The sequence below is a fragment of the Emticicia sp. C21 genome (genome assembly GCF_003418935.1).
In the GTDB taxonomy this organism is placed as follows: domain Bacteria; phylum Bacteroidota; class Bacteroidia; order Cytophagales; family Spirosomataceae; genus Emticicia.
On sequence record NZ_QVMT01000008.1, the window covers coordinates 1 to 57,671 of the forward strand.

The 57,671-nt window shown below is 36.3% G+C and carries 50 protein-coding genes (1 of these 50 running past the window's edge); 20 read left to right on the plus strand and 30 right to left on the minus strand.

The genetic code is table 11. From position 1 onward, the window contains the following. Window positions 1–120 precede the first annotated feature (120 nt). From D0T08_RS17765 to D0T08_RS17830, 15 genes are all read right to left on the minus strand, one after another. The gene (locus tag D0T08_RS17765; protein WP_116984028.1) at window positions 121–459 is read right to left on the minus strand and encodes a hypothetical protein; all 339 of its coding nucleotides are present in this window, start codon (window positions 457–459) and stop codon (window positions 121–123) included. A gap of 567 nt (window positions 460–1,026) precedes the next feature. Then, window positions 1,027–1,629, minus strand: coding sequence for an SMI1/KNR4 family protein (locus tag D0T08_RS17770; protein ID WP_116984029.1), 603 nt, complete (start codon window positions 1,627–1,629; stop codon window positions 1,027–1,029). Window positions 1,630–1,651: 22 nt separating this feature from the next. After that, window positions 1,652–2,230, minus strand: coding sequence for an HNH endonuclease (locus tag D0T08_RS17775; protein WP_116984030.1), 579 nt, complete (start codon window positions 2,228–2,230; stop codon window positions 1,652–1,654). Between the two features lie 78 nt (window positions 2,231–2,308). Beyond that, the gene (locus tag D0T08_RS17780) at window positions 2,309–3,427 is read right to left on the minus strand and encodes an RHS repeat domain-containing protein (RefSeq protein WP_147322797.1); all 1,119 of its coding nucleotides are present in this window, start codon (window positions 3,425–3,427) and stop codon (window positions 2,309–2,311) included. A gap of 114 nt (window positions 3,428–3,541) precedes the next feature. Continuing rightward, window positions 3,542–3,718, minus strand: a complete 177-nt coding sequence (locus D0T08_RS27620; protein ID WP_158561289.1) for a hypothetical protein — start codon at window positions 3,716–3,718, stop codon at window positions 3,542–3,544. 165 nt (window positions 3,719–3,883) lie between these two features. Continuing rightward, the gene (locus tag D0T08_RS17785) at window positions 3,884–4,417 is read right to left on the minus strand and encodes a TIGR02281 family clan AA aspartic protease (protein WP_229238988.1); all 534 of its coding nucleotides are present in this window, start codon (window positions 4,415–4,417) and stop codon (window positions 3,884–3,886) included. An 8-nt stretch (window positions 4,418–4,425) separates the two neighbouring features. Further along, complete coding sequence (locus tag D0T08_RS17790; protein ID WP_116984032.1) at window positions 4,426–5,055, minus strand: hypothetical protein; 630 nt, start codon at window positions 5,053–5,055, stop codon at window positions 4,426–4,428. 104 nt (window positions 5,056–5,159) lie between these two features. Next, a complete protein-coding gene (locus D0T08_RS17795; protein WP_147322798.1) occupies window positions 5,160–6,995 on the minus strand; it encodes a hypothetical protein in 1,836 nt (611 codons plus the stop codon). A gap of 17 nt (window positions 6,996–7,012) precedes the next feature. Next, window positions 7,013–8,629 (minus strand): hypothetical protein, encoded by a 1,617-nt coding sequence (locus tag D0T08_RS17800; RefSeq protein WP_116984034.1) that lies wholly within the window; start codon window positions 8,627–8,629, stop codon window positions 7,013–7,015. Between the two features lie 30 nt (window positions 8,630–8,659). Beyond that, on the minus strand, window positions 8,660–9,313 hold the full coding sequence (locus D0T08_RS17805) for a hypothetical protein (protein WP_116984035.1): 654 nt from the start codon (window positions 9,311–9,313) through the stop codon (window positions 8,660–8,662). Between the two features lie 21 nt (window positions 9,314–9,334). Next, window positions 9,335–10,510, minus strand: a complete 1,176-nt coding sequence (locus D0T08_RS17810) for a hypothetical protein (protein WP_147322799.1) — start codon at window positions 10,508–10,510, stop codon at window positions 9,335–9,337. A 55-nt stretch (window positions 10,511–10,565) separates the two neighbouring features. Further along, the gene (locus tag D0T08_RS17815) at window positions 10,566–13,997 is read right to left on the minus strand and encodes a hypothetical protein (protein ID WP_116984037.1); all 3,432 of its coding nucleotides are present in this window, start codon (window positions 13,995–13,997) and stop codon (window positions 10,566–10,568) included. Between the two features lie 32 nt (window positions 13,998–14,029). Beyond that, window positions 14,030–15,529, minus strand: a complete 1,500-nt coding sequence (locus D0T08_RS17820) for a hypothetical protein (protein ID WP_116984038.1) — start codon at window positions 15,527–15,529, stop codon at window positions 14,030–14,032. Between the two features lie 48 nt (window positions 15,530–15,577). Further along, window positions 15,578–16,012 (minus strand): hypothetical protein, encoded by a 435-nt coding sequence (locus tag D0T08_RS17825; protein ID WP_116984039.1) that lies wholly within the window; start codon window positions 16,010–16,012, stop codon window positions 15,578–15,580. Between the two features lie 13 nt (window positions 16,013–16,025). Next, window positions 16,026–17,534 (minus strand): hypothetical protein, encoded by a 1,509-nt coding sequence (locus D0T08_RS17830; protein WP_116984040.1) that lies wholly within the window; start codon window positions 17,532–17,534, stop codon window positions 16,026–16,028. A 496-nt stretch (window positions 17,535–18,030) separates the two neighbouring features. On the opposite strand from D0T08_RS17830, the gene D0T08_RS17835 reads away from it, so the two are divergent. The 3 genes from D0T08_RS17835 to D0T08_RS17845 are packed head-to-tail and all read left to right on the plus strand — an operon-like array spanning window position 18,031 to window position 21,928. Continuing rightward, window positions 18,031–18,801 carry a LytTR family DNA-binding domain-containing protein gene (locus D0T08_RS17835; protein ID WP_116984041.1) on the plus strand — a complete coding sequence of 257 codons (771 nt, stop codon included), beginning with the start codon at window positions 18,031–18,033 and terminating at the stop codon, window positions 18,799–18,801. A gap of 17 nt (window positions 18,802–18,818) precedes the next feature. After that, window positions 18,819–19,727 carry a two-component regulator propeller domain-containing protein gene (locus D0T08_RS17840; protein WP_158561290.1) on the plus strand — a complete coding sequence of 303 codons (909 nt, stop codon included), beginning with the start codon at window positions 18,819–18,821 and terminating at the stop codon, window positions 19,725–19,727. Next, window positions 19,667–21,928 carry a histidine kinase gene (locus D0T08_RS17845; protein ID WP_116984043.1) on the plus strand — a complete coding sequence of 754 codons (2,262 nt, stop codon included), beginning with the start codon at window positions 19,667–19,669 and terminating at the stop codon, window positions 21,926–21,928. The genes D0T08_RS17840 and D0T08_RS17845 overlap by 61 nt, the downstream gene beginning before the upstream one ends. 4 nt (window positions 21,929–21,932) lie before the next feature. On the opposite strand, the gene D0T08_RS17850 is transcribed toward D0T08_RS17845, so the two are convergent. Next, window positions 21,933–22,886 (minus strand): hypothetical protein, encoded by a 954-nt coding sequence (locus D0T08_RS17850; protein ID WP_147322800.1) that lies wholly within the window; start codon window positions 22,884–22,886, stop codon window positions 21,933–21,935. Window positions 22,887–23,002: 116 nt separating this feature from the next. Between D0T08_RS17850 and D0T08_RS17855 the strand changes: the two genes are divergently transcribed. Then, on the plus strand, window positions 23,003–23,830 hold the full coding sequence (locus D0T08_RS17855; RefSeq protein WP_116984045.1) for an IS5 family transposase: 828 nt from the start codon (window positions 23,003–23,005) through the stop codon (window positions 23,828–23,830). Here the strand turns inward: D0T08_RS17855 and D0T08_RS17860 are convergent. The 5 genes from D0T08_RS17860 to D0T08_RS17880 form a co-directional block, all read right to left on the minus strand. Next, window positions 23,768–24,739, minus strand: a complete 972-nt coding sequence (locus D0T08_RS17860; RefSeq protein ID WP_116984046.1) for a hypothetical protein — start codon at window positions 24,737–24,739, stop codon at window positions 23,768–23,770. The two genes, D0T08_RS17855 and D0T08_RS17860, sit on opposite strands and share 63 nt — an antisense overlap. Before the next feature lie 389 nt (window positions 24,740–25,128). Beyond that, window positions 25,129–26,274 carry a histidinol-phosphate transaminase gene (locus D0T08_RS17865; protein ID WP_116984047.1) on the minus strand — a complete coding sequence of 382 codons (1,146 nt, stop codon included), beginning with the start codon at window positions 26,272–26,274 and terminating at the stop codon, window positions 25,129–25,131. Window positions 26,275–26,329: 55 nt separating this feature from the next. Then, window positions 26,330–27,415, minus strand: coding sequence for a GRAS family protein (locus tag D0T08_RS17870; RefSeq protein WP_229238989.1), 1,086 nt, complete (start codon window positions 27,413–27,415; stop codon window positions 26,330–26,332). A gap of 530 nt (window positions 27,416–27,945) precedes the next feature. Then, window positions 27,946–28,497 (minus strand): 3'-5' exonuclease, encoded by a 552-nt coding sequence (locus D0T08_RS17875; protein ID WP_116984048.1) that lies wholly within the window; start codon window positions 28,495–28,497, stop codon window positions 27,946–27,948. A gap of 28 nt (window positions 28,498–28,525) precedes the next feature. Continuing rightward, window positions 28,526–29,248, minus strand: a complete 723-nt coding sequence (locus D0T08_RS17880) for a CPCC family cysteine-rich protein (protein ID WP_158561291.1) — start codon at window positions 29,246–29,248, stop codon at window positions 28,526–28,528. A 279-nt stretch (window positions 29,249–29,527) separates the two neighbouring features. Here D0T08_RS17880 and D0T08_RS17885 point away from each other — a divergent pair, with 279 nt between their 5' ends. Then, window positions 29,528–31,243 carry a serine hydrolase gene (locus tag D0T08_RS17885; RefSeq protein ID WP_116984049.1) on the plus strand — a complete coding sequence of 572 codons (1,716 nt, stop codon included), beginning with the start codon at window positions 29,528–29,530 and terminating at the stop codon, window positions 31,241–31,243. A 106-nt stretch (window positions 31,244–31,349) separates the two neighbouring features. Here D0T08_RS17885 and D0T08_RS17890 read toward each other — a convergent pair whose 3' ends face one another. Both D0T08_RS17890 and D0T08_RS17895 read right to left on the minus strand, forming a co-directional pair. Beyond that, entirely contained in the window at window positions 31,350–31,556 is a 207-nt protein-coding gene (locus tag D0T08_RS17890; protein ID WP_116984050.1) for a helix-turn-helix transcriptional regulator, read from the minus strand. 3 nt (window positions 31,557–31,559) lie between these two features. After that, the gene (locus D0T08_RS17895; protein WP_116984051.1) at window positions 31,560–32,075 is read right to left on the minus strand and encodes a DUF2975 domain-containing protein; all 516 of its coding nucleotides are present in this window, start codon (window positions 32,073–32,075) and stop codon (window positions 31,560–31,562) included. A gap of 196 nt (window positions 32,076–32,271) precedes the next feature. Between D0T08_RS17895 and D0T08_RS17900 the strand changes: the two genes are divergently transcribed. The 5 genes from D0T08_RS17900 to D0T08_RS17920 all read left to right on the plus strand — a co-directional run bounded on the left by D0T08_RS17900 (window position 32,272) and on the right by D0T08_RS17920 (window position 36,747). Further along, on the plus strand, window positions 32,272–32,790 hold the full coding sequence (locus D0T08_RS17900; protein WP_116984052.1) for an RNA polymerase sigma factor: 519 nt from the start codon (window positions 32,272–32,274) through the stop codon (window positions 32,788–32,790). Continuing rightward, a complete protein-coding gene (locus D0T08_RS17905) occupies window positions 32,774–33,523 on the plus strand; it encodes a HEAT repeat domain-containing protein (RefSeq protein ID WP_116984053.1) in 750 nt (249 codons plus the stop codon). Before D0T08_RS17900 ends, D0T08_RS17905 begins: the two co-directional genes overlap by 17 nt. Before the next feature lie 103 nt (window positions 33,524–33,626). Continuing rightward, window positions 33,627–34,400, plus strand: coding sequence for a DUF4097 family beta strand repeat-containing protein (locus tag D0T08_RS17910; RefSeq protein WP_116984054.1), 774 nt, complete (start codon window positions 33,627–33,629; stop codon window positions 34,398–34,400). 23 nt (window positions 34,401–34,423) lie between these two features. Then, window positions 34,424–35,128: a hypothetical protein gene (locus D0T08_RS17915; protein ID WP_116984055.1), complete on the plus strand. Its 705-nt coding sequence runs from the start codon at window positions 34,424–34,426 to the stop codon at window positions 35,126–35,128. 182 nt (window positions 35,129–35,310) lie between these two features. Continuing rightward, window positions 35,311–36,747 carry a serine hydrolase gene (locus D0T08_RS17920; protein WP_158561292.1) on the plus strand — a complete coding sequence of 479 codons (1,437 nt, stop codon included), beginning with the start codon at window positions 35,311–35,313 and terminating at the stop codon, window positions 36,745–36,747. A 68-nt stretch (window positions 36,748–36,815) separates the two neighbouring features. Here the strand turns inward: D0T08_RS17920 and D0T08_RS17925 are convergent, their stop codons facing one another. Beyond that, window positions 36,816–37,583: a hypothetical protein gene (locus tag D0T08_RS17925; RefSeq protein WP_116984057.1), complete on the minus strand. Its 768-nt coding sequence runs from the start codon at window positions 37,581–37,583 to the stop codon at window positions 36,816–36,818. 288 nt (window positions 37,584–37,871) lie between these two features. On the opposite strand from D0T08_RS17925, the gene D0T08_RS17930 reads away from it, so the two are divergent. The 7 genes from D0T08_RS17930 to D0T08_RS17960 all read left to right on the plus strand — a co-directional run bounded on the left by D0T08_RS17930 (window position 37,872) and on the right by D0T08_RS17960 (window position 47,230). Beyond that, window positions 37,872–38,525, plus strand: coding sequence for a hypothetical protein (locus D0T08_RS17930; RefSeq protein WP_199538186.1), 654 nt, complete (start codon window positions 37,872–37,874; stop codon window positions 38,523–38,525). A 29-nt stretch (window positions 38,526–38,554) separates the two neighbouring features. Continuing rightward, entirely contained in the window at window positions 38,555–38,845 is a 291-nt protein-coding gene (locus tag D0T08_RS17935; protein WP_116984059.1) for a YciI family protein, read from the plus strand. 236 nt (window positions 38,846–39,081) lie between these two features. After that, complete coding sequence (locus D0T08_RS17940) at window positions 39,082–42,237, plus strand: TonB-dependent receptor (protein ID WP_116984060.1); 3,156 nt, start codon at window positions 39,082–39,084, stop codon at window positions 42,235–42,237. Window positions 42,238–42,258: 21 nt separating this feature from the next. Continuing rightward, entirely contained in the window at window positions 42,259–43,701 is a 1,443-nt protein-coding gene (locus D0T08_RS17945) for a RagB/SusD family nutrient uptake outer membrane protein (protein ID WP_116984061.1), read from the plus strand. Between the two features lie 99 nt (window positions 43,702–43,800). Continuing rightward, complete coding sequence (locus D0T08_RS17950; protein WP_147322801.1) at window positions 43,801–44,442, plus strand: hypothetical protein; 642 nt, start codon at window positions 43,801–43,803, stop codon at window positions 44,440–44,442. A 444-nt stretch (window positions 44,443–44,886) separates the two neighbouring features. After that, a complete protein-coding gene (locus tag D0T08_RS17955) occupies window positions 44,887–45,585 on the plus strand; it encodes a murein L,D-transpeptidase catalytic domain family protein (protein ID WP_116984063.1) in 699 nt (232 codons plus the stop codon). After that, entirely contained in the window at window positions 45,572–47,230 is a 1,659-nt protein-coding gene (locus tag D0T08_RS17960) for a murein L,D-transpeptidase (protein ID WP_116984064.1), read from the plus strand. The genes D0T08_RS17955 and D0T08_RS17960 overlap by 14 nt, the downstream gene beginning before the upstream one ends. A gap of 3 nt (window positions 47,231–47,233) precedes the next feature. On the opposite strand, the gene D0T08_RS17965 is transcribed toward D0T08_RS17960, so the two are convergent. Further along, window positions 47,234–47,938: a hypothetical protein gene (locus tag D0T08_RS17965; RefSeq protein WP_116984065.1), complete on the minus strand. Its 705-nt coding sequence runs from the start codon at window positions 47,936–47,938 to the stop codon at window positions 47,234–47,236. Window positions 47,939–48,124: 186 nt separating this feature from the next. On the opposite strand from D0T08_RS17965, the gene D0T08_RS17970 reads away from it, so the two are divergent. Further along, complete coding sequence (locus tag D0T08_RS17970) at window positions 48,125–49,153, plus strand: hypothetical protein (protein WP_116984066.1); 1,029 nt, start codon at window positions 48,125–48,127, stop codon at window positions 49,151–49,153. Window positions 49,154–49,221: 68 nt separating this feature from the next. Here D0T08_RS17970 and D0T08_RS17975 read toward each other — a convergent pair whose 3' ends face one another. After that, complete coding sequence (locus tag D0T08_RS17975) at window positions 49,222–49,821, minus strand: hypothetical protein (RefSeq protein WP_116984067.1); 600 nt, start codon at window positions 49,819–49,821, stop codon at window positions 49,222–49,224. Window positions 49,822–50,141: 320 nt separating this feature from the next. On the opposite strand from D0T08_RS17975, the gene D0T08_RS17980 reads away from it, so the two are divergent. Both D0T08_RS17980 and D0T08_RS17985 read left to right on the plus strand, forming a co-directional pair. Continuing rightward, entirely contained in the window at window positions 50,142–50,996 is an 855-nt protein-coding gene (locus D0T08_RS17980) for an SMP-30/gluconolactonase/LRE family protein (protein WP_116984068.1), read from the plus strand. Between the two features lie 43 nt (window positions 50,997–51,039). After that, window positions 51,040–53,502: an outer membrane beta-barrel family protein gene (locus tag D0T08_RS17985; protein WP_116984069.1), complete on the plus strand. Its 2,463-nt coding sequence runs from the start codon at window positions 51,040–51,042 to the stop codon at window positions 53,500–53,502. A gap of 73 nt (window positions 53,503–53,575) precedes the next feature. Here D0T08_RS17985 and D0T08_RS17990 read toward each other — a convergent pair whose 3' ends face one another. The 4 genes from D0T08_RS17990 to D0T08_RS18005 all read right to left on the minus strand — a co-directional run. Beyond that, the gene (locus D0T08_RS17990; protein WP_116984070.1) at window positions 53,576–55,834 is read right to left on the minus strand and encodes an ATP-binding protein; all 2,259 of its coding nucleotides are present in this window, start codon (window positions 55,832–55,834) and stop codon (window positions 53,576–53,578) included. Between the two features lie 3 nt (window positions 55,835–55,837). Further along, window positions 55,838–56,419: a biliverdin-producing heme oxygenase gene (locus D0T08_RS17995; RefSeq protein ID WP_116984071.1), complete on the minus strand. Its 582-nt coding sequence runs from the start codon at window positions 56,417–56,419 to the stop codon at window positions 55,838–55,840. Between the two features lie 36 nt (window positions 56,420–56,455). Next, the gene (locus tag D0T08_RS18000; protein WP_116984072.1) at window positions 56,456–56,896 is read right to left on the minus strand and encodes a response regulator; all 441 of its coding nucleotides are present in this window, start codon (window positions 56,894–56,896) and stop codon (window positions 56,456–56,458) included. A 308-nt stretch (window positions 56,897–57,204) separates the two neighbouring features. Continuing rightward, a protein-coding gene (locus D0T08_RS18005; protein ID WP_116984073.1) for an alpha/beta hydrolase crosses the window boundary here: on the minus strand, window positions 57,205–57,671 show its 3' portion. It continues 328 nt past the right edge of the window; 467 of the gene's 795 nt are visible here — the last part of the coding sequence; its start codon lies beyond the right edge, outside the window — the gene reads right to left on this strand; its stop codon occupies window positions 57,205–57,207.

Below are 57,671 nucleotides of genomic sequence, written 5' to 3' on the forward strand. Positions count from 1 at the left end.
TGCAGAATGAAGTAAAAATGAAAACTTATAAAACAAAAAGTAGTAGCAATCTCTTGATTACTACTACTTAAAAAATGTACCTTTAATATCTATAACCCTGTATCGTTTTTTTAGGACTAGTCATCTATTAAAAATCTCAAAGTTGCATTGTACTCCATCATAATATATTTCAATATAAATTTGTAAATCATTTACCCCATTTTCGGTAAATAAAGAATAATTTTTCTCTATAAAATCGATAAAAGATTCTTCATATTTAATGATTTCGCCTTCTGTTGAGAATTTTTTAGGATTCCAAAAAGACATTCCCCCAAAATCATATTCATCAGGCCTATTAATAAATTTTTTATCTGTTGGCTTGAAGTAAGAATTTATCAAGAAATCACCTTGAATCTTGTCAATAATTGTGTCGGGATAAAAATTATCTCCAAAGATTGAGAAAGTATATTTAAATATCATGGTTAATAAAATCCTACAGGTATTTATTCAATCTCTTCTCTTAGCGCTTTAAAAATTTATTCTTAACTAAAATATTTTGCGAAAACATTCTGACCATTATGCAAAACCTTATAATCACTTTTTTCATCTAAAATAGAAATCGTAATTTTGTCGTCTTCCGAGGTTATATTCAATTGAATGCTATCCAAACAAGCATCAGTCTAAATAATAATTTCTTCAATGATAGCAAGATTAAACGTAAAACATTTCGGTTCATGTATTATTGCTATTTCGGAATTTGAGGCATTAAGAATTTTAAAACTTGTCTCTTTTCTCATAATTAGACCTATGAATTTTAGTCAAGCTATTAAAATTGAAATACCTAAAAATTATTGTTAGATATATAAAATCTCCATGTGGAAGAATCAAATCAGGAAACTCTTATTATATCCTACTCATGCTAAACTATCAACTTTTGTATATAAAACCTTCGAATATGAAAATCATATTCCTATTGAAAAGTATTTAATGTTCATTTTACAGACATAATACCTTCAGTATGTCATACGACTTAAACAAAAACTAATACTACTTTATTATTCCTGACTTTCTTAGTAATTCAATATATTGAGGAGATAAACCTTTCAAGGAATTTTCATCTATCTCCTTATTTTTCTCCTCTTCTTCTTCACCAACTTCTTCTTCAATAAATAAATTTTGTAAAAGTTCATAAAAATTATTTGCTATTAAAATATACTCCTTTCCCTCTTCGCTTTCATGAAACCAATAGTAAATTTTTCCAAAATCTTTCTTTTTTAAACTAACACCAATTAAATCACCGCTTGTACCTTCACAAAAAGGAAGAAATTTCCTTGATAATTGATCTTTATAATCCATATATAGGTGCATCATTGTATTTATATTACCTGATATGGCAACAAAATAATTAACAGGAACACACCCGTTTTTGTCTGCTATTCTATTATCTTTAATTCCTTTAGCTGAAATACCATTTTTAAAGCTGAAAGCTCCAAATGTTTCTGAAAATATTCTGAGTTCAATAGGTATATTGGCTTTAAAATATTTTGACAATATTTCTTCATTGCAAATAATAATATTATGATATCTACGTGAAGGGTATTCCTCTCGTTCCCCAAGAGAATTAACAAGTAGCATGATTTTTTCTTCCATCTTTTTTATATTAAAATTTAAATTAGTTTCTCATATCTGATGCCGAACCTGTATGCGGAATCTTACTATGCAATTTATATGGAATAAGTTGAATAGTTGTTTTCCCTTTATGATGAGGTGTCAATTCTTGATCTTGTAACCATTTTTTAGCCGCAGCCTTATTTTTAAAGTGTCCTAAATCTACCATTTTTTGGTGTAAAATATTAAAATCATTAATATTCTCTCCATTTAAACCTTCTAATTCGAAATCCCCTCTTGACCACTTATCAAAAATAGGTCTATTATTCTTAAAAGGAATAGGATCTCCGCCTGTAACTTCGTTTACTTCAGGTATATTAGACTTCCAATCACTATTTCCAGGCTCTCCTTCCCATTCACCATTCTTTTTAGGAAGTCTGTCCTTCATGTCCAACATCTGATCATGAATAATGTTGGCTTTTGGCTGTGCAATAGAAGGAGCAACTTTAGGCATGGGGGTAGATAAAGCAGGAGCAAGTGCAGCTCCACCACTAGGCTTTAAACCACTCCCCGGTCCTTGGCTAAGACCTATTTCGGCGCCATTACCTATAGCTTCTCCTACTCTAAAATTTAATGAATTCATTTCCTCAGCAGTTAAGCTCACTACCTGAGAATATTTGTGATCTAATCCAATTTTACTGTATACGAAATGATTAAACCCTTAAAGAATAATATTTTGTCTTAGAGCTGAATTGATATTCACTACCGTTGTATTCGAAATCTCTTTTAGAGGCTGCATCATTATTTGAACCTGTACTGCCCCCCTTATTACTCCTACTTTTGCTGCTGTAGACACTTGCGATGCTCCGCTCCTATTTAAAAACTGAAGTAATGGGCTTCCCATTCCAACCTGCATCCCATCAGGGTCGGTTAAATTTACAGGATTATTCAATACAAACCCATACGGAGAGAAGTCTGTGAACTGGTCAATTGGGTCAGGTACACCCCAACGGCCAATCGTTGGATCGTACATCCGTGCACCAAAGTTATATAAATCCAGTTGGTTTTCGTACTCTTTCCCATTGTATAAGAAACGGTCTGATGGCTTCCCTAAATAAGGGTCAGGGTTACCATAGATGGGCAAATGCACACCCCAAGGGTCATAGTGTGCCTGTTGTACTATTCGAGGAGGATAAGCATCTTCCGGCCTGGTGGCATCTTTCTTTTCCTGACAACGACAGGCAACCCGCATATTACCCAAATGGTCAGTTAACTGATATTCATATCGCCAGAAGTTTTCGTTGGTCAACATTGGGCCATTCTCTACTGTTGGGTCTTCGGGAGAGAAAGCAGTGCCCGGAGGTAATGCTCTACCATTAGCTGTTGGTACACTTTCCACCTTACTATTTTTGAATACTACCCCACCCATATAATCAAATATACCATTGGCTGTTTCCATGTGTACCGTTTCGCCTGTGGCAGTATACACATACTTGTTGTTTTTGATTTTGCTCGGCAGATTCAGGTAATTATAAACTATTTCGCCATTGGCTATGCCCTTGTTTGCATCCTGCAACATATTACCTGCATCATCGTAGGTATAATCTATAGTAGAACCACCAGGGGTTTTGCTCTCATCAAAAAACTCGTAGTGTGGCAGGTTTTGCGTTTGTCCATTCGGCGATTCATTGACACTCACTAAGCGGTTAGAAGCACTGGCATAGGTATAAGTTAGGCCATCTACTGTTTCACCATTCCACTTGCGGCGCAGGGTTTTTATATTTCCGTGTTTATCATAAGTAAGATTTTCTAAAACCAATGCAGGAGCATTCCCATTCAATAAAGTTGATTTGCTTAATTGATATTCTGTATTGTACTCATAAGAATCGGCATATAAATTTCCTTTCTTTAATGCAAAAGGGTCTGTGTGTTTCCCTTTTCGTTGCGCTACCTGCTAGTTCTGCCCTGTAATAGTTTCATTACCAGGGAAGCCGCCATAGCTTAAACTCATAGCAAAGAAATCCTTCTGTGTTTCTAAAGCATTAGGGTTATTGATTTTCTTTAACCATCCTTTTATGTCATAGGCATAATCTACTTCCTGTATTTTGCAGCCCATCGTATTCTTGGTCATGTCGCCAAAACTATTATAGACATAACGGGCTACAGACTCCCAGTAAGCCTTGGCGTCTTCTGCCCCATCTTTACTAAGGCCTGTTTTCTGACAAACACTTGTAATGGCATTACTTTGATTATAGGCATACTTCTTCCATACTGTACTATTTAATAAAACAATGCTCTATTCAAAAGATATCTTTTTTCTTTCATAATCTATTGATATTTTGCCAAACTGTGCTAGTGCAGACTGGCCTAATAACAACGGAGCTACAGTATTATTTACAATAGATGCTTCTACGTTTTGTAATACTCGATCTCCTATCTGCACACTTTTTAATCTGACAACCGTACCGGGAGAAATATTTCCGGTAGCATCCTGAAAATTTACAGACCCTATAAAATCATCCTCCCGGAGTGTCCCTTGCTTGTAAAGAAACATGGCTTCAGTGGTAGAGATTGAAATAATACTTGCGCCTGTATCAAAAATAAAATCCATTTTACTACCATTGATCAATACAGGTACTTTATAAACCCCATTATCTTCTTCCATATAAACAGAAGTAGTACCCGACCAGTCTCCTGCCCTTTTAACTGTCAGGTTAGTTTTATCTCTTTCTATCTGAGCTTTTCTTCTGTTTTTCGATTTAGAACAGCCCGAACAACCAGATAAGTTGATAATTATAAAAGCATAGAGGATATATCTAGTCATTTTCATGAAAAATACTAATTAGGTTCTGTTTTAATTTCACCAATTTTAGGGATAATCTGGATTAAAAATCTTTGATTTTTAAATTCGTCTTTGCCTTCAAACCTGCCTACACCTCCTGTCCCACTTCCTGAAATAATTACCTCACACACATCCGGATCCGGAAGTTGATTGCCGGCCTTCCAGAAATTATATAGTGCCAGTGATCTCAGATAGCTCAGCTGGTAGTTTTCTATATAATCGTCTTTAGAGGCCATCCCTTCAATAACCAGTAGGTATTTAATGTCGTTATCTTTATACTTTGCTTTTTTTTCTTTCAATGTATTTACCAGGTTTTTTATATTGGCGCCTAATTTATAGAGGTAATCGTTATAATTTACATTGATTTTATCGCTTTTTGCAGCAAACTGTATTTGTTCTTTTAAAGTATACCTCTTGAATGATTTATCATATTTGAAATACTCAGGAGGTAACTTTTGCGTGGCTTCCTGCACTTCTCTAATCTTCTGTAGTTCCTTTTCGGTGGCAATTTGCTTTTTACGGAGGATAGCTACCGTGAGCACATAAAGCGCCAGCATAACAAAGAAAAGGCTCGTCATGAGGTCAGTATAGCTTGTCCAGAAAAATGATGATTCTTTTGATTTCATGGGGTTATAACAAGTCTTAGAATAATTTTCTGATAAAAAACTATTATCTCTTTTTAATGTCCTTATGAACTACCTGAGACTTTACGCCGATCGTTTTTAGCCTTTTACGATGGGGCAGTTTTAGTTATCTCTACAAATTTACAGTCACTAGTAGATGGATATTTTTGCCAGATTTTTATCCTTTTAACCATAGCAAAGTACCCTAAAGCTCCTTGTAAAACAACTAATAGTAAAAGTTGCCTATAGTGTGATTCGAACAAATATCCAATCTGTAAGAAAAGCACGTAGTAACCAAAAAGTGTACATGATAATACCCTTATGCACATAACTACAAATGCGTCAAAGCCTTTAACTTCACTTTTAATTCGTTTAGCAGTTCCAAAAGCAATGAAGAATATAGAGGAATAAAGAAGTGTCATACATAAGCTTAAAAACCAGACTGAACTATTAGGTAATTTATTTGAGAGATTAATAGGGATTTTATACCTATACAAAGGATTTTCAGGAATTAACTCTAAATAAAAATCATTTACATTAGAAAAATCTGAATTTAAAGTTATTTCTAAGGGTTCTGATATATTAACTCTTTGGGGTACATTTAAAAATAACTGCTGTTTATTATTTAGTAGAATACATAACTTTGAGTTTTCTGATTTTCCAGTAAAGTGTAATGTGGCATAACCTTTCATATCTTTGAAAATAAGCTTTCCTTTATACATATCAAAGGCGTTATTTCCTCTATAAGACTTATAAAGAAAAATTTCTTGATTTTTACCTTCTTCCATTAATGAAGTATCGGGTATTGCCATAACTGATTTTACTACATCAATTGGTGAAGTACTCAACCACGTATTTTTAGCATCAATAGAGTATAAATATGAATATTGAAAATATTTACTTTTAAATAAATCAAGCGTTTGACCAACACGTTCATTAATTTTCTCATTACTTAAATTGTGGGTCGGAACAACAATAAGGTTGGTATGGTGTATTTCTGAAGGCAATTCTGAAATTGCTTTATTTAGTTCTAAAAAACTATAGGCACTATCAATATCGTGGTCAAAATCACCAATTAAAGTTAAAACGCATGAATTATATTCAGATTTTCCATGTGTTTTAATTCTATCATGAGATTCTTTACATAATTCCATAATTTTTGAATAATTAGAATTATGATTTTTATTAGTTGCTTTTGATAATTTATTCTTGAGATTATCTTGAAAGTTTATAAAAGCATCTGGCGAGGGCAAGGGCATTTTTCTAGGAGCAGAGAGATATTCAATATTTTCTTTTATAGGTTCTTTTTCTCTGCCATAATAAATAATACAGTCTATATAAGCATCAATATTCTGTTGATGCAAATATGAAATATAAGACATTAAAATTAAATCTTGTAGTTTTAGAGAAGCAGTGAACTCATCAAAATCTGGTCTCATCGATTTCGAATCTGTTTTTAACTGTTCTTTTAGTTGTTTAATATACTTATCATATAATTTATTCTCAGAAGTAGAAAGGCTTTTATCAACTATAAAAATGTAACTTCTTTTTTTAGAAACTATAGATTTAGAGGCTGTATCATTAATAGCATATATTTTGTTAGTATAAAACTCATTATTCTCCTGTATAACTGCTTGTTTAAATGGATATGAGTAGATTGTAGCAAAATTGAACCAATTATTTTTTTGAATCTTATATCTATCATATTGTGAAATAATATCGGCATGGATTCCAAAAAATAAGGTCACCAGAAAGGTAAGAAACCCTGATAGGTTAATTAAAAATTTCACCTTATGATTATTTTCAATATGAGCTCTTATATCTGAAAAGTACTTTATACCAATATAAAGTATTAAAAGCATTAATACACACTGGAGAACAAATGTCTTTCCATTTAATATATTAATATCAAAATCGGCAAGTCGATAGAATATATTGTTCATGCTTATTTTCTAAAATATTAATTATTATTAACTACCTCTTCTTCCTTTCTACTTCTAAACCAGTTAATTGTGCTTTTTATGAAATTTGACTCCATGCGTTTCAGCATTTTTTCCAAGGTTGCATTCATTGTCATCATATCTTTGCTTACTGTTGTAAGTGCTCTGCTTATTTCTTTTTGCCTATTTCCGTCTTCCTGCGAATAAGTACTCATCACCTTTTGAAGGGTTTCTAAATGTTTAAGGTTACTAAGATTTGTACGGCCGTCTTCAAACGATTTTATCATCAGGTCTTCTTCTTTTACTTTTATTTCTTTTACGGCTTCAATACGTTGGGTAATATGTTGTTGTAGCCCATTTAAACTTACCTCAATGATATTATCAAGTTTGGCAACTGTATCATTGATTAACATCCCTCTGTTTTCGATTTCACTAAAGTGCTTCATCAGGAATCGCTGCAATTCTTTCGATTCCACGAGTACATCTTCTATTCTCTCTGATACATGTATAATATCTTGCGTGCGGTCAATCAGTTGTTTAGAATTATATACAAATTCATTCATCTGATTAAAATACTTCGATAGCTTATCAAAGGCTTCAACATTCTTCTTAAGCTCGGTTAAGACCGTAATATTAAAGGTCGCCATTTTATTCAGGTCAACCTGCTGAACGTATCGTATCACCTCAGACTGGTATTTTAGTGATTCAAAACTTTTATCTGTTAATAAGCTGATTTTTTCAACTTGCTTCTCAAAATTTATCCCAAAACGCTCAATATTTCGGTTAAGGGCAAAAATGCCGGTATTAACATCTTGAGAAAGAATAGGTAGAAGCTCGGTTTGTAAAAAGGTATAAAGCAGATTTTTTTTGCTTTCTATATATCTTTTAGCTCCTTTAAAGGCAAAGCCAGAATTAGATACTGTGCCTAATAGCCCTGCTAAACTGGCAATCATAGCTATTCTTACACCCCCAATCAGGTTATTAATCCCGCCACCATTGATAAATTCATTACTATTAATATCAGGTAAGCTAAATAAACCAATAATAATCCCTCCCATTGTGCCCATTAAACCCATATAAAGAGGAATGGGCAATGTTGTATTAATTTCATCTTCCAGCGCATCTATATTACGCTGAATGATGTCTTTAATAAGGTTAAAGTCGGCTATAGTACCTTTGTTCCGAATCAGATAGGTATTAATGGCTGTAAGGATATTTGTGATGGTATCGCTTTTTTCATCATGCTTATTTTCAACGAGAGAGACTTCTACCAGTTCAGCATTCATGGGTATATTGTCTTTCATCCAAGCCTCCACCTTAATTACAGCATCTTCATAAGCTGTGCCATCAAGTATATACTTTTCTATGTTTTCATCTCTGAGTTTTTTGTATTTCTCAGGGCTAAGATTTCCATAGATAGCACGACGACTCAAGCTATCTAATCCGGCAAGTATTTCATTGGGAGAAAGCCTTTTAAGGTCTTCTGCCAAAAAGGTTACTTTCTTTATACTAAAAGCATCTACTGTAGGAATCGAGTCTTTGTATACTCGTATAGTACGATTGGTGCTGTACCAGGAGCGAACCTGAAAGAAGAAAACAATGGCAATAATTATCCATTCAATGATTGTGAAATTCATTGTCAAAATGGTTTTAGTTAAGGTAATTTTTTAATCAAAATGAATCATGGCCTTCTGGGTCACAGTCCAGATATTATCTTCTTTATCAGCCCAGCCTTCTTCAACAGTAATAATCTGCTTCGATCGCGCCGTGATTGCATTTTCATAGGTACATACAGGTCTTAAATATCGTTGTGGGTCAGTCAGAGCATCTTTAGTTGTTAACTCATGGTTAATAAACTTAAAACGAGCCTTTGTGCCTTGTTCATTCAATATCGTAAACTGATACATATGTCTGGCAGCATTAAAAGCAGTATTATTGCTGTCGCTAAAAGTACCATTCTTATTAGGAACCAGAAAATAGAACGTCTGATAGATTTTAGGTTTACTTTTCTCGGGTATAACTATCTTTTGTTCTTCGTAAGATCCCTCTTCTTCTTCAGACTCGAATAAAAGTGCTTTTAGTTTTTCAATAGATTCTGATTCATCAATTAAATCGATTAAAGTATTTTGTTGCTCTTTCAGTTCGTCATAGTCTGCGCGCAATTGCTTATTTTCTTTCCATAATCGGGTATTATAGGCAAGTACCTCATCTAGTTTTTTTTGCTTTTCGGCAAGGCTGGTTTGAAATTCTATTTTCCGACCACGAATATTGAACCAGAAAAACACCCAGGTTATCACAAAAACTATTACTGCTGCTTCCATAACAAAGGCCCTGTTTTAGTTTTACAGGAGTTTAATTTTTGCTTTGGTTTTAAGTTCCCATTTATCGCCAACTAATTTGGCAATGCCTTCATTCCCTCTTTCTAATTTAATTGATTTAGCGCTTGAGTTAAAGCCTCCAATATATTCACAAACAGGTTTTAAATAAGATTCTGGATAAGATGTAGCTTCTGTTACAACACTAGGATTATCAATTGGCTTAAATTTAGCAGTATTTTCATCTATTAATTCAAACTCATACATATGATTAGCCGGATTCATTGTATTCGAACGAGTATCTCTGAAACTACCATCAGCATTAGGAGTAGATAGGTAGAAAGTGGTTATTTTACGCTCTACTGAAAGTTCTACGACTCTTGACTGCTCGTCAATTAATGAAGAGTTACTCTCATTTTTTAATCTATTGTTTTCACCTTTCAATTGGTTATTCTCATCTTTTAATTTACTATTTTCATTTTTTAAATCATTGTTTTCATTTCTAAACTCTGCAAGTTTACTATCTTCGTTTATATTTGACTGGCCTTTATTGATATCTTCTCTATCTTTTTGCAGTTCCTGGTTCATATTATTAAATTTGTCATGTATATCTTTCCTTTTAATTAGATATATACTTGCACCACCAAAAATACCACCTAAGACTAAACCAACGAACATATCAATCAACCAATTTCTAGACCCTTCATTTTCTCCAATCAAAGAGCCAATTTTTTTTAAAATTTCTTTTCTTTCTTTTGATATTGTTTTCGTTTTAGCTTTATATAAGTTTATAATATCTCCCGCAACATCAACTGAATCTTCAAAACTTAGAATAATAGGCGGAGGAAGTTTTCCATTTATTAAATTTCTAAAATTTAATATAATCCTTTTAATATCATCATTTTCATTAAACGGTGTTCCATCGTTACTTGCTTCGTATTTCCCATCTGCAACAACAATAACTTTTTGTTTGAAGTTATCAAGAGTATCAATTACACTTTGTAAATCTTTTGTAGAAATTTCTTTATTAACACAATCATCACAAAACATTCGTTTAAATTGATTAAGGGATACTGACAGTCGCGTTGATTTAATATTTATACTCTGAAAATCCTTTATTATTGCTTTAGACAATTTTATCTTATCTTCCCCTTGTGAGGAAAAAGCTATAAGACAAAACACCAGAAAAATATACTTCTTCATCTTATTAAATATTTAGTCACCTCTTAGTTGTTTAGCTAATAGGCAGTGTTTTCTATTATTTAGTAATTTCATACGCCAGATGATTCAGGGCGCCAATCAAAGGATAAAAGAATAAAGTCTCTTCTATCGGATCGTTCTGAGAGTCTAGTTCGTCTTTCTTTATTTTTAGCCCTTCCCTAACGTTTTGTTCCATGTCTTTCTCCAGCAATTTTTTATAATTTTCTATTGCTCCCGTATTCATGTTGAATTTGGCTTTGAAACTAAAATCGTTATTCAGGTCAAATAATAACTTGATAAAATTATTGACCTCTTCTACTACTTTTGGTACCAGTTCCTCAATCTTATTATAGGTATCACGTTTGGAAGCCAGTTTATCATCAGATGTGCCATACAAAATAGTTTTCATTTTTTCAGTTTTTTCATCCCATTCGCCACTATCTTCTTTATTGAAATCGAGCTTCATACGCAAGCCACCTTTACAGGTTACTTCTTTTGGTGTATCTTGCTTTACAATCTCAATACCATCTTCATGATATTCCGTTTCATATATTCTTTCAAATACTAATTTGGCTAGTTGCGACAAGGTAGCAGATTTGGGGCTAAGAATGTCGAGTATCAGCGAACCTGTACCACTAAACGTAATATACCTTGGCATCAAAAGTCCCTTCAATTTCATTATCTTGGCTATATGATAGATAATGCTTGTATAGAAAGTCAGAAATACGATTTTAAAGGATTCATCTTTGGCAAGCATCTCGTTAAAATCAATCACTACTTTGTCGCGTATTTCTTTATTTTGCTTGAGTGAGAAGAAAAATGCCAGAACATCGTCAGAACGTTGGCGGTCTTTTATCACTTCGTACGCTCTCTTAAGGTTATCAAAACCATTTGCTTCAAGTATCTCAAGTATTTCAGACTCATATTTTTTTATAAAACCATTTCTATCGGCAGCACCGTCCAGCGTAAATCCATCTCCAAAAATGGCATTGGCTGCAAACCTGAATGAAGTAGCCAGAATAGGATTATCATCCTGAAAAACTACCACATCTGTTGTTCCTCCGCCAATATCAATTGAAACTGCCGGGTATTTAGAAGTACGTACTGTACGATTATACCAATAAAAAGGAGCTATACTCTCAGGTATCTTTAGAGGTACTTTCTTTTCTCCTATTAGTTTTTTATAGTTTTTCTGCCATATAGCTTCAAAGAAGTTTCTCCTGCCTTCAAGCATACTCATCGGATAAAACCAGACTAATTCTGTTAATTCTAAATTACCTTGATTGAGTAGAACTTTGTTTCTGATAAGCAGCATAATAGACTCAATAAATCCTTCTATTCTTTTTTCTGCTTGTTTATCCAGTTTATAATTCTCCCATTTAAGATTTGTTTTTACTGTATAAATATCTTTAGGGATATGCTTGCGCTCATACATAAAACCCACGTTAAAATCGGCCATTCCATGCAATGTCTCATTGTATTTGGGCTTGTTTTCAATTAAGGCCGTACGTTGAGGGAATTTTACATAATGTTTTGCTCCTATTTTTTCCGGAATCATTTCCATTGGTAACAAATCCAGAATAGCTGTAGCTCTCGATCCATTGAGAGAACGATCAATTTCTTCCATAACAGGGTCATGTAAAGTAGCAATCTGCACGTCTTTCTCCGAAATCTCAAAAGCTACAGGTGAAGGATTATTTGTACTATTTAGTTCAATATGAGTATTGGTTGTACCGAAGTCTATGGCAAATCTAAATACATCATCGCCCATTGAAACTGTTGGGAATTTAGGAATAATCAGCCCTCTTTTACCCGACACTTCTACTGCGATATAATCAAAGTTCTGTTCTTCCAGTACATATACTTTTGAAGTAGCCCCCGTATTAACGCTCTTGCTATTCCTGTTTTTAATAGCTGCATTGCTTAGCTGCTTGTTGGCTTCATCAAAAAATAACAGATTATAATCATTATCGTAGGTCAATACATCTACATCTCTGTCGACTAAATGAATTCTATAATTTGATTTGAAATCGGGTTCATCAATTTTTATGAATGGCATAATATTCACACCAAACTGGTATTCTATCACAACCCCTTCATTTTTTTCCAGGTTGGGCTTGCGGGGAGAAGTTAAGCTGTCTGAAGACATATAGAGCCTTGTGAAATAGACATATTCGCCTTCCGCCTGAATCGGAATGCGTAAGCTTACACGTACACTTCCACCTGCTAGTTCTTTGATTTCAATATTTACACTACTACCATTAATCAAATCGGTCGTATTAAAGAAATCAAAAAATTCTTTTTTCAGTGGCATTAAATATCCTTTTGATCCATCGGGTCCTTTCCAGCCCCCGTCAAAAAAACAGTTACTATTAACGGGATAGACTAAACGTACAATGTGAGGCTCAAGAAAATCGCTTACAGTAAGCCATGGATAAACATCAGCATGCCCAGGAAGACGACGTTTATCCCAGGGATTAGGGTCTGATGTAGGAACAATTTGTTTGGGATCCCAGTTGCCATGTGCATATTTAATTTTATCATTACTAAAATTGCTTTGCAATACCATAGGCATTAGGCCACTCTTATATTTACTAGATTTAATGATAAATCCGCTATCACTTAAATTTTCGGGTTTAATCGTTGATTTTCTGAGCCAATATCCAAGCACTTCTACGAATTCGTTCTGAATACCTGTAGTTAATCTGTCAAACGATTTTTCAAAATCTTTAATAATTATTTTCTCACCATTTTCGCCAATTTCCCGCCATAAAACAGGATTTTCATCTTGTAACAAACTTAGACTTTTAGATAGATAATCTGAAATATCTTTAAATTTCTCCCTGAAATTGGGTAGTTTATTAAGATAATACCACAATTTCTGATATTGAATATCTCTTTTATGGAGAGGATAAAAAGTTTCTCCGAACAATTTATTACTACCTAGTTTTTCGTCGATAAAAGATAAATCGTTAGGAGAGCTAAAAAACAAAGTTGAGGGAGAAGTGCCACCCACAAAGCCGGACTTTATGCCATTATCGTAATAAAGAATGAAAATGCTTTTCAATTCATCAAAATTATATTCTTCTGCATCTTCTTTAAAATACAATTTATAAGCTTCACCTAATCTTTTATGGCTCTTATTGCCCTTCAGTAACTGCTTTAAGTCATCTTCCTTATCCCATTTAATTATTCGTAACCTGTCGCTTAGTTTATCAAAATTGAAAAACAACTCGCCTATATCAAAACACTGTGAAACAAGCCTTTCATCATTTTTTGTCCCTTTTAAATTTATATTTTTTGATAAATTTTGGAAAGCACTTCTTACAAGGTCAAATCTTGCAAATGGGCTCGGTACAGAAGTTGGCATAATTGTACCACCTTCGGCATCATGAATAGCGTCTATCTGAGCTTTGCCATAAGCCGTTACATTAGTACTAAACCAATGTTCGTTGTTAGTTAATTTATGGAGTGTGAGTACTTTACTCATAGGTGTATCAGATTAAAATAAAAGAAGTTGTTTTATTTCTTTTTTGCGTTTTGAAATAAATCAGGGAATTTATCAGATAGCATTTTTCCTGTGCCTGCTGACATCACTTTGATAAATTTATCTATCGCATTAGCATAATTATGCCCATTTATCACATCATTGTTCGCTTCGTCTAATGTTTTAAAGTCAACCTTTGTCTTGCCTAGAAACCCTCTTTTGGGAGAATATCCAATAATCAGATTAGACAGGTCTTCATTTATTTCTGAGTTAAATGCCTTGAAGGAGCGCCTGTTGTCAGTCATTTCATTGAGCCAGTCTTTAAATTGCTGGTTGAACTCTTTAAGATTAATTTCTATAAAGTTGCCTCTTGCAAAGCTTCTGTCAATAGCAGGGTTTTCAGATACCCAGGGAACATTACTGCCAATTACCTCATTGAGTCTTTTATCAAGGTATAGGCTAAAGAGCATAAATTGAGATAATGGTAGGCTCAGAATGTTCTGTGTAGAAATACTTAGCCCTTTTAGCCCAATAGTTTCTTCGTTTTCTCTGATACCAAATTCTTTAAAAACAGGTATTACAGGTTTACCATCAACACATTCTAAATCAATGTCTTCGGTATTTGCATAGTCGACTATCGCAAGCGCAGAAGCTAATTCAATGAAATGAGCATTATTTTTTTGTCCGTCTTTGCCTGGGTCAAAATCATAATCCTGATTGACCTCATCTCCGATGTAATAAAGGCGATTCAGTTTTTTATTAACCCCTCTTGAATAATATTGCAGCGCGGCTTTGGTTTTAGAGATAAAAGTAGCTTTGTCAATAACTTTTTTGTCTTGCACAGGCTTAATTCCAAAATAGGGCATTACCGTCAGAGCTCCTATTTTTGCATTTTTCAGATTTTCAGGATTCTGTACTTTTTCAGTTTCCGCCCCTCTGATATTTTTTAGTATCAAGGGAAAACCTGCAGCTCCTGTCCCACCAAAAATAGAACTGATAATAAAGACCCTGTCGTTTGGCGTAAAGTTGGAGGCAAAATTCTGAAACTCTTCTGATTCGGCAAATTGATTTAAAACTACACTACCAATATTAGGATTACCCACAAAGCCAATATCCATTTCGGTGCTTAGGTTTTCTTTAGAAAATAAAAGACTGGCAAAAGCCTTGTTTTTTTCATCAAGCCCACCGAAATCAATATAGTCTTCAAAAGTTTTATCTGAATCTTTTAGTGTTAACGCAGGGGTTGTACCAATACCATCACTCTTTTTTACAATATCTTCCAATGTTCGTATAGGGGTAGAGAAGAAGTCGCCTTTTACTAATTCTGTTTTGATAGAAGATCTTATTTGTTTGTATTTACTGATAAGTGTTTCGGTTCTTTGTACGTCTATATTATCTTTATGTGGGTCTATAATAATAGGAACAATTTCTGAAACCTGACTCATTTCTACCCCTGCTGCCATAAGCATAGTGAGAGATTTAAGTACGCGGGACCCTGTTCCGCCAATAGCGAAAATATATAATTTAGCAGGCATAATTATCTTAAATTGATTAACTAAATAGATATTAAAACAGAAAGGTTATCAAAAAGGGGTTTTACGGCTATTGGTACTCCAGTGCTTAATTAGTAGTGAAAAGACAACAAACAATATCATAGCTAAAAAAAACATGGTAAGACCATAAGTAAAGAATACAGAAGAGCCCTGATCAAACCGATAATCAGCAATTCCTTTTTTTATGTTAGCCTCATTACGTGGTATTTCCTGTTGTACCATATTATAGCATGATAAAAATACTATACTGAATGTAAGGAAAGCGCCGATTGCCATCATAATTAACCAGTGCTTCAGTTGACCAAAGCGAATACTATTAATAATATAATAGAACGTTACGGTGCAAAGTAGTGTAACTACTATTGTGCTTGTTGTTAAAGGTGTCAGTAACGTTTCAGCGTACAAATCTTCAACTAAAGATTCGTTTATAAACAGCGAGTAAAAATCAAATAGGGTATCTTCCATTATAATAAGTAAATTAATTATTAAGAGTTATATTCATAGAGCAATAGAATTCTTTATTCTGGCGATTGTAGGCATTATAGATGCCACTCATCATGTTTTTAAACCCGAAAGTTGTATTCTTAAAGTTGAGGCTATTTACGTTTTTATCATCATCACTACTTGAATCTTCAATCCATTTGACAGGAAAATACTTTTTTAGCCTTATTGTAGCGTCTCTTTTCCCTTTGCCGGCCTTATTTGTTGAAATCTTTATTTTGTGTGTGACCTTAGGTGTATCTTTTTCTTTCTGAATACTGACGACTTTAAAGTTATCTTTCAGATTATCTATTACGTAGTTATTAGGATTTGTTAAAAAATCCTCAGGTAACATAAGTTTAGAAAAATCAACCACTATATTAATGGTTAGCAGATCATTATTACTTGGTTTTACATCCTCTATTGAATGCACATAATCTGTCTTTGCGTGCAATTCATCGTTATCCTGATTGAATCTCCCTTCATTCTCACCGTCTTTCAGTACTATTGAATAATAAGGATTAACAATATTTTTGTCATTACTAAAGAAATAAAAATTTTCGAATTCCGGCAACCTATAAAAATCTCTTACATTCTGGTATTTTTCATTTGTCAAGAAATCTTCCATAGTAGCATTTTTTGCAAAAAAACAAATGTAATAGGGTCTTAAGCCGTCATATGGGAAAGATCTATTTTCATAAGTATAGTAATTTCCTATATAATCGGATCTCAGTTTAAGAACCAACACAGAACAATCATTAGCATACTTTCCAAAAATATTATTTGTCAGATTTTCTGCTTCTGTCAGGATTTTAATACGATTTTTTTCTTTCATATCTTTGGTTGAGTAGATAAGGTCTGAAAACATAATAGACATTTGCCCCTCAGTAAGATTATCCAGGATGCTCCTGAAGATTTGATTGAAATCAGTATAATTTCCTTTACCTTTTTTTGTTTCCTGTGCATTAAATATATCCGCCTCTTTGACTAAACCATCAAAGCTCATATTGCATGAGTATACACTATCATTGACAACATAGATAAGGCTTTTAGCAGGATTGAGATAATCAAAGTTATTTAAGAGTTTTGTCAATGCACCTTTAAATTGTCCTCTTGATTGTCTGCGGTCATAGTAAACCATACTACCACTACGTTCCAGATATAGTTTCGGCTCAATTACTCTTTCTTTTTTTTCATTCCCACTATTTAAAGCTATTTCGCTGCAGTTTTTTTTCTGTTTAATATAAGGTCTTGATACTAGAATATAATTTTCAAGTGCTTCATTATTTATTTTACCGTCTTCGCTAACCAGGTTTAGCTTATTAGTTTTTTCTTTGTTCTCTAGTAAAAAAGTATGTAATTCTCTGAACTCGGTCTGAGTAATATTGCAATCTGATTCTAAGGCAGTCTCAATCTTTTTATCAAACTCTTTCTTAAAAGAACCAGAACAACTACTCAACAATGAAAAGGTAAAAAGAAAGAAAAACAGATACAGAATATTTTTCATTTAGCGCTGGAGTCGAGGTTAAATTATTATTTTTAACTATGGCACCAAATATCTTTTTTTTTTCAGCAAAAGCGCAAAAAATTTATTTTACGGCAATTTTTTGGTAGCTTTTCTTTTTTTCGGTCAAATTTTTCACTAAATCTATATGGTTAAAAGTCTGCCTAACAGACAACTACAAATTATTATAGCTATTTGTCATTTTCTTTTTAGAATCATTTTGAGAACAAACAGCAATGGATAGAATTGCTTATCTAGCTGATAACTCCACTTCTGAAATTACGATAGAAAGCCGTAAAATGATAATTATTTTAGAAGCATAACAAATGCTTACTTACCATTACAGGGGTCTAAAGACAAAAACAGTTCAATGCTCACTTAAAACAACTCACTTGCTGTTTTTATACCATTCACTTGTAGATTTTAACTATTCATTTCCCAAAGTTTTGCAGTTCACTTAGTTTTTTGATAATTTGTTATAAAAAAACCTTACACCGAGATGAATGCCATCATTATTGAAGATGAAAAGATTGTTGCCAGAGAATTGTGTATAAAAATTGCGAAGACAAATCCTGAGGTAAAAATTTTAGAGATATTGCCAAGTGTCAAAACTGCTGTTAACTGGTTTAGCGAAAATGCTGAACCTGATGTAGTTTTTGCTGATATCCAACTGGCTGATGGGGTTAGTTTCGAGATTTTCGAAAGATTCAAACTTAGTTGTCCGATTATTTTTATTACTTCTTATAATGAATTTGCCATTCGTGCTTTCAAAGTAAATGGTATTGATTATTTGCTGAAACCCGTTGAGCCGGTTGATTTACAAAATGCCATTGAAAAGGCAAAAAGCATCAATCAGAAACAGACAAAAACGCCCATCGACATGAATAAGTTGATGGAAATGCTACAAACGGGAAACGTACCAAAGCCCGCCTATAAAGAGCATTTTTTGTGTAACCACCGCAATGCGTGGATACTGGTAAAAACCAAAGATATAGCCTATTTCTGTTATGAGATGGTGGTGCATATTGTCACAAAAAACAACGAGAAATTCAGTCTGGACAATACCATGGAAGAAATTGAAGCCACCCTCGACCCTGATCTTTTTTACAGAGTTAACCGACAATACATTGTTAATATAGATATCATTCAGAAGGTATGGGGCCTGGAAAACTTAAAATTAATGGTAAAACTGAAAGATCCACACCAGGCAACAGAAATTGACATTAGTCGCCAGAAAGCACCTCTTTTCAAGAAATGGTTGGAGAAATAACTAACGTATACAGAATCATGTATATACGCTGCAACATGAATAATGAAAACTATACTATTAATAGAAGACATCACTCTATACTTATTTTATTGCTTTTTATAGGTATTATTCCCTCAGCTTTTGCACAACGACTACCTTATACGTTCAACCAGATCAGAATAGCTGATAATAGCCTTGAAAACAGGATTTATTGCATGCTTAAAGACCAAAGCGGCTATCTATGGCTTGGTACAGCAAGCGGCCTTAAACGCTATGATTCTGAATTGACCATTACACTCAAGCGACAGAAAAACAACCCCAATTCGCTGGTAGATAATAATGTGCTTGCTTTGTGCGAGGATAGGCAAGGGAGAATATGGGTGGGTACGAGTGAGGGCGTTTGTTATTTTGATAAACAAAAAAACTCGTTTGTAACATTAAAGGAATTAAACAAACCAGATTATGTATGCTTCAATATTATCTGCGATTCGAGAGGCGATATCTGGTTTACAATACGTGACCGCGGCTTATTTAAATTTGATACACGTACCAATCAACTGCAAAATTTCAGACATAGCGAGATAAACAAGCAAACAATAAGTTCAAACAGAATCATTCAAAACGGCCTTATCGAAGCCCCTGATAAAAAAGGGCTCTGGATTCTCTGTAACAATGATTTTGGTCTGAATTATCTAGATTTTTCCAGCCGGAAAATATTCAACCGTGGTTATAATCCTCCAAAAATTCCGGTTTTTGAGGTTCAAGTTCCCACCGCATTAACAATCAATCAAAATAAACTTGTATTTGCTGATAACACTAAGCACCAGATTGTCTGGTATGATACACCTAGTAAAAAAATAACAAAGAGTTTTCAATTAGAGGGTGAATGGGCTACGTTTTTGAAGTGGCAAAATTATTTTTTGATGTCAATCAGAATCTTTGGTTAAGCGCATTCGAAAACAGAATGGCTTATATTGATATGTCAAAAAACCAGATTACCGGAATTAAATATGAAAAAGGAAATAACAACTCCTTTACGGCCAATCAGTTTTTCGATGTAATGCAGGAAAAAAACGGTACAATCTGGTTTGGAACTTTAAATGGCATCTCAACAGTAAATGGATTATCGGCACTTTATCCGAACAAAAAAATCTTTGATGTTTTTGATTTTTCTAATGCTTTTTTCAAAAACGACGAAAAAAATGGTTTGATGACTCTTACCGAAGATCCGAGTGATAGCTCGTGGTGGATGGCTACCAGCGATAATCGTCTGATTAATTATCAACCTGAAACCAATCAGGCTGTTACTTATCAGGCTCCAACCAATAAAAAATTTTTAAGGGGTTATGATATACCTGTGGCACTTAATGATTATCAGCAAAAACTAATCATAGTTAAGCAATTTGAAATTTATCTTTTCGATAAAAAGACAAAGAAATCTGAAAAAATAAAAAACGATCCGCTAATTTCTTATGGGGTAAGCTACTCCATTTCACATACACACCTTTTGGGAGATTCGTTATGGGTTTTTATGACTGGAAAGAGGATTTATAAAACGCTTAATTATAACCTGAAAACTAAAACCTGGAAAACTTATCCGATTATCTTTAGCAAAGGAGCTGAGCTAAAGGACACAACTAAATATTTTGCCCCCAACTTTTCTTTATATAGCCGAAGTGGTGAATTCTGGTTGGCTATTCATTCAGGTGGAATGGCTAAGTTTTCAAAAGAAAAGCAGGCCTTTGAGATCATCAAAACCAAACAGGATATTGATTTTGCGAAGGTTGGGTATTCGGGTTTTGTAGAAGACAAAAGCGGAAACTTCTGGCTTGGAAGCTATGACCTGATTAAGTTCAACCCAAAAACTTATGATTTTCAGACAGTCTTGGACATGGATATGATAGACGGCTTAACCATTGATGAGCACGATAATCTGTGTATAACCTCTCTGGATAATGTTCTGTATTTCAATGAAAAAACAAAGGAAAAATTCACCTTTAATTTCCAGACCAACGATCTGTTTTCGGTGTGGGGGAACAGGTTGATTCCACTTAAAAATAAAAAAATAGTTTCAACTTATAAGCAAATGGCAGTCTTGCTTAATTTCAAAGGCTTTAAGTTGCCTTCTTTCAATGACAAATTGTACTTCAACCGCATTTCTACGGCCGATACCACTATTATTCTTCACAAGAATGATTCACATATAGACTTTGATTCCAAGCAGAACTCGTTCTCTATTTCTTTTGGTATCCTCACTCCCCCAAGTGATGATTTGTATGAAATGTCTTATCAGCTGGAAGGGTATGATAAAAATTGGGTAGTGGATAAAGAAGGTAAAAAGATGGCTGTTTACGGGCATCTGGATGGTGGCGATTATTTGTTTAAGATAAGAGCCAGAGACATCAACCAGAAATATTTACCTGTTCAGACCCTGAAGATTCATATAGATACGCTTTTCTACCGGACTCTCTGGTTTAAAGTATTGTGCTTTTTTGCAGGTATCCTGACTCTTATTGCGTTTTTCAGGTATCGCACTAATCAAAGGAAGAAAATTCATCATTTGCAGATTCAATCGACCAGATTAGAAAAAGACAAAACCGAAATTCAGTATCAGAATCTGATTAACCACCTGAACCCGCATTTTCTGTTCAATAGCCTTACCTCATTGAATGGCTTTATTTTATCAGAGCCTGATGTGGCCTCTGATTTTCTACAGAAATTGTCGTCTATCTATCGATATATTTTACAGAATAAAGATACGGAAACCGTGAGCCTGAGTCAGGAATTAGCTTTTGTGAAGAACTATGTTAATCTTCAGAAGTCGCGTTTTGAAGAGGGCTTGCAGGTAAATATTGTTGTTGAGGATAAATATATGCTCGCAGGAATTGTGCCTGTAACCTTACAGAATCTTTTTGAGAATGCCATTAAGCATAATACTATTGACGACGAAAGCCCATTGGTGATTGATGTTTTTGTTGAAGACGAACGACTAATAGTAAAGAATAATATTCAGAAGAAGAAATTTGTAGAGACGTCAAACAAGCAAGGACTTGACAGCCTGAAAACCCTCTACAAATACCTTAGTACGGCACCTTTGGAAACTATCGAAACAGAGAGTGAATTTATTGTAAAGGTGCCGTTGCTTTAAAGTATTATTCGGGCTCTCCGAAACATATCAGGTTGTAACCCTCTTCAACAGCGATAGTCCGGGTGTTGGAAGAAGTATTACAAAATCTAAGCCTTGCCGTGGTGTTCGTCACATTTTCAATGGTAACTATTATCTTACTGTCGGTCAGACCATCATTATATTTACCTGAAAACGCAAGAGCCGGAGCTGTTTTAAAGTAAAAAGACGGCAATGATATATCAACGGTTCCACATGAATTACCTGGAATAGTCAAGGAGTTCGGAAGAGTAATGCTGCAAAGAAAAAACATGAGTTGTGTACTGGTACTATTTCGTAATAATCCTTTACCCGCCACAGTTACATTTCCGCTAAACGCACCATTACCCAAAACGTTAAGTTTATGATTTCCGCCAAAAGTGCCAATTCCTACGGTGCCATTTACACTAAAATTAACCGCTGCCAGTTGATTCGAACTGTATAGCCGTAATGCGCCAAGGTTATTCTGATACTCATGAGTCCACTTGAAATTAGATGCAGAGCTCTTTATTACTAACTTATTATTCAATAATTCCAGCTTTTCGCCTGGTTCACTAGTATAGCCGTAGTTTCCTATACCTATTCTTTCTGTAGCTAATATATTATTTGTAAATCTTGCGTTGGTACCATTTGTCATTTCAAGGCTGTACTTAGTTGCTTGTCCACCAATCCCTACAATTCCACCTGCGAAATTGATCCCTTCATTAGCAGTTGTCCAGACAGATGACCCTGATTGTATGCTATTAACGCCTTGGCAAACAACAATTTTATTAGTTTGTGTATCGTAATGAACACTGCCTGTATAGTTTAGATTTGGGCAATAACCACCATTTGATAGATAAGTCTGGAAAGTTTGCGGATAAGAAGCATTAGATTGTCCAAATATATAATTCGCTTTAGCCAGACAAGTAAAAAAAAGAAAACTGAAAAAAAACTTTTTCATAATTGTAAACGGTTTTGATTTATTGACCAAGAACTTGTCTAACATTATTTAGATATAAAAATAAGATACTCACCAAACAGTACTTTTGTTTTGCGAACCAAAATATCTGTTACACGATGAGCATCTTGAACAAAATTAAGATTAAAAAGTATATTTTACCTTATTTAAGTACTGCTAAAAGAGGAAATATTCTTTCAGAGGAAAGAAGGATAGATATCATCAGAGCAATATTTCATCGTTTGAAGACTGGTTGTCAATGGAGGGAGTTACCTATAGAGCGTTATTTTAAAGATAACTACAGCTATAAATCAGTTTTTTATCACTTTAGTAAATGGTGTAAAGATGGTTCATGGGCAAGAATGTGGGTAGAATTATTACAAACTCATAAAAGACATTTAGATTTATCAAATATCCAGATAGACGGTTCTCATGCCAGAGCAAATCGAGGAGGTGAAAAAGTAGGATACCAGTTCAGAAAGTCTGATCAAACGACTAATTTTTTGTATTTATCCGATAGTCAAGGCATTTTATTAGCTATATCGGAACCTATTAGTGGTGAACATAATGATTTATCTGAAATACAACAACATTTTGAAGAGTTGTTAAATTGGTTAAGAAAAGCAGATATAGCTATTGACGGTTTATTTCTAAATGCAGATGCTGGATATGACAGCCAAAGATTTAGAGAGATTTGCTACACTTATCAAATTCAAGCTAATATAGCTTTTAATACAAGAAATGCTAGTAATGTAGACAGATTTGAATATTTTGATGAGGTTTTATATCAAAATCGATTTGTCATTGAAAGGGCTTTTGCTTGGTTAGATGCTTTTAAAGCATTGCTTATTAGATACGAAACGACTGCTTTGAATTGGCTTAGTTTAAATATTATAGGTATGGCTATATCTTTTATTAGAAAAATTGAGAGAAAAATAAAACCTTAGACAAGTTCCAATACAGATTAAATTAAATACAATATTATTCAAGGTTATATTTGAGCCGGTAGGATTACAAAAACGAACAACTGTTTGGGTAGAAGTTGCTGATTGTACATTGGTAATAAGCTTACCGAAATCTCCGGTTCCGCTTAGTAGATTGGCGATTGAAACCGAAGGTGCAGCAGAAAAGCCTCCTGCCGAAAGAGACCCTGTGGCAGTTGCACAACCTCCGGCAATGACAGTGAAACTTGATCCGGTAGAAATAGTGGCCGTAAGATATTTAAGTTGAGTATTATTAATACTTCGTATAATCCCTTTGCCATTATTGACGGTCAGATTACCACTAAAGTTTCCTGTGCCATCAACGCTCAATCTGGCAGTTGGAGTCACCGAACCAATACCAATATTACCTCCATTTGAAAAAATCATACGAGTAATACCATTTTCCTGGAGTGTTAAATGGTTATTAGCATCTGAATACTGGTATTTCCAGACTTTAGAACCTGTAGTACTTTTGATTGCTATAGCTCCGTCAGTTACTTCTATTCCGGATACAGGTGCAGAACCTCCAACTCCTAAGCCAGACACCAATACGTTATCAAATTTACCTGTTCCGTTTACATCTAGGGTATATTGAGGAGAGGATGTATTGATCCCTACTTTTCCTGTAGAAAAAAATATATCGCTTCCGGCCTTACCCCAAACTTCGGTAGTTCCAACCCAATCTATTCCATTACAAACCATCATAGTTGAAGAGCTGGTATTGAAATAAATCTTGCCCTTGTCCTCAACAGTACAAGCCGGAGCTGCTGCCAGATTTGGCACAATAAAACCATCAGGCAACAAGGTACCTGATTGGGCAAAAACGTTGCCTGATAAATGAGTAGCAATAAATAAAATGAGTATTTTCTTCATGGTATAGAGCGGTACACCGCTACGTTTATTTTAGATGATTAACACATCAAAATTGTAGCTTACCAGATAAAAAATAAAAATAAAGTAAGTGACTAGCAGGAAAAACAACCTGAATAGCGACAGGGTGTCTGTGAGTTGCGATTAGCTTTTACCTGAAATATCAAATGAAATTCTAAATAGACGTCTAAAAAACAAATTCTTTTATGGCTTGCTATTTAATATTTAATAACCTGTTAAATTTATATTTACGACTTCAGCTAAACCTACCATTACCTATATACGCAACAAGAATTTAAAGTTCAGGATAAATCTCTACAAGCCAGGAAAAGCAAAAATTCCTGAAGAGACTCATCAGGAATTTTGATACATAAATCGGAAGACTCTTTTATTTAGACCATCTCTTGTGTTACCTGGATACTCGCAAGCTCATCAGCAGACGCCTTATGCTGGCGTATTTCATATTTTATAAGCCTTAAGACTGTGTTCATTTCTACTTCTGTACCAATTGTCAGGCGGAGGCATTGCGCTACAGGATAGCCAACCATGATATTTCTTGCACTTAATACTTGTTTGATTTGCTCTAATAAACCCGCATCATGAAAACGAAGCAATATGAAATTAGCGGCAGAAGGCAATACACTGAAAGAGGTTTCGTCGGCCATTTCATCAAGCAGATAAGAAACAAAATCCCGCAGGTTTTTAACACGGGCCTGGTGTGCTTTTACCACATTGCTATATAAAGGATTCGTCAGAAAATCAGTAACTACAAGCTCAGTAAACACATTAATAGTAAACGGGATTGTATGTTTTTTTATCAGGTTAATCAATGAAGCATTTCCGGCAGCATAACCAAATCTGATACCCGGTAATCCATACCCCTTTGAGAGTGTTTTGAGCACCAAAAGGTTTGCATATTCATTCACCAAAGGTAGTGCTGATTCTCCACCAAATTCTCCATAAGCCTCATCTACCATAAAAACACAGCCGGGATGCTGGTTCAACAAAGTTTTCAAAGTAGTAAGTGGTAAACTTGCTCCTGTCGGATTGTTAGGCGATGTCAGAATAATTAAAGATGGCTCAGTTACCTGTGGAAAAGTGCTCAGGTTAAAAGCATTTTCTTCGCTTATATGCCAATTCTTGTAAGGCATCCGTTCGTTCTGGCACATCTGATGGTAGACCGTAAACGTAGGATTCTCGATAATGGCTTCTGAAAGAAATTTTGAACAGCAGTTAACAATTTGCTGAATTAATTGCGAAGAGCCATTGCCTAATACAATGTTTTCAGTAGCTACTCCTGCTTCTTTAGCTATCAATGCATGTAGTTGTGTCTGATGAAAGTCCGGATAGCGATTCCAGGCTACATTAAGCATTTTGTTAACTAATTGTTGTTTCAGATTTTGTGGAATATCAAAGGCAGTTTCGTTGCAATGTAATCTCATTACTTCATTTGATCCTAATTCTGTCCAAAGCGTTTGTTCAATCTGTGGATATTCTGATACCTGGTTGATGGCGGTTACTTGTTCTACTGTTTTCATGGAATTATTTTATAGAGAAATTTTAAATAGCTTTTTATAATTGAATCGTTTTTTATCAGTTAGCCCAGAAAAGGCTGGTTATTTCTTCACCTTTAAATTCGGTGGCATATCGGTTGGTTAAATCAGTTTTTAAATTTGTACCATTCAATTGAAGATAATCAAATAATGCTGCACGTTTTTGTAAGGTAAAACCGGTTTCTTCAAATAATTGAACCCATTGCTCAGTGGCAAAATGCTTCTCAACTCTTATCTTCTCTGTATTGCCCAATACATCGTCGATTTCACGGCTGAAGAATAGTTTTAAGGCCGCTTTTTCAGTAGTGGTAATCGGTAGTGTATCAATAATCTGAAATAACACACCATAATGATTTACACAGTTCTGAAAACGCTTTTTGTAGGATGGCTCGAAGTGATTGGAATTGGGCTCGCTCAATACAAATGCATCTACATTCAAGTTCTTCAGGATTCCAAAAACTGCTTTTCTTTGAGCCATGTGCTGAATATGATGCAAAGCAAAAGAAGCATTTACATATAAACCATCATACTGCCCAGGCAGCATTTCTTTTAATTCTTCTTGTGACATTTGCTCAATAAATGCTTCCTTTACCATTAGTCTTACTTCGAATGGTGCATTTTCACTAGCGCGTTTGATATTTGCTTCGGTCATTTTAAGTGCATCAGCAAATGGCTCAATTCCAACCACAGTCAGGCATTTAATCTGGCTATCTGCTTTTTTCGAAAGACCTTCAATAATATTGCTTACCTGAAAACCTGTGCCGATGCCAATATCCATTAAAACAGGATTGGTATGGCTTACCAGGGCATCTATTAATAAAGTATTGGTGCAATGCTGACTAAGATTAGCTAAAGGGAATTGCTGAATCAATAATTCAAACAAGCGAATCTGGGGAATCTCGAAACGTTGTAAATAAATATGCTCCTGCGATTGTCCAGTCATGAAATGTTTTCTCATGGCTTTAGCCAATGTATAAGCAAACATAGCCTCTGGCTCATCTAAATCTTCTAAAGATTCATGATATATATCATTCAATAAGGCTTTGTCGACTTCAGTTAATGAGTGAGGCATTCTGCTTGCCAAATCGTTCAGGATAACTTTTGTATTTACTAATGTAGCTTCCATAGAATACTTGTTTGTTTTGATTGATGGCTCAAAACTATTGAATGGATTCTGCTCAGTAAATTATTTTCAGGTGAACTGACAAAAATCGTAAGTGAATGGTTTAATGCTAGGAAGCGAGTTGAAAATGATTTTTTGATTAATAAGTTATTTATTCTCCCCTAGAGATTCTGTTTATGTATCGCTCTTTCAGGAGGTAAAAAAATAAGAGAAGACTGATGTACCCAAAAATTCTATATATTCACCCTGGAAAGGGCAAAGTGCGGTTTTAATTTTGAGGAGAGGTAATTGGAATACAGCTATTAATATAAGTTAGCGAAATTGCTTTTAACAAACAAAACACTGATATATCGTCCCGATGGGACTTTAAATCTTTGAGTTCTATTTTTTTCTACCGATATACCGTCCCTCTGGGACTTAAAATATCCCGTTAGGGATAATATATCGGTAGATAAAAACCCTATTTAAGAACAAAGTCCCGTAGGGACGATATATTAAAATTCTTTTAATATATCTTATGTGACAATTAGCTTTTACTCTCTCCTTGCGCTGAAATTCCATTTATTAAACAACTTAATAAATATCTTGGCAATATTCTTAGCATCATCAATCCCTCTGTGGTGTGTGCCTTCTAAAGTGATTTTTTCGTTTTTGAGGGCATTTTTCATGCCCATCGAGCGGGTTTGTCTGATTTTGGCGTATTGGTGCTTCAGACTGATGTGTGCTTCCAACCAATCAATTGGTAATCCATGCAATTGGCAATCATTTTTAAATTGCACTTGATCATAAAAACCCCATGAGCAAAGAAGATATTCATCGCCAAAGCTTAGTATCCAGTTTTGAAATTCTTCCAATACAATCGGGAATAGCTGCGCATAATCTACTTGATCTTGTGTGATAGACGTTAATTCAGTACAGAAAGCAGATAGCATAGTATGTACTGTGGGTTTAACGAATCTGCTAAACTCACTGATTATCTGTTTTTCTTCATTGATACACAGCGCCCCTATTTCTATAATTTCGTTAGGCTGTTTATCTCTTCTTTCCCAGCATGTGGCTTCCAGGTCTACTATTATGTATTTCATATTAATATAAATTTCTCCTCTACATACATCATTCAAAAGGCTTCCAATTCTCGTCTTTGGGTTCTTCTATTGTGGGTTGTCTTGCATTTTTCCTCGTTTCTTCGTCACACGCGCCGAAAAGAATAAAATTCTTTTGCGCTTGTTTTAAAGACATCTCATTTGCTCCGCCCTCACTATCAGGGCCTTTCAACTGAAAAGGGTCGTCTTCCCAACGACAAACCGGACAAATATCATACGCCTCGGGTTCTGTCAATGTTTTATACCCACAACAAGGGCAAGTGAATTTGACTTTTGCTGTCAGAATAGACAATGCTTTTGCTCTGGCATATTTATCAAAGCCAATTAATGTTTTTGTGTGAACCCAACGTTCTTTTATCTCTTCCGGTAAACCATGCAGTGATAGGTCGTCATCAATAATAACATAGTTTTCATTTTTTCCGGATTGTTCAACCCATTCACTAATTTCAGTGGCTCTATCAGCCAGTTGGTCAATGCTTGTTTTGCTATTCAATTTGCTTATTGTATGAAAGTCAAGCCCACGTTTTTTAAAAATTTCTTTCCATTTCTTTTCATCAAAGCTTATTCTATGGGTGGTTGTCAGAACTATTGAAGCATTCGTTTCTTTATATAGAATCGCTAAATTTTCAGCCGCATTTTCATTAAATTTCATAAAACCATCTGATAGCTGTTCAGTTGGTTTCCAGATGGGTGTGGTTACTAAAACGCCGTCTATATCTATAAGAATGGTCATGTAAGTAGTTTTCCTTCATTAGTTTACACAGTGCTTATTTCTATGATTTCGTTGGGCTGTTTATCTCTTCTTACCCAACAGGTGGCTTCAAGGTCTAGGATTATGTATTTCATTCAAAGTGAATTTTATTACTTAGTTAGTATTCAAATATATACAAAAAAGAGCTGTTGTAGAAATAAATCAGATTCTAATGGTAAGGGCTTTTAAAATTTACTTGTAACCTTTCTTCAAAACATAAGTTCTTGGTTTAGTTATTAATAATATCTTAAAATCATATCTATGATTTCTATAAACATTACCACCAATTGTTTCAATTATACAAAGAGAATTTTTCTACTATTTATACTATTTTCTTTATTCATTTCAAAATCATTATCTCAGCCGTTAGCAGATAGTACCAAAAAAAAAATTGATTTACTGTTTAGAAAATGGGATACTTCAGACAAACCTGGATGTGTTTTTGGCATAGTATACAATGATTCTCTAATTTATAAAGGTGCTTATGGATTAGCTAATGTAGAAGAGAATATTGCTAATACAACTCAAAGTATTTATTATATGTGTTCGGTGTCAAAACAGTTTGCAGGTTATTCTATTGCATTATTAGTTAAACAAGGCAAATTGCAGCTCGATGATGATATTCGGCGTTACATCCCTTGGATAGCCGATTTTGGCAAAAAAATTACTATACAGCATTTATTAAATCATACAAGCGGTTTACGTGATGATATTACTCTAGCCAATATTAAAGGATTGCCTATGGGCGGAGTATTAAATCAGAGAATTGCTTTAAATATTATAGGAAGACAAACTTCGCTAAATTTTTCTCCAGGAGAAAAATTCTCTTATTCTAATTCTAACTATATTCTATTAGCCGAAATTGTAAAAGTGGTAAGTAATCTAAGCTTCAATGATTTTGTCGATTCTCAGATATTTAAGCCTTTAGGTATGGCAGATAGTCGTTTTATTGATAATGAAAGCCAAATTATTAAAAGCAGGGCATTATCATACGAAACTGAAAATAATATTATTAAAAATGTTCATCAGAATGTTTATACACTTGGTGATGGGGGGTTATTTACTAATATAATAGATATGTCTCTCTGGATAAAAAACTTTTACTTGCCTAAAATTGGTGATTCAACAACTATTGATCTATTTACTCAAAAGGGTAAATTAAATGATGGAACCTCTATCAATTATGCAATGGGAATAAATGTCGAGGTATTCAGAGGGCAAACACGTTTTATACATAACGGAGGATTGGCAGGGTATCGCACTATTATGGCAGTCTATCCAAAGTTAAAACTAGGTTTTCTTATTTTTGGTAACGCTGGTGATAGCGAAGTATATACCAAAATAAATCAACTTTCAGAATTATTTATGGCAGATAATAAAGAGAAATTAAAGAATAAAGAATCTATCCCAAAAAATACTACTACTTCTCTCTCCTTAGACCAAGGCATTCTTGAAAACTTTGTTGGTAATTATATTGCAGAAAATGGATATCGACTTAATCTCAAAATAAAAGATAACCAGATATGGCTCAATGAGAATAATTTACTCATAGCAAAATCAAAAGACACACTTGTTTTAAAAAATAACCCGGCAGTATATTATGTTTTCTATTCTGGAAATAATAAACAAGCTGCTAGTGTAAATCTAATTTCACCTATTTATGGTAATAAGCCTATTAAACTTATACGTTATAATTCTCCAATCTCAATAACCGACAAATTATTACAATCCTATACTGGCAACTATTACTCTTCAGAATTAGACTGCATTTATACTATTACTATTAAAAATCATGAACTGTTTTTTAATAATAGTATAAATGGTGAAGCTAAAATTATGCTATTAGATACTGAGCATTTAACAAGTGACTATGAATTTATGAAGCACTTATTAATTAAAAGAAATAAAAAAGGCGAAATTATTGGCTTTGACATCAATAGTGGAGCGATTATGAATTTACATTTTAAAAAAATGTAAGTATATAATACTGACTTTATCAATTAAAAAAAAGAATTATACGTAAAAGAAGAATTATAATTTACGCTGTAATGTCTTTACAAGCTTTGGTGAATTTTAAAACTTTCTACTCCTCCACATACTCCAAAACATCACCGGGCTGGCAATTCAATACCTTACAAATGGCTTCAAGGGTATCGAAACGGATACCCTTAGCTTTACCTGTTTTCAGGATGGATAAATTGACGGTGGTGATTCCGATTTTTTCTGCCAACTCTTTACTTTGCATCTTGCGTTTGGCAAGCATCACATCTACATTGATTATAATTGGCATATCTTAAATAAATAAATCTTGTTCTTTCTGTAATTGTAATCCCTGTCTGAAAATGGCGGCAAAGAAATAGGCAAAGATGCCCAAAATGAAGTGCAAGATAACTAAAATTACTGCCATGTCTTCTACCTCTGCAAAAATGCTGGCAAAGAAAATAGTTAAGCCCGGCAAAAAGAGATTGGCCCAATAAAAATACCGTAGTTGTCTGATGCCAAATTCTGTAAACAGTTTAGGTTGAAAAAAGACCTTGAAAATATTGCTCGCCAAAAGAAAGAATAATCCGTATAGCCCCAATACCAGCAGAAAATCAAAGATGATGTATGACATATTGTAATCTCCGTTCAGAAAAGGTTTTTCTGTAAACGGGTACATGACATGGAAATACTTTTTGTTTTCTCTGAAGCCCAGAAACACTCCTGTTACTAATGCGAAAAGTGAATAGGCAGCAGTAAACAGATAAAAAAAGGCGAGCACGCGGGTGATATAAAAAAGAATTCTAGAAATAATTTTTACTTTGTTCATTTTTCATAATTTTGAATACAACTGTAAAAATAAGCTTTAGTTATCATAAAACAATAATTAGTTTATTTTTTACAATTATTCCCCACTATATCTATTTTCTTTTTTCTCAATCTTATTTACTAATTTTATCATTCTTCAAAAAAAAGTTTCAAAACTTTTGTAATGACTTTCAAGGCCAGTCGTCTATGTTATTGAAATGGATTTAAAAGTATTTACACAATCGGTTCTGCAGCATCAATCCCGGTTATTCCGGGTAGCAAAACTCTTCCTTAAGAATACAGAGGAGGCCGAAGACACCGTTCAGGAAATATTTTTAAGACTATGGGATAAACGTCAGCAATTGGGAGCGTATAATAGTGTAGAGGCTTTGGCGGTGCAAATGACCAAAAACCTTTGTCTGGATAAACTGAAGTCTCATGCGTATAACTATACGAGCACAGGTCTGGAAACGGTTGAGGTAAGTGCCAGAACTTATACGCCCCATGAGCAGACAGAACTGGCCGATAGCAATGAATTGTTAAAGAAAATCATCGACGATTTACCCGAAATTCAGAAAACGATTCTCCACCTGCGGGATGTAGAGGAGTATTCGTTTGAAGAGATTGAACAGATTACAGGACAGACCATCAATAATATCAGAGTCATATTGTCGAGAGCGCGAAAAAGTGTGAGAGACAGTTATCAAAAAACGAACAATTATGTATCAGGAAATTGAAAAATTACTGGAGAAATATTATGAAGGTGAAACCACACTCCAGGAAGAAAAGTATATCAAAGAGTTTTTCGGCAAAGCAGAGGTGCCCACACATTTGCAGCACCATATAGCCGAGTTTGCTTATTACCGTCTGGCTGCCAGGGAGACACCCTCGAAAAATCTGAATGAGGAATTGCTCAGACGCATCGAAAAGAAAGGCAGAATCATCCAGTTCAGAGCTGTGAGTTTGAGAATTGCCGCGGGTGTGGCGTTAGTTTTAGGAAGTTTTGCAGCCGGCTACTATTACAACAATAAAGGTGGAGAAATAGCTATTATAGAAAATCCTACGGCGAATTCGATGAAAGAAACCTTACAGTTTAAACAGGTGAATCTGACATCGGCCAGTGAGAGGATTGATGCGGTGAACCAGAGTTTAAAACTGGAAGAATTAGACAAAGAACTCATCCAATTGCTGATTAATACCTTGAATTTCGACGATAACGTGAATGTGCGTCTGGCGGCTTGTCAGGCACTAGCCCGTTTCGAAAGTGAACCTGCCGTAAGAGAAGGACTCATGCAATCGCTCAAAATTCAGACTGACCCGAATATTCAGATTACGCTCATAGAATTACTGGTAATGATGAAAGAAAAACGTGCTTCGGAAACGCTGGAGCAAATTTCAAAAGACAAAGCCGTGATGGATGTGGTGAGGATGAAAGCAGAAGAGGGGGCGGCTACTTTGATTACTTTGTAAACAAACAATTAACAATAACGGATTTACTGAGAAGTTAAGGCCTTATTCTCAGAGTGGTCCAATCAAACAAATCAATTTCAGAATTATTTAAAAGCCAATTACAATGAAAAAAAATATGTTCGTACTCGCTTGCCTTTTATTAACTGCTGTTTATACGCAAGCACAGGAATTCAAATCAAAATTAGCCAATACCAAGGACAGCAAAATAGCAATTGAACTTGAAGGCGAAAACCTTAAGATTGAAGGATATGCCGGGGATGAAGTAATTATCAAAGGCGGTGGCCTTGAACCAATTCCGGAGCAAGCCAAAGGTTTGAAACCCCTCTACAATACCAATGTTGATAATACAGGTTTGGGTCTGGCTGTGAATATGGAAGGTGGGGTTCTAAAAATTGAAAAAGCCGCTAGAAAATCGGCGAGATATACGATAATGGTTCCTAATAAGGCAACGATCATGTATACCCAGATTAATTTCCAGGGCTCAGTAATCAGCCTTAGCAATATCGATGGTGATCTGGAGATAAAAACCAATAATGCTGATATTAAACTGAACAATGTAACCGGGCCTATTGTCGCCAATAGCATCAGCGGTAAACTCACAGCGGTTTTCTCTGCATTGAATCAGTCTACCCCATCTTCTATCTCTCTGATAAGCGGGGATCTGGACATTACGCTTCCTGCTACGGCTAAAGCTACACTGTCAATGAAATCTATCTCGGGAGAAATATACTCTGATATAGACCTGAATTTGAAATCAGGTAAAGATGGCATGTCGAGAGTAGGTGGCGGTCATAACATCACCGGTAATATGAACGGTGGTGGCGTGAATCTTCAACTAAATACTATCAGCAGCAATATCTACGTTCGCAAAAAATAAAGACCTTTGTCCGATATAAAATTATGAAAAAGCTTACATTATTACTATTACTCGGCCTTTGCCAATCGTTTACTTACGCACAGAAAATTATCGAAAAACACCTGCCGTTCTCGGCAGGGCAATCGGTAGACCTGAATCTCAGATTCGCTGACGACATTAAGGTACAATACTGGGATAAAGCAGAGGTGTATGTGAAGATTTCAGTGGAAATTAACGGAGGCCGATTGAATGATGCACTAACAGTTGATGCGAAAAGCAACTCAAACGAAATAAGTCTGAAAACTGATTATGACAAAGATTTAATAAAAAAAGGCAGAGCGGAAGATTGCCCTGATACCAAAGACGGGCATCGGTCGTCGTGGGGTAGTGACAACGAACGATATTATGTATGCAGTACTATCAATTATGAAGTGTATCTACCAAAAAAAGCCGAGGTAAGTTTGGAAACGATTAATGGCAATATCTGGATCAGCAGCATCAGCAACAATCTTACAGCTAAAACTATCAGCGGTTTTGTAGAGGTGAACTGGCCAAAAGGCAAAGGCGGTAATATAGGCATGAAAACCATTACCGGCGAAGTATACTCAGATTTAGACATTGCTTTCACCAACAAAAAACAGAAAAATCCGATAGTTGGTTATCTGCTGGAAGGCAAAGTGTATGGCGGTGGCCCGGAGGTACGATTTGAGTCTATCAGTAATAATGTGTATATCCGAAATAAGAATTAAGTAAATTATATGTAATTAAGGTTTAGTTTTGGCAGCTTTGCAATGGCAAGGCTGCCAAACTTTTTTTGCTAACTTAGGTGGAAAGGCAGATTGAGAGTATCATTAATCAAATTTCTTTAGCTATGTAAATGAATTTGAGGGCAAAGTATTCGTTCCTTTGTAAAAATATTCTATTGCTTCCTATGATAAAAAGATTAAAAACAACGGTATTTACTTGTCTGACACTCGCCTTTGCCTGTATTCAAACTTATGCCCAGATTCCTGAACAATTCAAGCCGATAGACCAGTTTATTCAGCAGAATATGGATAAAAACCATATACCCGGTTTATCTATTGCCATTGTTAATAAAGATCAGGTAATCTTCTCGAAAGGCTATGGGAAAGACGGAGAAAATAAGGCTATTATTAGTAGTACTCCCTTTGCCATTGCTTCATTAAGTAAGGCATTTACGGCTATGGCCGTTATGCAACTGGTGGAAGCCGGAAAAATCAATCTGGATGCGCCTGTTAAACAATATATCCCGTCGTTTAAAATGGCTGATGCGCGCGCTGACAAAATTACTGTCAGACAATTTTTAAATCAGACCAGTGGTTTATCCGATGTAGTGTACCCTGAATTAAGCTTTAAACAACAGCCAGCCTCTACCAAAAATACGATTGATAATCTGAAAGATGTTGAACTGGATAGTAATCCGGGTGAGACATTCCGTTATCATAATCCTAACTATCATATCATGGCTCATTTGGTTGAGATAGTGAGTCAGGAAAAATTTGCTGATTATTTACAGAAGCATATCTTCACACCCTTGCAAATGACTCATACGAGTAGCCACCACAGCACGCTGGAGTTTCAGAGAAAAGTGCCCCAAGGCAATATATTTGTGTTTGGTCAAGCTGTAAAAACGAATGAACCTAACTGGTTTATAGAGGGGTCAGCGGGATTAGTTTCAACCACTTCTGACTTAGCTAAGTGGCTAAGGCTATATCTGAATAAAGGCGAGTATCAGGGACAAAGGTTATTAAGTGAGAAGGGTATAGAAACAATGTTTTCGCACCCTGCCAATAGTTCTTATGGACTGGGTTGGTTTGTAGACCCACAAAAGAATGTATCGCATAGTGGTGTATTCTGGACCTATCAGGCAGAACAAATGATTTTGGCTAAGGAAGGCTACGGCATCGTGATTCTGTTTAATAGTGGCATCAACGCCTTTCAGGATTACCATAGTTTTATGCTAGGCGTAAGTAATATTCTGACTAATCAGGCAGCTGAAACTTCTTTTATGAATGATTCGATGTATGAATTATTGATTGCTACTTTTATTATCATTACGCTTATCCTGACTGTTTTCAGTTTCAGAAATATGAAAATGTGGGTGATTAAACACCGTGCCAAGTCATCGTGGGTAATTATCAGTAAAAATATTGTTCGTTTATTGCCTTTAGTTCTCCTGGCATTAGCCCCTACTCTCTTAACCTTAATTTCACATAGAGTATTAAGTTGGGAACGCATTTTTCTGATGGCGCCAAGTGTCATTATCTGGCTGGGTATTGTAGCCTTTTGTAATCTGATGGTAGTAGTGAGCAGAAGTATCAGGTTAAGGAGTCGAGATAATTTTTGATATTAAAAAAGTCGGGAAGTAATACCTCCCGACTTTAGCACTTTCTTTCTTTAATAATCCAAAAAACATCATTTCAATTCCCAAACTCTAAAGCGCTTTACCGCTATGCTTCCATATTGCGATTGTCCCTGAGGCATTTCCCTTTTGCCTATAAGCAAGCCTACTTCTCCAGAAAGAGGAAAATTATCTGATAGTTTAAAGGTTCTTACTTCTTCATTATCAATATAGCAGGTTATCTTTCTTCCGTATTTCGTTACTTTCAGCGTACTCGTCTTGTCGTCTTTCATTAAATCTTTTACCCAACGGCTACCGTTTTCATGCGAATGGCTCATCCCTTTAGGCGGCATTTCTGTCGTTCTCCAACCGTCAGTTGTTTTTGCGAAATATGCCTGCGAGGGTGTTCTGTTTTCATCTCTCACTAAAGGCAATGCCCACACAATACCACAAATACCTGCATTGCCTACATCACATTGCACTTCTGCCACAAAATTTTCCAGTTCTCGTCCTATGCCAAAGTGGTATTCACGCTTCCAGGCGCCCAGATGTGCCTTGTATTTACCCTCTTCATAAAATAGCTTATCGTTCTTTATATCAAATACAGGCAAATGCAAAGGCCCCTTACCATCGCAATTTTCCTCTACCAGAAGTGTGGCATTTTTCAGGCTTTTGTCTTCTTGTACAGCAAGAGCCTTAGCTTTGAGGGAATCTGCCCGTTCTTTTGCCTGTTGTTTTGCATAAATTTCCTTCCCTTCAGGTGTTTGCGAATACCAGACAGCGAAGCCCATTAAGGCTATAAAACCCAGAAATATAAAAAGTATCACTTTCAGAAATTTCATTTGAAAATTAAATAATGTTCAAAGTAAGAGAGGTAGGTTCAAACGATAATCATTTACCACCTGCTATATGCATTTATTTTTATTGAAGGTTTTTTTGGCGGATAAGTACTGATAATAGCAGGTAAAATTTTTAACCACGGATTATTTCTGAACTAAAGGCATAGACTGACCTTGGCACTCCTTGGCTAATATTGTATATTAATTTTATAGACTATTGTTGTTAATCTATCTTATGTATCTTAATTTGCATCTGAAATGAACGCTCTTGTCAATACTATAAAACCTAAGATGAAACCCTATCTCTCAATTCTCCTTTCGCTAGGGCTTTATACCTGCGCTCATCATACGATGCCCCACGATGCAGGACAGGCATGGCAGAATACCATTCAGCAGATTCCCGGAAAAATTGAATGCGAATTATATAACCAAGGCGGCGAGGGAATTGCCTATCATGATAAAGACAGCATCAATAATGGAAGTGGGAAGCTAAACCCCGCTAATGGCACTTTCCTGAACGAATTCAGGATGAAAGAGGGGGTTGACATTTCTTATACCAAGGCTAACGATATTGACAATACGAAATATAATAAAGTAATGCCCGAAATAAATAAATTCTATGTTGGGTGGACAGAAAACAGCGAATGGATAAAATATTACGTCAATGTAAAAGAAACGGGTAATTATAGTGTCGGACTGATGTACACAGCTAATGGCGACGGACTTATCTCTCTGGATATTGACGGCAAACCAGTAGCTGAAAACCTGAAAGTTGTTTCAACCTTTGACCCCAACGAACCTGTAGCCTGGCGTCAGTGGCACCATTGGAATAAGGCAGAATCGTTGGCAGAAGTGAAACTGACCAAAGGCATTCATACCCTGACTTTACATACGGTAGAGCATGGTAATATGAATTACGATTACCTCGAATTTAAGAAGCGATAAGCTAACCTTAGAACTAAATTGTATAACTAATGAACCAGTACGTAATCATAGCCAGAGATGGCGTTGATGAAGAAGCCATTGATCGACGAATGGCTGCTCGCCCTATCCACTTGGCGGGTGCAAAAAATCTTAAAGAACATAATCAATTCTTATTAGGCGGTGCTATTCTTGACGATGCCGGCAAAATGGTAGGCTCTGTCATGATTGTTCAGTTTGAAACTGACGAAGAGATGCGGGCGTGGTACGATAGTGAACCTTATATTATCCAAAATGTCTGGCAATCAATTGAAATTAAGCCGTTTAGAGTAGCAAACGTATAACTATTTCAATAATTGGCATGATATTTTTAATAAATTCTTAAGTCGATTAATTACTCCTTTTTGTCGCTAATTAGCAATTTTACGTCTATAAATAGAATAAAATAGTTGAACATTTATAACAATTTACTAGCACGATTTTATTGTAAATTTTTTTTTTAATCGCTTTTTAATAATTTTACAGTCCTAATTTTTTTTGTGTCTTAATTTAATAAACAAACTAAACAAACCTACAAGTTATGAGAAAACAATCTCTACTTCTCTTCATGCTGGGGATTCTCTTTACTGCGTGGCAGGCTGCTGCTCAAGAAAGGACCGTTTCCGGAAAGGTAACCGCCTCAGAAGATGGCTCTCCACTACCCGGTGTAAGTGTTACGGTAAAAGGAACTAAACTAGGAACTCAGTCGGATGCTTCCGGAGTTTACAAAATCAATGTTTCAGGTAATGCCACTTTAATTTTCAGTTTCATTGGTACAGTATCGCAAGAAGTACCAGTAGGAACCCGTACAATCGTTGATGTTCAGTTGGTGTCAGACAACAAACAATTGAGTGAAGTTGTAGTTGTAGGTTATGGTACACAAAAAAGAACAGAATTTACAGGTGCGGCTTCAACCGTAAAAGCTACACAGATAGCTGAACGCCCTGTACAAAGTTTCTCACAAGGTTTAACAGGTCAGGCTGCCGGTGTAAACATTACACAACCGAACGGTCTATTAAACAACCCTCCTGTTATCCGTGTACGTGGTCTTAGCTCACTTTCTTTGAGCTCGTTCCCATTAGTAGTAGTTGACGGTATACCTATCACTACAGGTGACGTATCAGGTAACGCCTCTACCAACAACCCGCTAGGTGATATTAACCCTGCTGACATCGAGTCAATCGACGTATTAAAAGATGCTGCTTCTGCTGCTATCTACGGTTCTCGTGCTGCTGCCGGTGTATTATTAATCACTACTAAACGTGGTAAAGCTGGTAAAACTAAAGTATCTATTGATAGCTGGGCAGGTGTAAGCAACGCTGTTCGTTTACCAGATGTATTGAATGCACAACAGTACATGGATCACAAAAACATGGCAATTGCTAATGCATTGACACTTAACCCAAATGCTGTTGCAGCTTCTCAACGTAACGATAAAAACCAATCATTCTTACCAGCTTATAATAAAGATGGTTCTTTAATTGATACTGATTGGTATAACGAAGTATATCGTACCGGTTTTTCTCAAAACCATAACCTGACTGTACAAGGTGGTACAGAAAAAACCAACTACTATTTCTCGGCAGGTTTTTCTGATCAGGATGGTTTCTTAAGAGCTAACAGCTTCCAACGCCGTTCAGGACGTTTGAATATGGATCATCAGGCTACAAACTGGTTAAAATTATCAGCTAATATCAATTTTGCCAATAGCTTGAACAAATCACCTAACAGTGGTTCTTACACTGGTGGTGCATTTGCTACTTCAGGTTTAGGTCGTATCGCTGTTGCACAGGTTCCTAACTTGCCTGCCTATAACGAAGATGGTACTTATAATATCGAAAATAACACAGTAGGTCGTAAAAACAACTTATTGCCTGCGCAGTTCCCTAATGCCGCCGTTTTAAGAGACTTAGATAAAAACATTTCTGAAACTAACCGTATCATTGCCAATTTAGGGGCTGAAATTAAATTGTATGAAGGTTTAACTTTCAAAACTACTTATTCTTGGGACTTCAGAAATATTGAAAACATCCGTTTCTGGAACCCATATAATGGTGATGGTCAATCTGCACAAGGTGATGCTTACAACCAACAGACACGTGCTGATAACTGGAACTGGATTAATACCCTACAATACATGAAGACGTTTGGTGAAAAACACAACCTTTCGTTAGTAGCAGGTTCTGACGTACAAAAAAGAAGAACTACGCAATGGGGTGCGCAACGCCAGGGTTTAGCTGACTTCTTCTTCCAGGATTTCCAGGGTAACTTCGGTACAAACCTTGCTGCCGGAAATGCTATTACTCAAGTAGCTTATGAAGCGTATTTAGGTAGCATTAGCTATAGCTTTGCTAACAAATATTTTATCAGTGGTAACTACCGTCGTGATGGCAACTCGGCACTTTCTGCTGAAAACCGTTGGGGTGATTTCGGTGGGGTTTCTGCAGGCTGGACAATCTCAGAAGAAGAATTCTTCAAAAACTTAGGTTTTGGCAACAAACTTTCGTCACTACGTTTGAAAGCGAGCTGGGGTAAAGTTGGTAACGGTAACGTAAACAATGCGTATGGTTCTTATTCTACTTTTGGTTCAGGTCTTTACGGAGCAGCACCTACCTTAGCGTTCAACCAGGCAGGTAACAGAGATTTGAAATGGGAAACAAGTGAGCAAACTAATATTGGTTTAGATGTTAGCTTCCTGAACGACCGTATCACTTTTGAAGCTAACTGGTATAACAAAAATATCAATAATTTGATTTTGGATGTGCCACAAGCACCATCAAAAGGTATCCCTAATAACTCAATTCTTGCTAACGTTGGTTCAATGTATAACAAAGGTTGGGAGTTTTCTATCAATGCAGTACCTGTTAACAAAGGTGGTTTCACCTGGTCAACTAACCTGAACTTCTCTACTAACAAAAACCTGGTTACTGCTCTTGTTGACGATAACACTCCTATTCTTACCAACACTTCTGGTTTGGAAGCAACAAGTATCACTAAAGTTGGTTACTCTGCAGGACAAGTTTACGGTGTTGTAACACGCGGCGTGAACCCGGCTAATGGTCGTCGTATTTTCGTTACACGTGATGGCAAAGAAGTACAATACCTACACCATGGTGGCCCTAACGCGTGGACTTTCCTTGACGGAACACAAACTACTTCTCCATCAGCTCAACAACAGATATTGGGTGGTACAATACCAACCTGGTATGGTGGTTTCAACAATACCTTGAAATACAAAGGATTTGACTTAGGAATTAACTTCACATTCTCTGGTGGTAACTATATCTATAATGGTAGCAAAGCCGGTTTAAGAGACCAACGTGTATGGAACAACTCAGTTGATGTATTGCGTTCATGGAAACAAGCCGGTGACATCACTGACGTTCCAAGAGCAGTATATGGTGATAACGTATCAAACGGTTCATCATTCCTTATCTCTGAAAACCTTGAAAAAGGAGACTTCTTACGTTTACAAACAGCTACTTTAGGTTACCGTGTGCCAAGCACATTTGGCAAAACCGGTATCACTTCTTTAAGAGTATATGTTCAGGTTAATAATGCTTTCTTACTTACTAAGTATACAGGTGTTGACCCTGAAATCTCGACTAACGGAGACACTAACACTGCTTCTGGTATCGAGCGTAACTCAATCCCTCAAGGAAGACAATTCACAGCTGGTCTTAACTTAAGTTTCTAATTCTTAAATGACATTGATTTTATGAACATATTAAATAAAAAAATAGGAATCTTATCACTGGCTATGACCATTAGCTTGTCTTCGTGCAACGAAGACTTCCTGAACGCCGTTCCGGAACTAAGCTTGTCAGATGCTACAGTGTTCTCTACTCCGGCTCGTGTTGAGTCACAAGTAATCGGTTTGTATGGTTCAATCAAAAATGGTGCTTTTTTGGGCGGTCGTTATCTGATTTATAACGACATCCGTGCTGAAGAGTTTGTAAACCGTACGACTAACTCGGTAACAGGGTATTCTACTTATCAAGGCAACCAGGATCCATCAGATACGTATATCGCTAACTTCTGGACTCAGGGTTACCTGACTATCAACAGAGCTAACTTGTTCTTAGAGGGGCTGGCAGCTAATCCAAACGCTGTTAGTGCTACTTTAGCAGGTAACTATGCCGGTGAAGCTAAGTTTTTGAGAGCACTTACTTATTTCTCTCTGGTACAATTCTTTGCTAAACCTTATGCTTTAGATAATGGTGCATCTCCGGGTCTTCCATTAAGATTAAAAGGTGAAGTTACTTCTGCTAATAACAACTTAGCAAGAAGCACAGTAGCTCAGATTTATGACCAGATTCTGAAAGATTTGAATGAAGCTGAAGCTTCTTTACCAGATAATTATACTACTCCTTTGTTGCGTACATCAAGAGCACACAAAAACACGGCTATCGCTTTAAAAACCCGTGTATTGTTGGCTAAGAGAGATTACGCTGGGGTAATTGCAGAAGCCAATAAAATTGTATCTGCTGCGGCTCCTTTCACCTCTCCAAACAGAGTGGCTCATGCATTACAACCTGATGTGGTTTCTGTGTTCAGAGCACCGTATACTTCAACAGAATCGATCTTATCTTTCCCGATGGCTGATACAAATGCTCCTGGTACTCAAAACCAGTTAGGGTATTATTTCAACGCGGGTAACGTAGAGTATTTCATCAATACAGGCCCAACTGGTATCTATTCTAACCCACAGTTCACGGCTACTGATGATCGTAAAACTAAATTGACAGTAGCTACTACTGCTGTAGCGGCGTCGCCATCAAGCACGAAATTCAGTGGTGTATCTCCGTTTACTGACTTCGTACCAAGTATCCGTTATGCTGAAGTATTGTTAAACCTTGCTGAGGCAGAAGCAGAAGCTGGTAGCCAGACACGTGCATTAGCTTTATTACAAGCAGTACACCACCGTTCGGATGCAGGTTACGATTTCGGAACACTTGATAAAGCCGGTTTAATTAACGCGATCTTAACTGAAAGACGTATCGAATTATTTGCTGAAGGTTTCAGAACAAATGACATCCTGAGAAGAGCACAACCAATCAACTCTTTCGGTGCAGGTGCTTTGATTCAACCAACAGAAACAAGATATATCTTCGGTATTCCGTTAGCAGAAACCCAGGTTAACCCAGGTATCGGTAACTAATATTTCTGTTCTTTCGTATATTTGAAATGGGTTGCCTGAGTTCTCTCAGCAACCCATTCTTATTAAAACCTGATTCTATATTACATTATGAAAAATACTATGAAACAATTCAAAAAACTATTAATCGTTGTGGGTTTTGCCTGTGGTTCGGCCAATGCTCAAATAGCCGTATCAGGCGATGCCATCGGAGGAACACCCATGACAGGCCAGGCCTATATGAATGTAAAGGGCTCACCTTATCTGCTCGAAAACTGGGAGAAAGGCAGTGTTACTGTGGCATCGGGCAAAAAATTTGAAAACCTTGATCTCAAATTTGACCAGGTAATAAATCAGGTAATTTTTCAGGATGCAGATGGGGGTATGAAAGCTTTTACCCAACCCATCATTTCTTTTACTATCGGGAAAGATGCCAACGAACATGTATTTCAGAGAGGTGCTGACGGTGTTTTCTACGAAAAATTAGTAACCGGAAAAGTAACTTTATGGAAAAAGAATCATAAAACCATCATCGACGAGAAACCGTATGGCTCTGCTACTATGCAACGTAATGTATTAAACAACAATACCTATTACGTAGGTGAAATAGCCCAGCTCACTAAAATCAAAAACGATAAAAAATCGGTTTTAGAGTTACTATCTGACAAAGCGGAAGACATTGAAGAATATATGAAAAAACATAAACTCAACCCCAGGACCGAAAGCGATCTGGTAAGACTTGTTATGTATTATAATGGCTTATAAACTGTTTGATTACTATTCCAGGTGCCTGCCTTAATTATAAGGGCAGGCATTTTAGTTTAATTATCGCCTAATTCTGTATTCATCCTGATAGAATGCACATAAAATCATTCTTCTATATAATCTGGAACTCCACCAGGCGCTAAAGGTTCTTACTCTCTTCTACGGAACTCTTCAAAGATAAAATTCGTTCTTTAATATCCGGTTCTATAGTACTCATCAGGCTATTCCGATTTCGCTAATTTTGTCAGGAGCGAGGATATAGCACAGGCAAATAAATCAGTTTTTATGAAATGATTGTGCCTGGAATGGCGTTAAAGAAACGGTGCTAATAAATTATCAACTTAAACGCATGCTTTAAAACTAAGATTTTAACCTATAAAACCCGCTTTTAGTGGCTACCATGGTCAGAATACTCATGCTTAAACATGCACTAACTCTTAGCTTATGTTCAAATCTTTTAAACTGATTTCCTTTCTGGTTATCCTGAGTGTTGCACTATCCTCAGCCAACACAATTACCTCAAAAAATGTTAAATCTGAAAACATCACCCACAAGAAAACAGTTACTACTATAAGTGCTGTAGAAATGCTTTACAATGATTGTCGTCTGAATGGTATAGTCGACTATGCAGCCTTTCAGGAAGCAATGGCCGGCTATGAGAAATACCGTCCGTCGAAATCAATTGTTACGATTGTTGATTTCAATCTGCCCTCTACCCAGGAAAGATTTTTTGTGGTAGATGTATTACAGAAAAAACTGTTGTTTTCTTCCTTAGTAGCTCACGGGCGTAATTCAGGCGAAAACATGGCTAATTCGTTTTCTAACGAAATGGAATCTCATAAAAGTAGCCTGGGATTTTATACCGTTGGACAGATTATACAAAGCCCGAAACATGGCATGGCTTTATTGCTGGGAGGTTTGCAGAAAGGCATTAACGACAATGCCCGTCGCCGCGAAGTGATTATTCATGGAGCAGACTATGTAAGCACCAATTTTGTAAAACAACATGGCAGATTAGGTCGTAGCTACGGCTGCCCTGCTTTACCAAATGAACTGATACCGCAAGTTGTTCCTGTCATTGCAAATGGCAGTTTATTGTATATCCATAGAGAAAATTCACAGATAGCCTATGCTAAAAGGTAAAAAGGTTGTTATTTTATTTTGCATTGTTTTAACTGTTGTTGGTAGTGTAACAAGCTGTAAAAAAGGCAAAAAACGTAGAAGCTTACTGCCGGATTCGAGTATCTACTCGTCACAGAATTTTGCCGATATATTGCTGGATAGTAATGTGGTCAACAAGTTTTTTACGACAGTTTCGACAGAAGATACCATACGGGAAGAGGTGAAAGAATTTTATTCCCGCCGTTATTATCAGTCGGCGTGGTTTAATAAAGACGGTATCAGTAATGCGGCCCAGAACTTCCATAGTCAGTTGAAAAACTATACCTACGATTTTGCCGACAGCAGTTTCCAGAATGTAGAATTAGATAACCTGATTGCTAGTGCAGAAAGCGATGAAAAAGACTTTTTAAAACGCAAAGCCGAGGTGCAACGCCTCGAGCTTTTGCTCACTACGACTTTCTTCAATTATGCCATCAAGGCTTATGGGGGTATTACCAAAAATCCATTGGATTTAGAGTGGTTTATTCCAAGAAAAAAGAAAAATTATCAGTCCTTGCTTGATTCACTGGTTTCAATGGATCAAGGGGTAAAAGTAAGAGAGCCCGTCAATGTATACTATCTCCGCCTGAAAGAAAAACTGCGTATCTACCGGAATATTGAGCGTAAAGGTGGTTGGCCAAAGGTCATTACAGCAAAAAAGCAATTAGCGGTTGGCGACAGAGATACCAGCATATTAGCGGCTAAACAAAACCTGTTTATCACAGGTGATTTCAGCATCAAAGATACCAGTTTGACCTTCACCGATTCACTTCGTAGCGCGGTTGTTCGTTTTCAAAAACGAATGGGTTTGAAAGAGAGTGGTAAAATTGATGTGGCAACACTTAAAGAAATGAATCAGCCGGTGCAATTCCGTATCAACCAGATAATGCTTAACATGGAGCGATTAAGATGGGTACCGGAAGAACTGGAAAAAGACCATTTGCTGATTAATATTCCTGAATACATGTTACATGTGTTTGAAAATGGTAAACAGGCATGGCAGATGAATGTGGTTGTAGGTAAAACAGCTTCGCAGACCACTATCTTTAAAGGTAACCTTTCTACAATCGTCCTGAACCCTTACTGGAATATCCCACAGAGCATTATACGCAATGAAATATTACCGCAATTGCAACGAGGCACAGGATACCTGACCCGAAATAATATGGAGGTATTATCAGGCAATAAAGTTATCAATCCATCAAGTGTTGATTGGAGTGCTTATAGCAAGAATGTTCCTTATATTATCCGACAAAAACCCGGTGATAAAAACTCTTTGGGTAAAATGAAGTTTTTATTTCCTAATAGCTATAATATTTACTTGCATGATACGCCATCTAAAGGACACTTTGGTGACTCTAAAAGAGCATTCAGTCACGGCTGTATCCGTTTATCAGACCCGAAAAAATTAGCTTTTTACTTATTAAGGAATAATGGCGAATGGAATCAGGAAAAGGTAAATGAAGTATTGGAGACTGATAAAGAAACAGGCATTAAAGTATCCCCTACCATACCTGTGTATATTGTTTATTTTACCAGCTGGGTTGATACCAGTGGAAAAATCAATTTCAGGAATGATTTATATGGCCTGGATGCCAAGCTCTCGGCTGAGATATTCGGGCAGTAGAAGTTAATTTAAATTCAGCCCAAAAGCAATACCCACCCAAGGTTTGGATTCGTAAATCCAGACCTTTTTGTTTTTATCAAGCAGATTATCTATTCCTAAAGATAGGCCAACTGTAAAATTATTAATAGCGAGTATACCAGCAAGGCCTTTGTTCCATACCACCCCATCATATTCCTGACTTATGCCGTTGAAATTAGTGGTTGGATTCATAGCCGTATTGCCTAAACCATTGAACAGGCCAAAAGAAAAACCATAGTGTGTTATATTACGCAAGGAGCGGCTCAGGAAGTCAGGTTTATAGCCGACAACATATTTATCTACTCTATAACCGAGATACACGGCTCCATTTAAATTGGTATTTAATTGTGAAGGGACATCTTTACTTGGAAAACGATATTTTAATGGAATGGTTAAAAAGTCAATATCAAAACTTTGCTTTGAGAAGAAGCTCTTCTCACTACTAGCTTCTTTTATTTCTTGCGGATAGAAATCGCTGGCATTTAAACTGTCTATAATTAATTGATGACTAAGTAATCTGGTAGGATGCGTGCGTAAAACATCTTCTTCTATATCGACGTATACTTTTCTTTTCTGTTGATCTTTTTTTTGCGTGTATATTCCATCAACCAAGGCAGTTTTCGGCGTTGGTCTTATCACGCTACAACTCATCATAATGAAGCCCGATAGCAAGAGTATAAGTTTTTTCATGAATCAATTTTGCCCAAATATACATTTCTTTAGATAATTTCACTCTTATTTATACTTCTGCCTTACTCTTATTGCCACTCAATAACTTATTCTCTATAAAAATCTCCGGAGACCTCTGATATATTTTTGTAAAGCTTATTATTGCACAAGACAATTGATTCATAGTCATTACTAAATATAAATACCATGAAAGAGTTGCCTCTACTATTCGTTTGCTATCTGATTTCCTCTATTCATTTATCAGCTCAGAATTGCACACAAGAAACATTAGCTAAGATACCCGGCAAATGGATAGAAGGCATGAAGGGCTCAACTGGAAGTACTTCTGCAACTGATTTGGCTAAAGAGAAATTTATTATTGGTAATATCCACAAGGCCTTGCAACAAGCCTATAAACCTATGGGACTCGATGCCGATTATAATGGCATTTATTATAATACACAAGACCAATATCGCTGGGGAAATACGTATGGTTATGCACTAAGATTAATGCCGTATATATGTACCAATAATAGCACAGGGAAAGTCCATGAAACCTCAACTAGCCTGACTATCGCTGCTAATAATATGGCCTTTGGTCCAGAAATCTATGAGCCTTTTATTGACTCTTCGCCATGGGATATGGGCTTCCGTTCAATTAATAAATTGCCCGTTAAGCAAGGAAATTATTATTTTTATACAGAAGAAACAGGCTTAGGTTTTGGTATCAGAGGTATACAAGCTAACTGGCTGGTTACCTATGATAATAAACTGCCTTTTTTGTGGGTAAGCCGAAAGGAATTTCTGGAACGAAGAAAACAAAAACTGACACAAGGACGAGCGCAGGAAATGGCTCAGATAAAAGATAGCTATAAAAATGACGAAAAAATCCAAAAAGAAAAACTGGCTATTGCCATGAAAGGTTACGATATAGCTTTAGCAAAAGTAGAAGCCGACTTAAAAATGTCAGCATCGGAATTGAGTCAACAAGCTATTGTGAAGCAAGACCCAAACACAGTTATGACTCATCTTTTTACCAATGCTGATGATCCCTTTGCAAAGATATTAATCAAGTCTAATCCGGATTATTTCGACAAAAAACTCCCGCGCAATTCGCCACAGTTTTTCTCTATTGCATTGAAAGGGAATGACAAAGATTTGATTTTGGGTAATGGCATGAAAGAGCTGGAAAAAGCGCTTGATTTTGACGCATTGAAGAACATGCTGGGTAAATAATAAGAAAGCCATGAAACCGAAGTCTCATGGCTTTCTTATTCCTACATATCCGAAATTCACACGTTATATCAATTTAAAAACTCTTTATCTCTATCATCATTTACTGGAGAGTTTTCACGGATTTCGTTATACCCTCTATTGTCTGTAATATTCTGATCTTCTGATTTTCTGATGCTTTCATCACGTCCCTCACGGGCTTCTCTCAAATCAGCTTCTTTTTCTTTTATTTTCTCCTGCCTCTCTTCCTCCTCTTTTTGCTGAATTTCCTGCGCTTCTTCACCGTTTTCACCTCTTGGATCTTCATTACCAATTGATGAATCAGTACCACCTGTGTCCATACTTGAACTTATCGAAGAACCATAATATTTAGGTTGCTCAACATGTTGAATTCCTTCTTTGCCCGGATAGTTAATTTCGTCAGGCGATTGGTCAGGAACAATATCCGGCGCAGTTGGTGGGTTAAGTTCGCTTCTTAAAGGAGGATTATCCGAACCACCCCCTCTATCATCGTTGTCAGCTAATCTTTGATTAATGGTTTCCTGCTCTTTTTCTGCTGTACGTTCCTGCTCCAATGCAGGGCCATCCCATGTCTTTTCTGGTTTAGATGTATTGGGCTCAATTGCTTCGTTGTCACTCTGACTATAGAAGCTTGTATCTTGATCTTTCATATAGTTGTGTCTTTAATTTGTATCACTTAAGGTAAAAATACCATGCCATTTAACATTCAACCCGAACGATGGGAAAGAAGATACTCATATTGTGGAGAGATAATTTGTGGCGCGAACGTCCCGTTCGCAGTTAAGTAGAGAAAATGCCGAAATTGATAAACTCGATTTTCTGATTGGTGCATTGATTGGTCGATTTAAAAGAATAGGAAGTCTATTTTATTAATAGATTATTTTGCCGGGAGCGAAATAATTTGTAATATTCTGACTCTTTTTATGTTTAAAAGCCAATTCTTAAACGTCAATTCAACCTCCATTTATTTATGAAAACTTTATTCGCCTCTTTATGCCTTTGCTGTGTTTTGAGTTTTTCGGTAATGGCTCAAACACCTACTTTGACACAAGTATGGGAAACTGATACTACGTTGACTACTCCGGAGTCTGTCTTATATGATACCAAAAATAATGTGCTGTATGTATCGTGTATCAATGGTAAATCGGTACCCGAAAATCAAACGAGTTTTGTAGCTAAATTAGGCTTAGACGGTAAAGTGCAGCAGCGAATCATGACTCCCGGCCTGAATGCTATCAAAGGTATGGGCATTATTGGCAATAAATTATATACCGCAAGCTTTTTTGCTGTCAATGAAATTGACCTGGCTACCGGAAAAGTAGTAAATAACTATACTGTACCTGATGCCAAAATGTTGAATGATATTACGATTGATAGTAAAAATCAGACGCTTTATGTAACTGATATGCGTGCTAATAGCGTGTGGAAATTACAAAATGGTAAATTAGAAAAAATTCTTGAAGGTGGACTATTGAAAAACCCTAACGGTTTGCTTTATGATAATGGCAAATTGTTGATTGGCAACGGTGAGGGTATTCTTTACTCCTACGATACTAAAACCAAAGACCTTAGCAAATTTGCCGAAGGTATGGGAACAGAAAAAAGCGGTATAGATGGCATTGAGTCAGATGGTAAAAAAGGATACTTTGTGAGTGAGTGGAGAGGAAGAATCTGGCATGTAACGCCTGAAGGCAAACCAAGTCTCTTATTAGACACCATTGATAAACCAATGAACACAGCCGATTTCTCTTACGTACCAGGCAAGAAAATGCTTTTTGTGCCTACTTTCCTGAAAAACAAAGTAGTGGCATATAAAGTCAATTAATGAAAACCCCTATTCAGCCTTATATCCTATTTTACCATTTGAAATGAATATCTTTACAAAAAACACCTCTTTATTTTTAACCAGAAAAGCATTATCATTTATTGTTTGTTTGTGTATTAGTCTCGTATGTGCCCAAGTTTCATTTGCACAGAATGCAGGGAAATTAAAACTCAAAGGGAAAATTATAGATGCACAGTCGGGCGCTCCGTTGTCTTATGCCAGCGTTCGATTGTTTAAGTTACCTGATAGCTCGTTTGTTACAGGAAATATCACCAACGACACAGGCGATTTCTCTATAGATGCTCCTGCAGGCACATACTACGCCTTATTAGAATTTATAGGCTATAAAGCTACCAAAACAGCCGTATTTTCATTAACGCCTGATAATTCACCGCACGATTTAGGTACGCTGAAAATCACCACTTCGAGCCAGACACTGGATGAAGTAGAGGTAAGGGCCGAAAAAAGTTCCATGGAAATGAGTCTGGACAAACGTGTATTTAACGTAGGTAAAGACTTAGCCAACGCCGGTGGAACAGCCGTAGATATTCTTACCAACGTACCTTCGGTATCTGTTGATATTGATGGTAACGTAAGCTTAAGAGGGAGTAGCAACGTCAGGATTCTGGTTGATGGGAAACCATCGGGACTGGTAAGCATTAAAGGCGGTAGTGGTTTACAACAGTTACAGGGTAGCAGTATTGAAAGGATTGAAATCATCACTAACCCATCGGCGCGTTATGAGGCAGAGGGCATGAGCGGTATCATCAATATCATTCTGAAAAAAGAGCGCAAAGAAGGTTTTAATGGTTCATTTGATGTAATTGCGGGCTATCCGACCAATCTGGGTCTGGCTGCCAATGTAAACTATCGTCGCAAAAACCTTAATTTCTTTGTTAATTATACCACTTCGTACCGCAATACGCCGGGTAGAAACTCTCAATATCAGGAAGTGTATCGTGGTGATTCTACCATTATCACCCAACAGAACTCTACCAGCAATCTGAAAGGGCAAAATAATAGCGCCAGAGCCGGGATAGATTATTTCTTTAATGAAAATAATGTATTGACGGGTTCTTACTTATGGCGTATCAGCAAAGGAAAACGTTTCTCTGACATCAGATACCGCGATTACCTGAATAATCTGAATAACCCGACAGGTATTACTTATCGTACTCAGGATGAGACAGAAACAGAACCCAACTCGGAGTATGCGATTACTTACAAACGTAAGTTTGAACGTAAAGGGCATGAATTATCGGCTGATGTTCGCTATTTAGACAACTGGGAAGATTCAGACCAGTATTATAACCAGAATACAGTTAAGCCGGACGGTAGTGCTACAGATATACCGGCTCAATTGCAACGCTCGCTGAACTACGAAACCGAAAAGCAATTGTTGTTTCAGGTTGATTATGTCCAGCCATTTGGCAAGGACGGTAAGTTTGAGTTAGGAGGCAGAAGCAGTTCGAGAGACATGACAAATGATTTTTCATTGACTCAGCGTGGCACTGATGGCGTATGGTTTCCGATTGCAGGTTTTACCAATGATTTCTTGTACGAAGAGAATATCAATGCCGCTTATGGTATTGTAGGGAATAAAGTGAATAAGTTTTCGTATCAGTTAGGTGTGCGTGCCGAGTGGACAAACGTAACTACCACCCTCAGAAAAACCAACGAAGTGAATCCTCGTAAATACAATAACCTGTTTCCGAGTGTGCATGTTACTTATGAGTTTCCGAAACAGAATTCAATGCAAATCAGCTATAGCCGACGCATTCGTCGCCCGACTTATAATGATTTGAGTCCGTTCTCTACATTTAGCGATAGCCGTAACTTCTGGAGCGGCAATCCTGATTTGAATCCTGAATTTACTGATGTATATGAGTTAGGTCACATCAAGTATTTTGAGAACGGTTCTATCAGTTCATCTTTGTACTATAGATTTACGGATGGCAAAATTGTCCGTATCAGAACGCTGGATGCGGCAGGTAATTCATTTACCCGCCCGGAAAACCTGGCAACTGAGAACTCTTTCGGTTATGAGTTTACTACTTCCTTATCACCTTATAAATGGTGGAAAATGGATGGTAGTTTTAACTTTTTCCGTGCTATCACGAATGGAGCTAACTTCGACGCAAGTCTGAAAAGCGATACCTATAGCTGGTTTACACGATTAACTTCTCGTTTCACGTTCTGGAAAAATACCGACTTCCAGATCAGAGGTAATTACGAAGCACCACAGCAAACCCCACAAGGACGCAGAAAAGCGATTGCCGTAATGGATCTGGCAGTAAGTAAGGATATTCTGAAGAACAATGCGACACTTACTTTGAATGTAAGCGACGTTTTCAATTCAAGAATTTATCGTTCTATTACTGAAGGGCCAACTTTCTTTACCGAAAGCCGTGGCCAGGGCCGATTAAGACAAGTGAATTTAACGTTTAATTATCGTCTGCATCAGGCTAAGAAGAAGACTAAAGAGCCGGTTGAGGGAGAGTTTTAATAGAATAGAAAAACCATATAATGCCACTCCTGCGTTCGGAAGAATAAAGGAGTGGCATTGTTGTCTAAGAACATTACACAGGAAAGTACAAACTAAAACTGGCTCCTTGATTTTTTGCCCCTTCAGCAAAAATATGGCCGCCATGCAGTTGCATGATTTTCTTACATAAGGCCAGGCCAATACCTGTTCCCTGATATTTATCCGCCGTATGCAAGCGGGTAAATATCTTGAATATCCTATCGCTGAATTCGTTTTCGAAACCTATTCCATTGTCTGCAATCGTAATTTTGGTATACAACTTGGTATCGTCAGGCTCGGGAGAGGGTACAGGTTCTTCTGATTGTATAATATCAATTTTTGCCGGGACGCCCTCTTTGCTGAATTTTAATGCATTACCCATCAGGTTGCTAAAAAGCTGATTGATGATAACCGGAATGCCTGATATGGTCGATAATCCTTTCGTATTGACAGATGCGTTTTTCTCTTCTATTTCCTCCTGCAATTCATTCGTTGTCTTATCAACCAGTTCCTGTAAATCTATGGTTTCAAGAGATTTATCTGAATGCCTGATTTTTGAATAGTTGGTTATATCCGTAATCAGTCTTTGCATTTTATTAGCTGAAGCATTCATTTTCTGCAAAGTACTGATAACATCGGGTGATATACTCTTATCCAAATCCATTAACCTGGAAGAAAACAACTGAATTTTTCGCAAAGGTTCTTTCAAATCATGTGTACTTATCCAGCTGATGTTTTCCAGTTCAAGATTCGACTCCCGCAATTGTTTCGTCAATTCTCTTTGTCTGGCCTCTTCTTCAGTCAGCAATATCAGAGTGATGAATTTCTGCAATGAATACGAAAAAGTAGAAGCGGCCGTTTGCTCAGTTTTTGTCCAATCATAAGAGCGACATTTCACAATCTGCTTGTAGAGGGCAAAAGATTTTCTTGGCGATAAGCCATTGGCATCTTTTATAATGGCTTTGTCAGGGTCACCACTCCAGTTGATTTCTTCCAGGCTTTCAGGTCTGAACCAGACAATGGTTTCGTCGTGCACTACTCCCAACTGATAATACAGAATACCAGAAGCCGTTGTACACCACTCGACCGCCTCTGGCATAATATCTGGTAAGCTAGCAGTGCTGAAAAACCCTTTAGAGGCCTTTTTCTTAGCAAAGGCTGTTATCTTTAAAATGCTGTCATCGTCAGGCGTTTTGCCTGCTTTATACACAATATCGTTGAGGATGACAGCCACCCCACCTGCATTGGCAATTTCCAATATCTGTGGCTGGCTTACCAGATCTTGTAACGCCGCTCTTTCAGGTTTAAAAGTCAGGTTCAATAAAGTTTCAAGAGACCTGTTGATATTGGTGGCTACCGTATACTCTTCAGCCATTTCTCTCACCTGTATCTGTGAAGTCAGAAAATGCCCTTGTAGTTGTGCGGCTATACGTGTATAATGATCAATATATTTATAAGAATAATGATGGCAGGCTATTAATCCCCACAATTTGCCCTCATGTAGAAGCGAAATGGTGAGTGTGGCCCCAACCCCTATATTTTTGAGATACTCAACATGAATCGGTGAAACACTTCTTAAGGTAGAATGGCTTAAATCCACACTTTCGTTGGTAGCATTCTCTTTTGTAAAAATCGGAACTGGTTTATAGTTTATATCGACTATCAGCCTTAACAGATTCTTGATATATAATTGCCTTGCCTGTGCCGGAATATCAGTATGCGGATAATGCAGCCCGAGAAAAGGTTCCTGCTCATCAACTTTACTTTCAGCAAATATTTCTCCGTTGTAATCTTTATCAAACCGATATACCATTACACGGTCATATCCTGTGAGCGCACGTACTTCTGTAGCAACGCTATGGCATAACTGTTGCAGGGTCATGGCATTACCCATGTACTTAGCGAAGTTAATTGCCTGATCATATACGGTTGAAACACGAGGAATGAATTCAGAAACGGGCTCAAACTCACAAATCAGTAAATCATTACTTTTATGAATCACACATTGGAATTCCGTACCCTGTATATTAATGATATGAGGTGCGGTAAGTCTCTCCTGTAAATGGTTGATATAGTGCTGAAACTCGGCCAACTGGTCAACCCCTATTAATGTTTCGATTGGTTGTTGCAATACTTCTTCTACTGATAAAGCAGCAAAGTCGTAAACATTCGCGCTGGTATATCTGATTATGAAGTCTGCATCTACGGCAACCAGAAAACCGTGTGGTTGAATACTACCAGGTACATGAATAGGCTCTTGCTCACAGTTGGTAAGATTCACAATCTCACGGTTTACTATATCTTTCAATTTCATTATCTATTGCTCAAAATAATGTTTTATAGCTATAAAAGTATCTTTTGCTCCTGTAATAATTTCAGTATCACAATTGTGGTTTACTGAATATTCCTGCAAGGTATACAAAAAACTCTTCCAATAATATCCTGTCTCTTCGCCATAACCTGCAAAATAAGTTCCGCCTTGCTCCGGTGCAATCCCCAAAGTTTTAGACACATGTTTCAGAATCACCTTGCCACCCAGTGTAGAGCCCTCCATTACATACATACATCCTAATGCATAACCTATTGAGGGGTTTGGTACGCCTGAAGCTTCAAAAGCAGAGGATTGTAGCGTTTGAGAGGAAAGATAATTCAAATCTTCGTCAATTAAGGGCAATTTCTCTCTATCTGACAAATCGGGCAATGTATCCGCTAAAGCAGGGAAAACTTTACTTTCGTAGAAAGCCACTATTTCTCGCATTCTTTGCAGATAGGCCACATAATTCTGCGTAGACACTTGTTCATCTAACAAGGCAACAGATATAGGCGTTTGTTCAAGTTCTGAGTGAAGTGTACCAGTGTGGGTTCGCAGTTTATTGATAATATTTTCGGTAGGATTCATACGTTATCTTTTACTATGGGTACTTAAAGAGCTTTGCTAATCAACTACAAATTCTTTAAAATGTTGTGTTTTTATATCATTTGGCCAATTCAGGCTCAATAATTCGGCAAGAATATCTTTTAATTTTGAGTAAGAATTGGGTTTACATATATATAAATCAGCTCCTGATTCTTTCGCTTTAGCAATGGCATCAGCATCGTTAGAGGTAGAAAGAATAACTATGGGTAAATCTTTCACTGCGGCATCTTGTCTTATTTCTGATAAAACCTGAAAACCATCAGTATGAGGCATGTTTATATCAAGAAACAAAATATCGGGCATATAGTTTATTTCTTTCAAACGATTTAATAACTCTAAACCATCGCTCTGAAACTCAATTGAAGAATCGGGGTGAATTTCGTTGATGATTTCTTTGAAGATTTCCTTATCGTCTGAATCATCGTCAGTGTAGAATATACTATAGTTTTTAGTATTCATATGTTATGATAGAGGAGAGGCTATGCTAATATAACTGGTTTGAAGGTGGATAAATTATATACTATCGATTAATAAGTATACAAACAATCTTTGATTGTTTAACTTATATTTTATCAAATTTGAAGAAAATTAAACAAAAAACATAATTTTTTAGCCAATTAAACAAAAAACTGAGAGATAATTCCCTAATATGTGTACGAAATCAGCGGAAGTATAGAAAAACATAAAAAAGACATTGACTGAAGGCCATATATTCAAAAAAATAAGGGCTAAGTTCCGTTAGCCCTTATCACAAATCTGTTAATTGCTTATAACGCGTATTCAAGTTCTTTGTGGTTCGCTACTAGTTCATGGCGTAGCCATTCATGCACATAGTTAGCAATTTCTTCCCAGCCCTCTTGTCCACAAATGAAGTGTCCACGACCAGGAAATGACTTAAAGTGTGTAATACTGCCCTCGTCTGTATAAGCATTTGCGTTTTTTTCATTCAGATCGGCAGGAATAATCTTATCTTCTTCTCCACCAATAAATAATAATGGCGCATGTGGTTTATCTAAATCTACCTCCCCTGCTTCACCCATACAATCTCTTAATACATTCCGGCTATCGTGCGTGGCAAAAGCTTCAAAAGCTTTTTTCGAATCTACTTCCGACATCGGACTCGTAAAAGCCTCATAGAAACTCTCAGGCGTCTGATAGATAGGTTCATCTCCTTTAAACGGATTGGCGATGGTCATACTATTCTTAAAAAAGTCCCAATCGAATGATAGCATGC

Coding starts and splice junctions, on each gene's coding strand:
- D0T08_RS17765 (WP_116984028.1), bottom strand. CDS start 459: ATGATATTTAAATATACTTTCTCAATCTTTGGAGATAATTTTTATCCC.
- D0T08_RS17770 (WP_116984029.1), bottom strand. CDS start 1,629: ATGGAAGAAAAAATCATGCTACTTGTTAATTCTCTTGGGGAACGAGAG.
- D0T08_RS17775 (WP_116984030.1), bottom strand. CDS start 2,230: ATGAATTCATTAAATTTTAGAGTAGGAGAAGCTATAGGTAATGGCGCC.
- D0T08_RS27620 (WP_158561289.1), bottom strand. CDS start 3,718: ATGACCAAGAATACGATGGGCTGCAAAATACAGGAAGTAGATTATGCC.
- D0T08_RS17785 (WP_229238988.1), bottom strand. CDS start 4,417: ATGAAAATGACTAGATATATCCTCTATGCTTTTATAATTATCAACTTA.
- D0T08_RS17790 (WP_116984032.1), bottom strand. CDS start 5,055: ATGAAATCAAAAGAATCATCATTTTTCTGGACAAGCTATACTGACCTC.
- D0T08_RS17795 (WP_147322798.1), bottom strand. CDS start 6,995: ATGAACAATATATTCTATCGACTTGCCGATTTTGATATTAATATATTA.
- D0T08_RS17800 (WP_116984034.1), bottom strand. CDS start 8,629: ATGAATTTCACAATCATTGAATGGATAATTATTGCCATTGTTTTCTTC.
- D0T08_RS17805 (WP_116984035.1), bottom strand. CDS start 9,313: ATGGAAGCAGCAGTAATAGTTTTTGTGATAACCTGGGTGTTTTTCTGG.
- D0T08_RS17810 (WP_147322799.1), bottom strand. CDS start 10,510: ATGAAGAAGTATATTTTTCTGGTGTTTTGTCTTATAGCTTTTTCCTCA.
- D0T08_RS17815 (WP_116984037.1), bottom strand. CDS start 13,997: ATGAGTAAAGTACTCACACTCCATAAATTAACTAACAACGAACATTGG.
- D0T08_RS17820 (WP_116984038.1), bottom strand. CDS start 15,529: ATGCCTGCTAAATTATATATTTTCGCTATTGGCGGAACAGGGTCCCGC.
- D0T08_RS17825 (WP_116984039.1), bottom strand. CDS start 16,012: ATGGAAGATACCCTATTTGATTTTTACTCGCTGTTTATAAACGAATCT.
- D0T08_RS17830 (WP_116984040.1), bottom strand. CDS start 17,534: ATGAAAAATATTCTGTATCTGTTTTTCTTTCTTTTTACCTTTTCATTG.
- D0T08_RS17835 (WP_116984041.1), top strand. CDS start 18,031: ATGAATGCCATCATTATTGAAGATGAAAAGATTGTTGCCAGAGAATTG.
- D0T08_RS17840 (WP_158561290.1), top strand. CDS start 18,819: ATGTATATACGCTGCAACATGAATAATGAAAACTATACTATTAATAGA.
- D0T08_RS17845 (WP_116984043.1), top strand. CDS start 19,667: ATGGGCTACGTTTTTGAAGTGGCAAAATTATTTTTTGATGTCAATCAG.
- D0T08_RS17850 (WP_147322800.1), bottom strand. CDS start 22,886: ATGAAAAAGTTTTTTTTCAGTTTTCTTTTTTTTACTTGTCTGGCTAAA.
- D0T08_RS17855 (WP_116984045.1), top strand. CDS start 23,003: ATGAGCATCTTGAACAAAATTAAGATTAAAAAGTATATTTTACCTTAT.
- D0T08_RS17860 (WP_116984046.1), bottom strand. CDS start 24,739: ATGAAGAAAATACTCATTTTATTTATTGCTACTCATTTATCAGGCAAC.
- D0T08_RS17865 (WP_116984047.1), bottom strand. CDS start 26,274: ATGAAAACAGTAGAACAAGTAACCGCCATCAACCAGGTATCAGAATAT.
- D0T08_RS17870 (WP_229238989.1), bottom strand. CDS start 27,415: ATGGAAGCTACATTAGTAAATACAAAAGTTATCCTGAACGATTTGGCA.
- D0T08_RS17875 (WP_116984048.1), bottom strand. CDS start 28,497: ATGAAATACATAATAGTAGACCTGGAAGCCACATGCTGGGAAAGAAGA.
- D0T08_RS17880 (WP_158561291.1), bottom strand. CDS start 29,248: ATGACCATTCTTATAGATATAGACGGCGTTTTAGTAACCACACCCATC.
- D0T08_RS17885 (WP_116984049.1), top strand. CDS start 29,528: ATGATTTCTATAAACATTACCACCAATTGTTTCAATTATACAAAGAGA.
- D0T08_RS17890 (WP_116984050.1), bottom strand. CDS start 31,556: ATGCCAATTATAATCAATGTAGATGTGATGCTTGCCAAACGCAAGATG.
- D0T08_RS17895 (WP_116984051.1), bottom strand. CDS start 32,075: ATGAACAAAGTAAAAATTATTTCTAGAATTCTTTTTTATATCACCCGC.
- D0T08_RS17900 (WP_116984052.1), top strand. CDS start 32,272: ATGGATTTAAAAGTATTTACACAATCGGTTCTGCAGCATCAATCCCGG.
- D0T08_RS17905 (WP_116984053.1), top strand. CDS start 32,774: ATGTATCAGGAAATTGAAAAATTACTGGAGAAATATTATGAAGGTGAA.
- D0T08_RS17910 (WP_116984054.1), top strand. CDS start 33,627: ATGAAAAAAAATATGTTCGTACTCGCTTGCCTTTTATTAACTGCTGTT.
- D0T08_RS17915 (WP_116984055.1), top strand. CDS start 34,424: ATGAAAAAGCTTACATTATTACTATTACTCGGCCTTTGCCAATCGTTT.
- D0T08_RS17920 (WP_158561292.1), top strand. CDS start 35,311: ATGATAAAAAGATTAAAAACAACGGTATTTACTTGTCTGACACTCGCC.
- D0T08_RS17925 (WP_116984057.1), bottom strand. CDS start 37,583: ATGAAATTTCTGAAAGTGATACTTTTTATATTTCTGGGTTTTATAGCC.
- D0T08_RS17930 (WP_199538186.1), top strand. CDS start 37,872: ATGAAACCCTATCTCTCAATTCTCCTTTCGCTAGGGCTTTATACCTGC.
- D0T08_RS17935 (WP_116984059.1), top strand. CDS start 38,555: ATGAACCAGTACGTAATCATAGCCAGAGATGGCGTTGATGAAGAAGCC.
- D0T08_RS17940 (WP_116984060.1), top strand. CDS start 39,082: ATGAGAAAACAATCTCTACTTCTCTTCATGCTGGGGATTCTCTTTACT.
- D0T08_RS17945 (WP_116984061.1), top strand. CDS start 42,259: ATGAACATATTAAATAAAAAAATAGGAATCTTATCACTGGCTATGACC.
- D0T08_RS17950 (WP_147322801.1), top strand. CDS start 43,801: ATGAAACAATTCAAAAAACTATTAATCGTTGTGGGTTTTGCCTGTGGT.
- D0T08_RS17955 (WP_116984063.1), top strand. CDS start 44,887: ATGTTCAAATCTTTTAAACTGATTTCCTTTCTGGTTATCCTGAGTGTT.
- D0T08_RS17960 (WP_116984064.1), top strand. CDS start 45,572: ATGCTAAAAGGTAAAAAGGTTGTTATTTTATTTTGCATTGTTTTAACT.
- D0T08_RS17965 (WP_116984065.1), bottom strand. CDS start 47,938: ATGAAAAAACTTATACTCTTGCTATCGGGCTTCATTATGATGAGTTGT.
- D0T08_RS17970 (WP_116984066.1), top strand. CDS start 48,125: ATGAAAGAGTTGCCTCTACTATTCGTTTGCTATCTGATTTCCTCTATT.
- D0T08_RS17975 (WP_116984067.1), bottom strand. CDS start 49,821: ATGAAAGATCAAGATACAAGCTTCTATAGTCAGAGTGACAACGAAGCA.
- D0T08_RS17980 (WP_116984068.1), top strand. CDS start 50,142: ATGAAAACTTTATTCGCCTCTTTATGCCTTTGCTGTGTTTTGAGTTTT.
- D0T08_RS17985 (WP_116984069.1), top strand. CDS start 51,040: ATGAATATCTTTACAAAAAACACCTCTTTATTTTTAACCAGAAAAGCA.
- D0T08_RS17990 (WP_116984070.1), bottom strand. CDS start 55,834: ATGAAATTGAAAGATATAGTAAACCGTGAGATTGTGAATCTTACCAAC.
- D0T08_RS17995 (WP_116984071.1), bottom strand. CDS start 56,419: ATGAATCCTACCGAAAATATTATCAATAAACTGCGAACCCACACTGGT.
- D0T08_RS18000 (WP_116984072.1), bottom strand. CDS start 56,896: ATGAATACTAAAAACTATAGTATATTCTACACTGACGATGATTCAGAC.